We start from the raw sequence: 57,516 nt of genomic DNA, 5'->3' as shown, positions 1-57,516 counted from the left end.
CAGTACTCCTGGAGGCTGTTGGTCACGGCGACGATCCGGCAGTCCTGTCGGCGGTTGGCGTCGGCACCGGTCCGGCAGACCTGCTGGACCTCGGCGGCCGTGGTCGCCCGCGCGGCCGTACCGCCCTCCCCGCTGCCGTCCGAGAGGCCGAGGAGGTTCGGGTCGACGCCGAAGAGCACGGCGATCAGGACGGCGAGCAGCCCGGCCGCGCCGCCGCCGACGGCGATCTTCCCGCCGGGGACGCCGCGCCGGTCGTCCACCTGCGAGGTGTCGAGGTCCCCCTGGTCGTCGAACTGCATGCCTGCCCGTCCCTCGTGGTGCGTGCGGTGCCCGCGGCACCGGGCGGCCGGGCCCGGCCGCCCGGCCACGCTAGCCGCTCGCCCTGCCGTCACCGCGGAAGGACGCGCAGGTCAGGGCCGGTCAGGGCTGCTCTCCCTCCCCACCGGGGCGCCCTCGTCGGACCGGTTCCGACCCCCGCCCCGCAGGAGCCTCGGAGGCCTCGGGCCCACCGTCCGCCGCGGCGCGGCCGGATCAACCGCACGGCGCCGCACCCCGGGAGCCGCCGGGGCAGACGCCGGGTCGGCCGCCGAGAACCACCGGCTCCACCGGCCGCCACCGGCTCCGCCTGCCGCCCATCAGCCCCGCCGCCGCGCGGCAGGCCGTCACCGCCGGTCGAGGAGCTGTCGCCCGCGAACCGGGGGCCGCCCGGGCCTACTGGCCGGCCGGCCTCCGGGCGGCACTCCCGTCGGCAATCCGGGCGGCGAGGAACTCGGCGATCCGCGCGTCCGTCTCCGGCCCGAGGGCGGGTGGCCGAGTCGTCGGCAGGTCCGTCCGTGCGCCCCGCGCAGTCCCGGCCGGCGCGTGGAGGACGGCGGCGAGCCGTTCCGCGGCGTCCGGGCAGCTGGTCCACGCCGACGGGTCGCAGCGGAGCACGGCTGCCAGGAGGTCTCCGGGGTGGAGGTCGCCCTCGGCCAGGAGGTCGCGGCAGAGCAGGTCGACGGCCCGCGGGAGCAGGTACGGCAGGCCGACGTGCTGCCCGACGAGCAGCCGCAGGTCCTCGACGCCGAGGGAGCCGAGGGGGCGGCGGCGCAGCGTGTGGGCGGTCCTCACCAGCCGGGTCGCGTCGGCCGGAGGGTCGGGCCACCGCACGCCTTCGAGCGCCTCCAGCGAGTCCGCGGCCGACGGGGCGGCGGCGTTCGACCGGGACGGCGCGTCGGGTGAGGAGCGCCCGGCGGCGGTGCGGGTCCGGCCGGTGGGCGTGCGGCTGGTGCGGGTCCGGCGGGCGCGGCTCATCGGCGACCCACTCCTTCCGTTGCGTTCCTGTCTGGACGATCACCGACGGCCCGTGGGTTCCGGCGGACTGCGGGGTCCGTCGTCCGCGAACCGGGGGCCGTCCGGGGAGTACGGTGACGGGCATGATCACTCACCTCGTCCCCACCTGGGAGGTGGCGGACAGCCGCGGTGTGGAGACCGCCTGGGTCGAGCTCGGCGACGGCGAGCTGCGCGCCCGCGGCCGCGTGGTCGGCACCGTTCCGGCGCCGTACTGGCTGAGCTACGAGCTGGCGACCGGCCCCGCCTGGATCACCCGGCGACTCCGGGTGCGCGCCGAATCGGCGGACGGCGAGCGGCAGTTGGACCTGCGGCAGGAGGGCGGCCGGTGGACGGTGAACGGCGTGCACCGGCCGGAGCTGAACGGGGCGCTCGACTGCGACCTCGGGCTGTCCCCGCTCACCAACACCATGCCGGTGCTCCGCCACCGGTTGCACCGGCAGCCCGGTGAGCGGGACTTCCTGATGGCCTGGGTCCGGGTGCCCGACCTGACGGTGCACCCGTCCCGCCAGACGTACACCCACCTGGGCCCGGCCGGTGAGCGCTCCGGCGAGGGTGCCGGGACGGGCGCCACCGTCCGGTACCGGAGCGGGGACTTCAGCAGTGACCTGCTGCTGGACCGGCACGGCCTGGTGGTCGACTACCCCGGCCTGGCCCGCCGGCTGCCCTGAGCCGTCGCCCCGGTCGCCGTCACCCTCACGGCCGGGGCCGGGGCCTCCGCGACCGCCGCAGGCCGGGCCCGCCCGCCGAGCGGGCGGGCCCGGCCGGCCCGGCTAACGGGCGACCGGCGCGGGGGCGTACCCCGCGGGCCGGGTGGTGAAGGTGCCCCGGCCCTGGGTGCGGCTGCGCAGAGCCGTCGCGTAGCCGAAGAGTTCGGCCAGCGGCACGACCGCCGTCACGACCGCCGTGCCACCGCGCGGCGCCGAGCCCTGGACCCTGCCGCGGCGGGCCGCGAGGTCGCCGAGGACGCCGCCGACGGCCTCCTGCGGCACGGTCACCGTCACCTCGGCGACCGGTTCCAGCAGCACCATGCGGCAGGCGCGGAGCGCTTCCCGCAGGGCGAGCCGGCCGGCGGTGCGGAACGCCAGGTCCGAGGAGTCCTTCGGATGGGTGGCCCCGTCGGTCAGGGTGACCCGCAGGCCGGTGACCGGGTGGCCGCCCAGCGGACCGTCGGCGAGCGCGTCCCGGCAGCCGGCCTCGACCGCCTGGACGTACTCCCTCGGAACCCGCCCGCCCGTCACGGTGGACGCGAACACGAAGCCCTCCACCGCACCGCCCTCCACCGCACCGCCGCCGGCTGTCCCGCCGTCCGCCGACGGGCCGTCCGCCAAGCCGTCCGACGGGCCGTCCGGGGACGCCTCCAGCGGCGCCACGTCGATGACGACGTGCGCGAACTGGCCCGCGCCACCGTCCTGTTTGACGTGCCGGTGGACGAGGCCGGTGACCCCGTGCACCACGGTCTCCCGGTGGGAGACCTGGGGACGCCCGACGGTCACCTCCAGCCCCTGCGAACGGCGGATCGTCTCCACCGCCACCTCCAGGTGCAGCTCGCCCATGCCCGACAGCACCCGCTGCCCGGTCTCCGGATCGGTGCGGACGACCAGGGACGGGTCCTCCTCGGCGAGCCGGGCGAGGGCGGTGGCGAGCCGGTCGGAGTCGACGGAGCGCTTCGCCTCGACGGCCACCGTGACGACCGGTTCGGCCGTGACGGTCGGCTCCAGGACCAGCGGCGCCGCGGGCGCGCAGAGGGTGGCCCCGGCGCGCGCCGCCTTGACGCCGACCACCGCGACGATGTCCCCCGCGACGGCCGAGTCGGCCTCGGTGTGCTGGTCGGCCTGGACCCGCAGGATCCGGGCGACCCGTTCGGTGCGGCCGCTGCCCGCGTCCAGCACGGTGTCCCCCTTCCGTAGTGTGCCCGCGTAGAGGCGGAGGTAGGTGAGCCGGCCGGTGGAGGTGACGTTCACCTTGAACACCAGGGCTGCGAGCGGCCCGGCCGGGTCGGCGGCCCGCTCCTGCTCCCCGGCGTCCGGGGAACCGGCGGCGGAGCTTCCGACGGAGGCGCCGCGCACCGGCGGTACGTCCAGCGGCGACGGCAGGTAGGCGGTGACGGCGGACAGCAGCGGCTCGATCCCCCGGTTGCGGTACGCCGAGCCGCACAGCACCACCACGGCCTCACCACTGCGGGTGAGGTCGCGCAGCGCGCCCGCCAGGGTGGCGGCGGAGAGCGCCGCGCCCTCGCAGTACTCCTCCAGGGCGTCCGGGTGGAGTCCGGCCACCGCCTCGTCCAGCTGCCGGCGGCGGCGCCCGGCCTCGGCCTGCAGCTCCTCCGGCACCGGGCCCTCCCGGTAGCCGTCCCCCTCGGGGCCGCCGTCCCAGGTCAGGGCACGCATCGTCAGCAGGTCGACCACGCCGGTGAACCCGTCCTCGTGCCCGATCGGCAGTTGGACGGCGAGCGGCGCGGGGTGCAGCCGCTCCCGGATGGAGGCGACCGCCGCGTCGAGGTCGGCCCCGGCGCGGTCGAGCTTGTTGACGAAGGCGATGCGCGGCACACCGTGCCGGTCGGCCTGGCGCCACACGGACTCGCTCTGCGGCTCCACGCCCGCCACGGCGTCGAACACCGCGACCGCCCCGTCGAGGACCCGCAGCGAGCGCTCGACCTCGTCGGCGAAGTCGACATGGCCGGGGGTGTCGATCAGGTTGATCCGGTGGCCCTCCCAGGAGCAACTGACGGCCGCCGCGGAGATGGTGATGCCGCGTTCGCGCTCCTGGGGGCGGCAGTCGGTGAAGGTGGTGCCTTCGTGGACCTCGCCGCGCTTGTGGATGGCGCCGGTCAGGTAGAGGATCCGCTCGGTGACGGTGGTCTTGCCCGCGTCCACGTGGGCGAGGATGCCCAGGTTGCGGACGGCGGCGATGCCCGTGACCGGGGTGGTGCCGGTGGTGGTGCCGGTGTTGGTGGTGGTGCCGGTGGTGTGGCGGACGTCGGTGCGCATGGCCCGGTGCCTTTCGGGGTGTTCCTGGAAAGGGGCGGCGCGATTGCGGCGACGGCACGGACGGGCGCCCCGGCCGGACTGCGGTCGGGGCGGGTCGGCCCCGGGAAGCGGGGCCCGGACGTCCGGTGGACGGTCCGGTGTCAGGCGTGCGTCGCGGGTCTCCGGTGCCGGCCGCGCAGCGGGCACCGGGCGCACGAGGACACCAGGATCACCTCGTACCGGGACGCGGGGACGACGACAGCGGTGCGGTAGCGCACGGCAGGCCTCCCTCGACTCGTCACGGTGCGCGCCGCCACCGGGACCGGGGCGCGTTGTTGCGTGCCCGAGTGTAGGGACCCGGCCGTGGCGGGGTCACCGGGTTTTCCGGCGCGGTCCTTCGGGGTGGCCCGTCGGGGTGGCCCGTCGGGGTGATCCGTCGCGACGTCCGGGCGGGTCCGGATGCGGTCGGATCCGACCCGCCGTCAGTCGTCCGTCGCCCCGCCGTCGCCCCGCCGTCAGGCCGTCGCCGGGCCACCGTCGCGCCGCCGCTGCCCCCGTCCCCGTCCCTGCCCTCTGCCCCCGTCCCCCGTCCCCCGTCCTGTGACCGCTCACCCCGCGGCGGCGGCCGCCAACCGGCTTGCAGCCTTGACGAGTTCGGCCTGGTCGGCGGCGGCCGCGAAGCTCAGCCGCAGGTACGCGGCGGGCGGCTCGGCCGGGAAGTAGCGCCGGCCGGCGTTGACCGCCACGCCGACCGCGCGCGCCGCGTCGGCGACGGCGCCGTCCGCGAGCGGTTCCGGCAGCCGCAGCCAGAGGTGGAGGCCGCCGGCCGGGAGCCGGACGGGCGCCCAGTCGGGGAGGTCCTGGGCGAGCGCGCCGGCGAGGACGGCGCAGCGTTCGCCCAGCGCAGCGCCGAGGGTGCGCAGGTGGCGGTCCCAGGCGGGGGTGGAGAGCAGTTCGACGGCGGCCTCCTGGAGCGGGCGCGCGACGAAGAAGTCGTCGACCAGCCGCATGCCGCGCAGCCGGCCCATGACCGGGCCGCGGGCGATCAGCGCACCGATCCGCAGGCTCGGCGAGGCGGGCTTGGTCAGCGAGGTGAGGTGGACGACCGTGCCGTCGCGGTCGTCGGCGACCAGCGGCGGCGGTACGGGGCGTCCGTGGCCGAGGTGGCGGGCGAAGTCGTCCTCGATCAGGAAGGCCCCGGCGGCGCGGGCGACGTCGACGACCTGCCGGCGGCGGTCCGGGGAGAGGACGGTGCCGGTGGGGTTGTGGAAGGTCGGCTGGCAGTAGAGCAGCCGGGCGCCGGTCATGGCGAAGGCGTCGGCCAGCAGGTCGGGGCGGATGCCGTCCTCGTCGGTCGGGACGGGGACGGGGCGCAGTCCGGCGGCGCGGGCGGCGGCGAGTGCGCCGGGGTAGGTGGGCGACTCGACGAGGACGGGACTGTCGGGCGCGGCGATCGCCCGGAAGAGCATGGAGAGCGCGCCCTGGCCGCCCCCGGTGACCAGCACGTCCTCGGGGCCGACCCCGGGGCCGGCCTGGCGGGCGAGGACCGCGCGCAGCGGCGCGAGTCCGACGGCGGGTGCGCGGCGCCAGGCGTCGGGGCGGCGGGCGGCCCGGGCCAGGGCGGCGCCGAGGGCCCGGGTGGGCTGGAGGTTCTCGTGCAGGTAGCCGCCGGCGAGGCTGATCGTTCCGGCCGGCGCCGTGGTCGCCGTGTCGCCGGTTCCGCCCGGTTCGGCTCCCGGGTCGCCGCCCGGCGCCTGCGGGCGCCCGGCCAGGGCTACGGCCTGCCAGGAGGTGTCGGGTGCCTGGCTGCCGGGGCCGGGCCGGCGCACGGCCACGAAGGTGCCGCTGCCGGGGCGGGTCACCACGAGTCCCTCGGCGGCCAGTTGGGCGATCGCCCGGGACACGGTGACCGGACCGACGCCGTGACGGGCGATCAGGTCCCGGCTGCTGGGCAGCCGGTCGCCCGGCGCGAGGGCGGCGACCTCCCCGCGAAGGACCCTCACGAGCGCCTCGGTACTGCTACTGTCAGACATGAAGAACCACGATAGCGCTTTCACCTCCAGGACGGAACCGCTCCCCACCGGGCAGGACTTCGACCTCGCCGCCCTGCGGGCCGACACCCCCGGCTGCGAGTCCGTGATCCACTTCAACAACGCCGGCTGCGGGCTGACGGCCCGCCCGGTCCTCCGGGCGATGGTCGACCACCTCCACCTGGAGGCCACCGTCGGCGGGTACGAGGCCGCCGCCGCCCGCGCCGCCGAGATCGCCGACTTCCACGCCTCGGTCGCCGAACTGATCAACGCCCGCCCCGGGACGATCGCCTTCGCCGGCAGCGCGACGCACGCCTACACCAAGGCGCTCTCCGCGATCGACTTCCGGCCCGGCGACACCGTCCTCACCACCCGCAACGACTTCGTCTCCAACCAGATCGCCTTCCTCGCCCTGCGCCGCCGCTTCGGCGTCGAGATCGTCCACGCCCCCGACCACCCGGACGGCAGCGGCGTCGACGTCGAGGCGATGGCCGCTCTGATGCGCGCCGAACGGCCCCGGCTGGTCGCCGCCACGCACGTCCCGACCAACTCCGGCCTCGTGCAGCCCGTCGCCGAGATCGGCCGGCACTGCCGGGAGCTCGACCTGCTCTACCTGGTCGACGCCTGCCAGTCCGTCGGCCAGTACGAGATCGACGTCGAGGAGATCGGCTGCGACCTGCTCACCGCGACCTGCCGCAAGTTCCTGCGCGGACCACGCGGTTCCGGCTTCCTGTACGCCTCCGAGCGGGTGCTGCGAGCCGGGTACGAGCCGCTGTTCATCGACATGCACGGCGCCCGCTGGACGGCGCCCGGCGAGTACCGGCCGGTCGACACGGCGGCCCGGTTCGAGGAGTGGGAGTTCCCCTACGCGACGGTGCTCGGCAGCGCGGCCGCCGTCCGCTACGCGCTGCGGGTCGGACCGGCGGCCGTCGCCCGGCGGACCCCGGCACTCGCCGCCCGGCTCCGCGAAGGACTCGCGGACCTGCCCGGCGTCCGCCTGCTGGACGGCGGGCCGGCGCCCGCCGCGCTGGTGACCTTCGCGGTGGCGGGCTGGGAGGCGGCGGCGTTCAAGGCGGCGCTGGACGCGCGCGCCGTCAACTCGGCACTGAGCTTCCGCGAGTTCGCGCAGTTCGACTTCGCCGACAAGGACGTCGACTGGTGCCTGCGCCTGTCGCCGCACTACTACAACACCGAGGAGGAGGTCGACGAGGTGGCCGAGACCGTCGGCCGGCTGGTCCGCCGCGGCCCCGCGGCGGGCGCGGCGTCCGGTGCGGGAACGGGAGCCGGCCGGTGACGGGCGGCAGCGCTCCCACCCCGGCGCCCGCACCCGGGACCGCACCCGCCCCCGGGACCACCGGGACCGCCGGAGCTGCCGGGACCCCCGGGGCCGCCGGGACCGCCGGAGCCACCGACGAGCCGGCCGGAAGCCTCTGGCGCAACCGGGACTTCCGCCGGTTCTGGGTCGGCGAGACGGTCTCGCTGCTGGGCACCCAGGTCACCAACCTGGCCCTGCCGCTGACCGCCATCCACGCCTTCGGCGCCACCGACGAACAGGTCGGACTGCTCCGCTTCCTCCAGCTCGTCCCCTACCTCGGGCTCGCGCTGCTGATCGGGGTCTGGACCGACCGGGTGCGGCGGCGGCCGGTCATGCTCGGCGCCAACGTGGTGCGGCTGGTCCTGCTCGCGCTCGTCCCGCTGCTCGCCTGGTGGCACGTGCTGAACCTGCCGGTGCTGCTCGTGATCGCCTGCGCGGTGGGCACCGCCTCGGTGGCGTTCGACGTGAGCTGGATGTCGTACGTGCCGGTGCTGGTGCGCAGCCCCACCCGGTACGTGGAGGCGAGCGCCCGGATGGGCGTCAGCAGTTCGGCCGCCGAGGTGGCCGGTCCCGGGCTGGCCGGCGTCCTGGTCTCGGCGCTCACCGCGCCGGTGGCCCTGGTGGTCGACGCCTGCTCGTACGCGGTGTCGCTGGTCTCCCTGCTGCTGATCCGCACCCGGGAGCCGAAACCCGCGCCCGCCGCCGAACGGCACCTGCTCACCGAACTCCGGGACGGCCTGCGCTGGGTGCTGCGGGACGGCGTGCTGCGGGCCCTGGCGCTGATCGGCTTCTGCTGCAACTTCTCCATGGTCACGGTCTGGACGATGTTCCTGCTCCACGGCACCAACGACCTGCACCTCGGCTCGACCGCCCTCGGCGGGGTGCTCGCCACCGCCTCACTGGGCGGGCTGGCCGGCGCCCTGCTCTCCCGACGGGTCATCGCACGGTTCCCGCTCGGCCGGGTCTACCTGGTCGCCCAGTCGGCACTGCTGCTCGGCCCGCTCCTGGTCGCCCTGGCCGCCGGGCCGCGGCCGCTGGTGATCGCGCTCTGCGCGCTCTCCTTCTTCACCAGCTACCTGGGTCTGGGGGTGGCGGGGGTGGTCATCGTCAGCCTGCGCCAGGCGTTGACGCCGCAGTCGATGATGGGCCGGATGACGGCGGCGTTCCGCACCCTGCTGTTCGGCGGCGGCGCGCTCGGCGGGCTCTCCGCCGGGCTGCTGGCCGGGCGGATCGGCGCCGACGACGCGCTGCGGGTGGCGGCGGCCGGTTCGGCGGTGGCCGTCATCGGACTGGTGCTCTCCCCGGTGGTCCGGTTGCGCGCGCTGCCGACGGCCCCGCCCGACCGGCCGGTGCCGGGCGCCGGGGCGGGAGCGAAGGCGGGAACGGACGCGGTGGGAGCGGAGGCTGCGGAAACGGAGGCCGGGGCACGGTGAGCCGGCGCCGTCGCGGTGGACGGACATCGGGCGAGCGTTCACCGGACGGCGGGCCGGGGCGGCACCCGCCGGCCCGGCGCCCACCGCGGCGACGCCCACCGGACCACCGTCCGGATCCCGCGGACCTTCCGTCAGGACGGCGGCGGGCTCGGCGCCTCGGTGGCGCAGACGGTGCCACGGGCGTCGATGATCGCGCAGGCCCTGGCGTCGGTGGGGCCGGTGGACCGCACCATCTGGGTGTGCGCGGTGCGGCCGGTCTGCTGGCGGTACTCCTCCTGGTCGGGCGGAGTGCCCTCGCGGCCGAACACCTGGACGCGGTCGCCCGGCGAGCTGCCCGAGATCCTGGCCCAGGCCGCCTGGCACCCGGCGCTGTAACGGAGCTCCACGTGGACGCCGAAGTCCCGGCCCTGCGCGGTGGTGACGGCGTCGTACTGGCAGACGGTGGTGTTGGGCTCGGTGTGCACGCAGCCTTCGGCACGACAGGTGGCGGTCGCGGTGGCACTCGGGGCCGTCCCGCCCTGGGCGGGCGCAGCCGGTCCGGGGGCGGCCAGTCCGGGGGCGGCCGGTCCGGGCGGGGCGGACGCGGCGGCCGGCGGGACCGCGTGGGCGCCCTCCGCCCGACCGGCCGTCGACGGCCCGAGCAGGTGGTGGACGAGCAGGCCGCCCGCGACCACGCCCGCCAGTGCGGCCGCCGCGCCGGCCGACCAGGCCACCCAGTGCCGGGGGCGCTCCGTCGAAGGGGCGACCCGCGTGGGCGTGTCCGAGGGAGCGGCCGCCCGGGTGGGGACACCCGGCGCAGGAACGCCCGCCCCTGACACGGCATCCTCGGCATCCTCGGCATCCTCCACCGCCTCTGCCTCCGCGCGATCGGCCGGCGCAGCGGGCACCCGCGCGGGGTCGGCCGACGGTTCGACGGCCACCCCGGCGCCGGCGGGCGCTCCGTCGGAACCGCCCGGAACGGGCGACGGCCCCGACACCGACGCCGCCGACCCTCGACCCACCGACCCTCGACCCACCGCCGCCCGGCCCACCGATCCCGGGTCCACCGGTCCCCGGCCCGCCGCCGCGCGCTCCTCCGGCGCGACGGCCGGCAGCCCGGCGCGGAGCTCCTCGTCCACCCGGGCCCGCAGCGCGAGGGCCCGGTCGAGGTCCTCCCCGGGGAGCCGGTAGCACGCCCAGAGCGCGCGGATCGCCGCCTCCGGCGCCGGGTTCCGCCCGTCCGGGCTCTCGTAGCGCGACACCGTCGTCTGGGCGACGCCGAGCCGCCGGGCCACCGTCTTCTGCGGCAGTTCGCCGGCCCGGGTGCGCCAGCCGCGCAGGGTCCGTGCCAGCTCCGCACGTGCCGACGGGGCCGCCCCGTCGCCCTCCGCGCCCGGCCCGGTGACTCCCTTGTCCGGCATCCGTCCACTCCCCTCTGCCGCAGCCCTGTGCATATCCGCAGCTCAGCGGCGGTGCATACCCGGCCGCATACGAATGAGTAACCAGCTGATCGCGCAGCGTAGAAGTCCTCGACCCGGCCGTGCAACGCTGATGACCAGCCGGTGGAGACGCCCGGCGAATCCCAACCCCTCCCGTACCCGGGCTGCCGCGTGCCGTCCGGGGATCGGGAATGCACTCGAAGGAGTCACAGATGCACACCACCCGTCACCTCACGCTCGCCACGCTCAAGCAGCGTGCGGGCCGCACCGTCGCCGTCGCCGCCCTGGCGGCGGCCGCGCTCACCGGGACCGGCGCGGCGGACGCGCTCGCCTTCCCGGCCGCGCCGGCCGCCGCCGTCACCGCCGATGTCGCGGACCTCGCCACCGGGGCCGACGCCACCACCGACGGGGCGCGGGAGGGGGCGGCCGCTCCGGCGGCGGCCACCCTGCGCGACCGGATCGTGGCGGCGGCGCGCGGCCAGATCGGGGTCACCGAGAGCAGCTCGGCGTGCCAGAAGTACCTCACCGGCAAGGGCCAGACCTGCCGCAACACCTCCTGGTGCGCGGCGTTCGCCGAGTGGACCTGGCGGCACGCCGGGGTGAAGAACGGCCCGACCACCCTGCTCGGGCGCGGGGTCGGCAAGTGGGGGCAGGAGCACCACCTCTTCCACACCGGCTCGCCCAAGCCCGGCGACCTCGTCGTCTACGGCCCGCCGGCCTACGCCCGCGGCGGCCACGTCGGCGTGGTGGTCTCGGTGAACCGCGACGGCACCCTCGACACCGTCGAGGGCAACGTCAGCAACAAGGTGACCCACCGCCACATCAACCCGCGCACGGCCACCGGCGGCACGAAGAACTGGAAGATCTCCGGCTACGTGACCCCGCCGGGCGCCTGACCCCGCCCTTTCCCCCACCGACGGCCCCGGCCCGGTGCCGCCCCTCCCCACGGAGGGCGCGGCCCCGGGCCGGGGCCGTTCCACCCCGCCCTCACACCGGAAGCCCGATCGGCTCCCGCCCGGCACCGTCGTGGCGCAGCACGGCCGTCCCGGCGGCATCGTGACGGCGCAGCACCCGGGCGATCAGCTCCATGCCGGCGGCCAGGTCGTCGCGGATCCGGATCCTCAGGTCCGTGGTTGCCACCACGAAGCCCCCGGCGGGGTCCGCGGTCATGGTGCCCTCGCCGCTCCCGGCCCGGCCCAGGCCGGCCGCCTTCAGCTCCGCGGAGAGTTCGGACGCGACCGTGCGGCCGTACTGCCCGGGGCGGTCCGTCACGGGCAGTACGAGCCGGAGGTCCCAGAAGCGGGCGCCGCTCAGCGGGCTGCGGCCGAACCACCGCCGGACCAGTTCGCCCTGGGGCAGCCCGGCCAGCACCTCGACCGCCCAGCAGGACTCGGTCCGGTCGACCGGTTCGCGCAGGGCCCGCAGCACGACGGGGCTGTCGTAGCCGGCGGCCGCCAGTGCGGCGGCGAGTGCGGTGGAGTGGGCATGTCCGTCCGGGGCGGTGCACCGGTCGAGCGCCGTCCGGACGGCGGGGGCCGCCAGGGCCGGGTGGCGGGCCGCCTCCGCCGAGCCCCCGGGCCAGGCCCCTGGCCCCGTACCGGCCCACGACGCCCCGCCCCACCCCTTCCCCTCCCGCCAGGAGCCCTGCGGCCCCGAGCCCCGAGCCCCGAGCCTCCGCCGGGCCTACTCCCGACAGGCGGCCCGCTCCCCCGGCGACGGGGCCGCCGCCGGGGCCGCCCCCGCCCGCCCCGCGCCCTCCCGCCCGGCATCCTCACTCCCCACGCCCTCCCGGTCCGCCGCCCGGCGCGGGCGTCCGAGGACGACGCCGGCCAGGACCAGCACCAGCCCCGCCAGCTGGAGCGGACCCAGCACCTCGCCCGCGACCGCGGTACCGAGCAGCACGCCGGTCAGCGGGTTGAGCAGGCCCAGCAGGCCGACGGTGCCGGCCGGCAGGTGCCGAAAGCCGGCGAACCAGACCGCGAAGGCGAGCGCGGTCGCCACCACCGCGACGTAGCCGAAGGCGAGCAGCTCCCGACCGTTGGGCGCGGCGGGCGCCCCCTCGACCGCCGCCGCCACCGGGAGCAGCACCAGGCCGCCGGCCACCAGCTGCCAGGCGGTGGTGGCGAGCACGTCGGCGCCGTCCCGCCACCGCCCGGCGAGCACGTAGCCGAACGAGGAGACCAGCATCGCCGCCGCCGAGGCCGCCAGGCCGGGCAGGCTCACCGCTCCGGCCCGGGTCAGCAGCATCAGACAGACCCCGCCCAGGCCGACCACCGCCCCGGCCAGGTGGGCGCGGACCGGGCGCTCGGCGGTCAGCGCCCAGGCGAGCAGCAGCATCGCGAGCGGGGAGGCCGCCATCACCGTGGAGGCGACGCTGGTGGCGAGCAGTTGGGAGGCGACGTAGAGCAGGACGAAGAAGCTGGCCGTGTTGAGCAGCCCCAGCACCGCCGAGCGCCACCACCACGCGCCCCGCGGGCGCCGGGGGCGGATCGCCAGCAGGAGCAGCCCGGCGGGCAGCGCACGCAGGGCCGCGCCCCAGAGCGGGCGGTCCGCCGGGAGGAACTCCCGGGTGACGAAGTAGTTGGCCCCCCAGGCCACCGGCGCGACAGCGGTCAGCGGCACCCACCGAAAACTGGCTTCCATGGAAGACAATATATCTTCCCTGGAAGCTATCGGACTAGGATGCAGCCATGGAGCACACGCACGACGGCCACCGGGCGGACCGGAACCAGGACCACGTCTCCCTGATCCAGGCCGAGTGGCGCCGGGAACGCCCCGACCTGGACGTCTCGCCCCAGGCGGTGATCGGCCGGCTGCACCGGCTGGCCGGTCGGCTCACGGAGGAGCTCTGCCTGGTCTACGGCCGGTACGGGCTCGGCGAAGGCGACTTCGACGTCCTGGCGGCGCTGCGCCGGGCCGGTGCGCCGTTCGAGCGGGCCCCCGGCGAACTGGCCGCCCACACCATGGTCACCACCGGTGCCATGACCAAGCGGGTCGACCGGCTGGAGCGGGCCGGGCTGGTCACCCGCCGCCGCAGCGAGGCCGACGGACGGGGCCGGGTCGTCGCCCTCACCGAGGCCGGCCGCCGCCTGTTCGACGACGCGTTCACCGCCCACATGCGCAACGAGCACCGGCTGATCGGCCTCCTCTCCCCCGAGGAGGCGGCCGCCCTGGAGGTCCTGCTGACGGCCTGGCAGCACCGCCTCGACCACCCCGGCACGGGCCCGCGGCAGCCGGACGGCACCGCACCGGACGGACGCGGGGCGGCGGGCAGCGCACCGGACGGACGCGGAGCGGCGGGCACCGCACCGGACGGGCGCGGAGCGGCGGGCACCGCACCAGCCGGGGGCGGGCCGGAGAAATCCGAATGATCCCGGCGCAGTCGGCACGATAGCGTCGCGCCGTGACGAAACGGACCTGGGACCTCATTCTGCTCGGTGGCGCGTCCGGGGTCGGCAAGAGCACGGCCGCCGCCCGGATCGCCGCCCGGACCGGCGCCTTCGTGGTCGAGTTCGACGACGTGGTCAGCGCCGTCCAGGAGCTCACCACCGCCGCCCAGCACCCCGGGCTGCACCACTTCGACGGCATCGCCGATCCGGACGGACTGCCGCCCGAGCGCGTGCTGGAACTCCAGATCGCCACCGCCGAGGCACTCGAACCCGCCCTGCTCGGCGTGGCGCGCAACCGGCTGACCGTGCCGGTGCCGGCCGTCATCGAGGGCGACTACCTCACCCCGGCCGGCGCCGCCCGCGCCGTCGCGGAAGGCCGGGCGGCCGGACGCCGCGTCCGCGCGGTCTTCCTGCACGAACCGGACGCGGACCGGATCACCGCCAACTACGCGGCCCGGGAACCGGAGAGCGGCGTACAGGCACTCCGCGCCGAGGTCAGCGCCCGCTACTCGCGCTGGCTCGGGTCACAGGCCCGCCTGCACGCGCTCCCGGTGGTCGACTGCCGGCCGTGGTCCACGCTGGCCGCCCGCATCGACCGGGCACTCGACCCGAGTCCGGGTCCGGGTCCGGGTCCGAGTCCGGGTCCGGGTCCGGGTCCGGGTCCGGGTCCGGGTCCGAGTTCCGATCCGGGTCCGGAGCCGGGCCCGGATCAGAGCCAGAGCCGGAGTCAGAGCCAGAGCCGGAGTCAGAGCCAGAGTCGGAGTCAGACCAGCGTGTAGCCGCCGCTGCGGAAGGTGGAACCGACGTTGCTGCAGTACGCGTAGGACCAGACGCCGCCGGACCGGGTCGGCCCGTAGACCACCTTGTTGTTGGCGCAGACGGCCCACGCGTAGTAGCTCCGGGTGCCGTCGCACGCGACGCCGTAGCTGACGTAGTTGCTGTAGGTCGCACAGGAGGCGACGCGGGCGGGCGCGGCGGAGGCCGGGACGGCCGCGAGGACCGGGACGGCCAGTGCCGCGGTCGCGGCGACCGCCGCCGCTGCGGAACGGATGCGCATGATTCCCCTCCAGTAAGGGTCGGTTCGGTTGACGACGGCCGGGAGGCCGGCGGAGCGGCGCTCCGGAGGCAGGCCGGACGGCATGGCTGACGGCCGGTCGGCCCGGGCCGGAAGGCCGGCCGAGGGCCGCGGGCCGCGGGCCCGCCACAGCCCCCCGGACTGTCGCGGGCCACTGCGGGCCGCTGCCCCCCACTGTCCGCTCCGGGGCCTCACCGGAACCGGAAGCAGGACGGGAAACATCGAATGCCCGGCCCGCCCGTGGTCCCGGGTCCGCCCCGACCCGTAGGGCCGGGTCCATCAGCTCGCGCCCACCGCCCCCACCCGCACGGGCTGTTGTGTCATGTTCCCGTGAGGTACGGGGCTCTTGTTCGCACGGCCGAGCGGACCGGTTCACCGGTCCGTGGCGTCCAGGTCTTTCGTGGACGATTGGCTGCCGTCGGCCCGGTGATCACGCACCCGGGCCGTCCGCCGCGTACCGGCGGACCGTCACCGGCCGCGTCCTGCGCTCGCACCGGCGGCGCCGAAGTCCCCCGACGACACGAGGAGTCGACCACCGATGCCACCCCCCGCCACCACCCCGGCCACCCGGACGGCGCCCGCCGCCCCACGCCGCCGCCGGCGGCCCGTCGCCGCGCTCGCGCTCGGCGCGCTGATCGTCGCCGGCCTGCCCGCCCTCGCGCCCGCCACCGCCTGGGCCGCACCCGGCGTACCCGCCTCACCCACCGCACCCGGTCGGGGCTCGGCGGCCGATCCCCGCCTGGTCCTCGACCGGCCCGGCGAGTCGGTCGTCACCCGCCGCGAGGTGACCCCGATCGCCCCGGGGCTGTCCATGACCGCCTTCGACCGGCTCGGCAGGACCGGCTGGATCCGGGGCAAGGTCCTGGTCGCCGACCTCGCCACCGAGGGCCTCAGCGTGGACTACCTGTCCTCCGGCAAGGTGACCACCCGCCAGACCGTCACCGGGATGGCCCGGGGCGCGGGTGCGGTCGCCGCCGTCAACGGCGACTACTTCGACATGAACGCCTCCGAGGCGCCGCTCGGCGTCGGCGTCTCCCGCGGGGGCGGGCTGGTCCACGCGCCCGTCGAGGGCTGGAACCAGGCCGTGACCGTCGGCACCGACGGCCTGGCCCGGATGGCCGAGGTGTTCCTGGAGGGCCGCGCCGCCCTGCCCGGCGGGCGCGACCTCTCGCTCACCGGCGTCAACACCTACGGCCTGCCCGCCGACGGCGTCGGGCTGTTCACCCCCGCCTGGGGCGACGCCTCCCGCGCCAAGGTGGCGGACGGCTCGGGCGAGGTCGTGGAGGTGGAACTGCGCGACGGCCTGGTCACCGCCGTCCGGGAGCAGCCGGGCGGGGCCGTCCCCGAGGGCGCCACCGTGCTGGTCGGCCGGGAGGCCGGCGCCCGCGCGCTGCGCGAGCTGAAGCCGGGTGACGCGGTGTCCGTCGGCTACCGCCCGCGCGCCTCCTTCGGCGAGGTCGCGGTGGCGGTCGGCGGCTACCAGGTGCTGGTCCGCGACGGGGTCGCCCGCGAACCGGGCGAGAACGACGGCAACGAGCTCAACGCCCGTACGGCGGTGGGGTTCTCCGCCGACGGCAAGCGGATGTACCTGGTCACCGTCGACGGCCGGCAGGCCGACAGCCCCGGCATCGGCCTGCCCGACCTGGCCGTCCTGATGCGGGACCTGGGCGCGCACAACGCCCTCAACATGGACGGCGGCGGCTCCTCCGCGATGGCCGCCCGGCTGCCCGGGACCGCGCAGGCGGGCACCGTCAGCAGCCCGTCCGACAACGGCGGGGAACGGGCGGTCGCCAACGGCCTCGGCCTCTTCTCCGCGCCCGGCTCCGGTCTGGCCCGGGGGTTCCGGGTGCGCCCGGCCGAGCCGGTGGACACCGCGACCCGGGTCTTCCCCGGCCTGCACCGCACCGTCCGCGCGCTGCCGCACGACGAGGCCTTCGGTCCGGTGACCGGGAGCGTGCCCGCCGTCCGCTGGTCGGCCGCCGGAAGCCCCTCGCACGCCGCGAGCTCCTCGGCCACCACGAGCTCCTCGGCCACCGCGAACACCGACAGCGCCGCGAACGGCGGGCCGTCGGCGGGCGGCGGCGCCGTCGAGGTGTCCGGCAAGGGCACCGAAGCCGTCGTCACCGGCCGCACCTCCGGCCCGGCCTCGGTCACCGCGGCCGCCGACGGCGCCGAGCCCGCCACCCTGCCGCTGACCGTCCTCGGTGCCCCGGTCCGGATCACCGCCGGCACCGACCCGGTCGGCCTGGAGACGGCCGGCGCCACCGCGCGGATCGCGGTGACCGGCTTCGACGCCCAGGGCCACGCGGCCCCCGTCGAGGCCGCCGACATCGCCGTCACCGGCGGCGACGGCGTGGTCGAGACCTCCGCCGCCGACGACGGCTCGATCGCCCTCAAGGCGCTCGCCGACGGAAGGTCGGCCACGCTCCGGCTGACCGTGGGCGGCCTGGAGACCGTCGTCGCCGTCACCGTCGGGACGACCGAGAAGCCGTTCGCCGACTTCTCGGACGCGGCCGCCTGGAAGTCCGGCAACGACCGCGCGCCCGGCGGCACCGTCGGCCCGGCGGCCGGCCACGACGGGGGCCACGGCCTGCGGATGACGTACGACTTCACCCGGTCCACCGGCACCCGCGGCCAGTACGCGATCGCCCCGGAGGGCATCACCCTGCCCGGCCAGCCGCGCTCCCTCAGCATGTGGATCGAGGGCGACGGCAACGGCGCCTGGCCGCGCATCCAGTACCGCACCGCCGCCGGCGTCACCGCCAACCTGGACGCGCCGACGGTCACCTGGACCGGCTGGCGCCGGGTGGAGTTCCCGGTCCCCGCCGGCGTCCAGTACCCGCTGACCTTCCAGCGGTTCCGGCTGATGGAGACCGGCGCCTCCCGCTCCTACACCGGCGCGATCACCCTCGCCGACCTGCGGGTCGAGGTGGCGCCCGACGTCGAACTGCCGGTCCGGCCGCGGGTCACCGACCCGGTGGTGCTCACCCACGGCACCGTGGACGGCAGGCCGCTGCGGGTCGCCGTGATGTCCGACGCGCAGTTCATCGCCCGCAGCCCGGAGAGCGACATCGTCCAGGCCGCCCGCCGGACGCTGCGCGAAATCGCCGCGGCCAGGCCCGAACTCCTCATCATCGCCGGCGACTTCGTCGACGAGGCGAGCCCGGCCGACTTCGCCCTGGCACGCACGCTGCTGGACGAGTTCGACCGGCTGACCGGCCACGGCGTCCCCTGGCACTACGTGCCCGGGAACCACGAGGTGATGGGCCCCGGCACCATCGACAACTTCACCGCCGCCTTCGGCGCGACCAGCGAGGTGTTCGACGTCAAGGGCACCCGGTTCCTCACCCTGAACAGCTCGCTCGGCTCCCTGCGCGCCGGCGGCTACGACCAGATCACCAGGCTCCGCACGACGCTGGACGAGGCCGCCGAGGACCCGTCCGTCACCGGCCTGCTGCTCTTCGAGCACCACCCGACCCGCGACCCGCTGCCCGACCAGGGCAGTCAGCTCGGGGACCGGAAGGAGGCCGCCCTGGTCGAACAGTGGCTGGGCGAATTCCGGGCCGGCGGCAAGTCCGCCGCGATGGTCACCGGCCACGTCGGCGTCTTCCACGCGAGCAGCGTCGACGGCGTCCCGTACCTGGTCAACGGCAACTCGGGCAAGGGCCCGGCCGCCGAACCCGACCGCGGCGGATTCACCGGCTGGACCATGCTCGGCATCAACCCGGCCGCCGGGAGGGTCACCGACCGGTACGCCGTGCCGGACGACGCCTCCGCCTGGCTGCGCGCCGAGGTCAGGGCCCGCGCCGACGCGGTCGACCTGCGGGCGCCCGAGTCGCTCGCCCTGCTCGGCACCGCGCCGGTCACCGCGACGTTCACCCAGGACGGCGAGCGGACCGTCCCGGTCGCCTGGCCGGTCACCGCCCGGTGGGGCGGGCAGGGCGTGCACGTCGGCCCTGCCGCGGGCGCCCCGCGCGGCTCCGTCGCCGCGTACGACCCGGCCGCCGGGACACTCACCGGGCTGCGGCCCGGCACCGCCACGCTGACCGTCACCGTCGGCGGGGTGACGGCCGAACGGAAGGTCACCGTCGGGTCCGTCCCGGCCTGCACCACCACGCTGCGCGGCGTCCAGAAGCAGCTGGCCGTCACCTCCGGCGTCACCTGCCTGGACGGCGCCACGGTGACCGGCCCGGTGCTGGTCGGGCCCGGCGCGGCCCTGATCGCCCACGGCGCGACCGTCAAGGGCCCGGTCTCGGCGCGCGGCGCGGCCGCCCTCGTGCTGGCCGACACCCAGGTTTCCGGACCGGTCGCGGTGAGCGGCTCGACCGGTCCGGTCGCCCTGCTCTGGTCCGCGGTGGCCGGTCCGGCCCACCTGGCGCTCAACACGGGTGGCACCGCCGTCGCCGGCACCACCGTGCGCGGCCCGCTGGACTGCTCGGGCAACACGCCCGCCCCGGGCAACGGCGGCCAGGCCAACACCGTGAGCGGACCCAGGAGCGGCCAGTGCGAACGACTGTGACGCGTCGTCGGATCTGACCGACTGCCCCGTGCGGGCCACCGCCTCCGACGGCGGCGGCCCGCACGGCCGTTCGCCGCGCCGCCGCCCGGAACTCGGTCCGGTTGCGCGACGACGCGGACTTCGCGCCGGTCGCCCGGCACCCTGTAGCCCGGTCGCCCCGGTCCCGGTCACCCGGTCACCCCGCCCCCGGCCCGGCGGCCCGTCGGCCCGTCGGCCGGGCTACAGCCCCCAGAAGGGCCCGCCCAGTCCCACCGAGCGCAGGTAGTCGGCGGCGTCGGCCGGCTCGCGCCGCGTGTAGGGCGAGTCGAGCCGGCCGTCGTACCAGTGCGCGGCCAGCCGCCAGAGGGTGGGCAGGTCGAGGACGGCCCCGCGCGAGTTGCCGGTGTCCGCGAGCCAGGCGTCGACGCAGCCGACCGAGCAGAACAGGCGCTGGTGGGCGCAGGTGTGGACGACGTCCTCCCACATCCTGGCCGCGGGCACCAGGAAGTGGGCGACCTGCTCCCCTTCCGGCGGCGCCTCCCGGGTGACCGCCCAGGCATGGGGTCGGCCGCAGGCCGGGCAGGTGGTGGCCACCAGGGCGGGGTCGGCGCCGGGCACGAGGTGGGCCAGGGCGAACGAGTCCCAGGCGCAGCCGCCGAACCAGAGGGTGGAGCCGGCCATCACCGAGAAGCCGAGCGGCACGGCCGAGAACGGGTGGGCCATGAGAACCGCGTCGTCCGGGCCCAGCGCGAGGTGCCGGTCCGCGGCGAGCCGCCGCAGGCCGTCCCGGACCTCCGCCGCGGTGGAGCCGAGCGCGGCGGCCAGGCCGTCGTGGCCGGGGGCCCGCCCGGTGTCGGCGAAGGCCCGGTAGACCGCGAGCCGCAACCGTTCCGTGTCCGCGTCCGTGTCCGTGCCGGCACCCTGCCACGGCGGAGTCGACGGTCCCGTCACGGGCCCTGCGCTCCGTCGTAGGACTCGCGATGGGCGATCACCTCGGGCATGTTCTCCTCCGCCCAGTCCTTGATCGCCTTCAGCAGCGGCAGCAGCCCGGCGCCCAGCGGGGTGAGCGAGTAGTCGACCCGGGCCGGGACGGACGGGGTCACCGTCCGGGTGAGCAGGCCGTCCCGCTCCAGGGCGCGCAGCGTCTGGGTGAGCATCTTCTCGCTGACCCCGGCGAGGCGCCGGCGCAGCTCGCTGTACCGCTGCGGGCCGTCGGCGAGGGCGTTGACGATCAGGCTGACCCACTTGTCGCCGATCCGGTCCAGCAGCTGCCGGGCCGGGCACTCGGCGACGTACGCGTCGAAGCCGCGCCGCTCGGCCGAGCGGCGCTGGGCTGCGGTCATGGTCGCCATGGGTGCTCTCCTCCCCGTTCGGTACGCACTTCCGGGTACGTACTTCCTCCTGGAGAGCAACTCTCCCTAGCGTGGGCGGTGTTCGCAAGTCCGAAGGTGGGGCCGGTTCCGGGCGGATCCGGCCCCGGGTGAGAGGAGTGCGCGATGCGCGCCGTGGTGGTCCGTCGGTTCGGTGGCCCGGAGGTCCTGGAGCTGGTCGAGGTGCCCGCCCCCGAGCCCGGCCCCGGCCAGGTCCGGATCCGGGTGGAGGCCGCCACCGTGAACCCGGTGGACGCGGTGACCCGGGCGGGGGTGCTCGCGCAGGCGGGGCTGATGGCGCCGCGCGACACCGTCGGCCTGGGCTGGGACGTCGCCGGCACGGTCGACCTGACCGGCTCCGGGGTGACCGGGTTCGCCTCGGGCGACCGGGTGATCGGCCTGCGGGACCGGCTGGACGTCCCGCTCGGCGCCTACGCCGAGTACCTGGTGCTGGACGCCGCCGCACTGGCCCCGGCCCCGGCGGGCGTGCCGGCCGCCGAGGCGGCGACCCTGCCGCTCAACGGGCTGACCGCCGTCCAGGCACTGGACCTGCTCGACCTGCCGCCCGGCGCGACGCTGCTGGTCACCGGAGCCGCCGGCGCGGTGGGCGGCTTCGCGGTGGAACTGGCGGTGCTGCGCGGGCTGCGGGTGGTGGCGGTGGCCGGCACGGACGACGCGAGGGCGGTCCGCGAGCTGGGCGCCGAGTGGTTCGTGCCGCGCGGCACCGCCGACCTGGCCGCGGAGGTCCGCGCCCTGGTGCCCGGCGGGGTGGACGGCGCGCTGGACGCGGCGCTGCTCGGGGTGACGGCGCTCGGCGCGGTCCGCAACCGGGGCGCGTTCGTCGCGGTGTCGGCCGGCGCCGCGCCGCTCGGGCTGCGCGGCATCCGGGTGGCGCACGTCTGGGTGGCCGCGGACGGGGTGGCGCTCGCCGGGCTCTCGGTCCTGGCCGAGCGGAAGTCCCTCACCCTGCGGGTGGCCGGAACCCGCCCGCTGGAGGAGGCCGAGGCCGCCCACCGCAGGCTGGCCGAGGGCGGCCTGCGCGGCCGGCTCGTCCTGCTGCCCTGAGGCCTGTCGCCCCGGAAGTCCCGCACGGCAAGCTCCGGGGACCGCCCCGCGAGGTCCGGAAGTCCCGCAAGGTGCCCGGGACCAGGCCTCCGTCAGGGGACGGCCCCGGACGGAGGCCGGCGCCACCGACCGGCGTGCCGGCTGCGACCGCGCTACCCGGCCCCGAGCGGTCGGGGCGACTCCCGGCGGATCACCCGAACGGCTTCGGGCACCGAGTCGACGGTGAAGTCGGGGGTGACGCCTTCGGGGCGCTGCTCCGACACCCGGCTCCCGCGGAGCCAGACGGTACGGAGGCCGGCGGCCCGACCTCCCGCGATGTCGGCGAGCAGGCTGTCCCCGACCATCCAGCCCCCGTGCCCGATCGGGATTCCGCAGCGCCGGGCGGCCAGCCGGAAGATCTCGGGGTCGGGCTTGCGGACCCCGGCCTCCTCCGAGATGCACCAGGAATCGACCAGATCGGCGAGGCCGGTGCGCCGGATCTTGGCCAGCTGGCCGTCCTGCCTGCCGTTGGTGACGACCCCGACCGTCCACCCCGCGTCACGGAGTTCGCGCAACGCCGCGAGGACGGACGGCCGGCACACCACCAGTTCCGGCATCCGCGTGCGGTACCCGTCCCAGAGACGCTCCGCCGACTCGCCGAGGCCGAACCTCTCGCGCGCCTTCTCGAAGAAACCGCCCATCGGACCGGTGTGGCGGGCGTCCTCCTGCATCAGCCAGCCGTGCGCGCCCTCGTCGAGCGCCCGGTCGCCGACGAACTCCGCGGCCCAGACCGCGAACGCGGCGTCGCGGTCGAGAAGCGTGCCGTCGAGATCGAAGAACGCCGACTGCTGCACCCGAACACCCCTGTGACCTCGTGCGCGACCGGCCGTGGCCGGCGAGCGGCCGCTCGCCGACGGCCGCGGACCGACAGCCTTCAGCTTCCCTCGCCGACGGACCCGGAGGCGGACCCGGAGGCGGAGGCGGGCCCGGAGGCGGGCCCGGAGGCGGACCCGGAGGCGGAGGCGGGCCCGGAGGCGGGCCCGGAGGCCCCGCCGTCACTCCCGGAATCCTTCCCGCCCACGCGGGTGCGCAGCCAGGCGAGGGCGGCCACCAGGCCGACCACTCCGCCCGTGCAGAGCTTCACCGCCCCCTTGGCGACCAGCCAGCCGGTCCCCGGCGCCGTCCAGCCCAGCCAGTGGAGCACCGCCAGCAGCACCAGCACACCGCAGGCCGCGGCCAGCACGACGACCGCCACGACCGCTCCGGCGGAGAGCTCGCGTTCCTCGGCAACCGTTTCGTTCGTCCCCCCGGAATCCATGCGCCGAGTCTAACCGCAGGTCAGTTCGGTTCCGGTCCCCCGCCGGCACCCCTCGGCGCGTGCTCGCTCCCCCTGCCGCGCCCCGGTTCAGCGCCGCGCGTGGTGGGTGTCCCCGGTGTGCTCGCCGGTCTCGTGGTCGGGGAAGCTGACGGCCAGGGTCACCCGGTACTCGAAGACGTCGTCGCGGTGGCCGGGCACCCGCGCCCAGGCGAGCGAATGAACCTCCGCGTCCGGCGCCTGACGGCACCAGGCGGCCGCCTCCTCCAGGGCGCGGGCCGCCGACCGGCCGGTGCAGACCACCGCGGTGTACGCGGCCACCGCGACGTCCCCGCCGCACCGGCCGTCCCTGGAAACGGCGCGGACCGCGGCGGCGGCGCGGGTCAGGTCACGGGCGAGGTCGTCGACCACGCGGGGCGGCGCGGGCAGGACGGCCGGGGCCTCGGCCACGGTCTCCGGCAGGTTCGTACTCACTGTCAGGGCCTCCATCCCTCTGGCATCCGTCTGGCTGCGCGACCCGCCCCGTCACGGGATCCGCCTGATCATGGGGTCAGGATGACGGGCCGCCATTCCTGGCATGACCACTTTCACCAGAACGTCACCCGTCCGGGGAAGTCGGCGCTCCGCACTCGACACCGGCCCGGCCGCACTGGTAAAGGAGGTGGCGCCGCATCCGGCCAGGTCAGCCCGGCGGGCGGCGGGCGCCGCCGGGAGCCCGGCCGCACGTGCGCGTACCACCCCCGTGCCCCGGACCGCCCGTTCACCTCCCGGACGCGCCCGGCCCCGACCGCGCCCAAGCCCCGCCCCCACCCCGCCCCCACCCCGCGCCAGCCCGGCCCCGGGCCGTCACGAAGCTGTCCAACTCCCGTAGCGGGAACGGGAAATATCACCCCCGGCGGGCCCGTAGGATCCTGGACCACCGCAGTCCGCCGCAGTCGGCGGACGCCATCGGAGGGGGTCCCCATGGAGCGCAGGTCACCGATCGTTTCCGGCCGCCGGTACGCCTGGCTGCCCGCGCTGGCGCTGGCGGCCGTCGCGGTGGCGGGCTGCTCCTCGGGCGGGGGGAAGTCGGCGGCGTCCGCGCCGTCGAGCACGGCGGGCACGACGGCACCCGCGAGTGCCGCCGGCACACCCGGCGGCCCGACCGGCAGCCCCACCGCGACGGGCCCCGCCGCCACCGCCTCGCCGACCGCCGGCGCCCCGAGCAGCGCCGCCTCACCGGGGAGTCCGAAGCCCGGCAACTCCACGCCCGCGCCCGGCGGTTCGTCCGGCACCTCCGCCCCCGGCGGAAAGCGGCCGGCCGACGCCTGCACCCTGCTGACCTCCCCCGAGGTGGTCGCCGCCGTCGGCACCGGGGGACCGTTCAAGGGCACCCAGCCCGACCCGAAGGACGGCAAGCCGGTCTGGGGCTGCACCTGGGGATCCCGCCAGTCCTACGCCCACATCCGCGAGGTGGACGCGGGTGCGATCACCTCGGCCAGGGCCAACCCGGATCTCAAGACCACCCCGCTGCCCGGCGCCGGCGAGGAGGCGGTGCTGGTCCAGCGGAAGGACGGCACCCATCCCGGGGTGTACTTCACCTCGGCCGGCCACACCTACTCGGTCGAGGTGGTCAAGGACCGCGGCCCGGGCGACGACGTCAACGCCCCGGCGGAGGCGGCGGCCGCGAGCGCGCTGGCCCTGCTGCTCGCCCCGGCCGTCGCGGGGTGAGCCGTCCCGGCCCCCGGGACCGGCGCGGTGCGGGCCGAGACCGGTGCGGGCGGAGGCCGGCGCGGGCGGAGGCCGGCGCGGGCGGCGTGGTCCGGGTAGAGGCCGGTGCGGGCGGCGCGGTGCGGGCATCGGGTGCAAGCGGCCCGAGATCGGGCGCGCACGGCCGGACGCGCGGCCGGACACCCGGTCGGGCGACCGCCGCCCGGCGCAGCGGGTTCCCCCAGGGGCGTGAACGGCCCGGGGCCGGGAGCGGCGGGCGGATGCGGGCAGCGCACGGGCGTTCACAGAATGACGCCACGGCGCCGTACCCCGTACTCCCCGACTGCCAAGGCGGATCGTATGAGCCGACTCCTCCCACCCCCGTCCCCCGGCGGACCGCCCCCGGACGGAGCGCCCCCGGCCGGTCCGCCCCGTCCCGGACCCCGTCCCGGACCTCGTTCGCGGGCCCGGGCCCGCCGCTCCGGAGCGGCCCTGCTCTCCGGGCTCGCGCTGCTCGCCCCGGCCCTCGCGGCCGGCACGCTCACCGGCGCCGCGCCGGCCCGGGCCGACAACCCGACCGTCTCGGCCAACAACCTGCGCACCGGCTGGGACGCCGCCGAGCCGAACCTGAGCCCGGCCCAGGTCTCCGCCGCCGCCTTCGGCCGGCGCTGGTCGACCGCGGTGGACGGCGCGGTGTACGCCCAGCCGCTGGTGGCCGGCTCCACCGTGGTGGTCGCCACCGCGACCAACCACGTCTACGGCGTCAACGCGGCCGACGGGCGGATCGTCTGGGACCGCGCGCTCGGCGCCCCGGTGCCCTCGTCCACCGCCTGCCTGTCCCCGGGCACCGGTATCGTCTCGACGCCGGTCTACGACCGGGCGAGCGGGACCGTCTACCTGGTGACCAAGTCCAACGAGGGCGGCGCGCACTTCTCGGTGCACGCGCTGGACGTCGCGTCGGGCGCGGAGCGCAGCGGCTGGCCGGTCGCCGTCCAGGGCTCGCCGGTCAACAGCCCCGGCGTCCCGTTCAACCCGGCGACCTCCGCGCAGCGCGCGGGTCTGCTGCTGCTCGACGGCGCCGTCTACTTCGGCTTCGCCTCGGACTGCGGCGTCGGGACGTACGTCGGCACGGTGGCGGGCGTCAACACCAGCACCCGCAAACTCACCCTCTGGTCCACCGAGTCCGGCTCCGCCTCGCAGAACGCGGGCGTCTGGATGAGCGGCGGCGGCCTCGTCTCGGACGGCGCCGGGCGGATGTTCATCGCCACCGGCAACGGCGCCGGCGAGGGCTCCTCCCCGCTCAAGGGCCCGGGTGACAAACCGGGCGGCCACTTCGCCGAGTCCGTGGTCCGGCTGGGGGTCAACGCGGACGGCAGCCTCGCCCCGCGGGACTTCTTCAGCCCCACCAACAACCGGGAGATGGACCACGGCGACGTGGACCTCGGCTCCGGCGGCCCGGCCGCCCTGCCGTCCGGGTTCGGCACCTCCGCCCACCCGCGCCTGATGGTGCAGGTCGGCAAGGACGGCCGGATCTTCCTGCTGGACCGCGACCGGCTGGGCGGCATGGGCCAGGGCTCCGGCGGCACCGACAACGTGGTGGGCACCACCGGCCCGTTCAAGGGCGTCTGGGGCCACCCCGGCGTCTGGGGCGGCGACGGCGGCTACGTCTACCTGGTCGAGAACTACGGCTCACTGCGGGCCCTCAAGTACTCGGTGAACAGCGCCGGGAACCCCCAGCTGACCAGCGCCGGGACGAGCCCCGAGGGGTTCGGCTACGCGTCCGGCTCCCCGGTCGTCACCTCGAACGGCACGGCCGCCGGCTCCGCGCTGGTCTGGACGATCTACTCGGGCACCGGCCCGGGCGGCCAGAACGGCGAACTGCGCGTCTACGACGCGGTTCCGGTCAACGGCGCGCTCAAGCTGCGGCGCAGCTTCGCACTCGGCACGGTGACCAGGTTCTCCGTCCCGGCGACGGACGGCGGGCGGGTGTTCGTGGGCACCAAGGACGGCCACCTGGTCGCCTTCGGCCGCTCCGCCTGACGCACCGGCCCCGGTCGTGCCCGGTGGGCCGGATCCGCCCCGGCCCACCCGGTACGGCCCACTCGACACGGCATGGTCGAACCGGCACACTCGACACCGGTTTCCCGCCCGGGCCCGGCCCGGTACGGAGCCCGCCGCGTCACCCGTTCGAGCGCGATTGTCCGCGGATCGCGCGGTTTCGACCGGCGGGCGGGCCCGGCGGCTCGTAGCGTCCTGCTCCAGGGGCCATCGGGCCCCGGCCTCTCACCCACTTCACCGAGGAGGGCAACTCCCATGAAGTCCACGCTCACTCCGCAGCCCGTCGCCACCACCACCGCCGCACCGGCGCAGCCGGCCGCGGCCAAGCCCGCCTGGTCCGCCCCGGCGGTGGAGTGCCACCGCACCGGCGCCGAGGTCACCGCGTACGCCGCGCGGACCACTCGGTGACCCAGGCTCCCCTCCTCGCGCCGGCCCCGGGGCCGGCCGACCTGACGCCGGGCCGCGACTCCCTCGCGGCCCGGCTGCACGGCCTGCGGGAACGCTACTGGGACACCCACCCGTTCCACCTGCGCCTGCACTCCGGCGGCTGCACTCCGGACGAGCTGCGGCGCTGGGTCGCCAACCGCTGGTACTACCAGCTCTGCCTCACCCGGAAGAACGCGGCGATCATCGCCAACTGCCCGCTGGCGGACGTCCGCCGGGAGTGGACGCGGCGGCTCGGCTACCAGGACGGCCCGAACGCCGACGAGGGCGGGCTGGCCGACTGGCTGGTGCTCGCCGAGGCGGTCGGCCTGGACCGCGCCGAGGTCCTCGACGAGCGGCACGTCGCACGCGGCGTGCGCTTCGCCGTCGACGCCTACCTGCACTTCTGCCTCACCCGCCCGTGGACCGAGGGCGTGGCCGCCGCGCTGACCGAGATGTTCTCGCCCGACCACATGGCCGAGCGGGTCATCGCCTGGCAGAAGCACTACGACTGGATCGACCCGGCCGGCTACGCCTACTTCGAGCACCGCATCCCCGACGCCCGCCGGGACAGCGCCCGCACGCTCGAACTGGTGCTGGAGCACTGCGTCACGGCCGAGCAGCAGCAGGCTGCGGTGGACGCGCTCGCCTTCAAGTGCGAGGTGCTGCGCGCGATGCTGGACGCCGTCGACTACGGGCCCGCCGACACTCCCCCGGGCCGACCCGGGACCGGCCGTTGAGCACCACCGCACCCGACGCCGCGGCCCCCGGGCTGCGGCGCGGGGTGCGGCTGGTCCACGACCCGGTCCGCCGGCAGGACGCCCTGCTCTACCCGGAGGGCGTGCTGCTGCTCAACGAGACCGCCGCCGCCGTGCTCCGGCACTGCGACGGGCGGCGCGACGCCGGTCGGATCACCGCCCGGCTCGCCGCCGAGTACGACGGGGTGGAGCCCGGCCAGGTGCTCGCGCTGCTGCTCGACCTGGCGGATCGGCGGCTGCTCGTCCTCGACGGCACCGGCCGGCCGGCCGACCCGTGCCTCGCGGCGGGCCTGCCCGGAGCCGGGACGCCGGCGGCGTCCGGGGAGTCCGGGGTCTCCGGGGAGCCCGAGACCCTCGGGGCGTCCGGGGTCTCCGGGGCGTCCGCGGCCTCCGCGGTACGGGCGCCCGCGCCGCTCGGCCTGGTCGCCGAACTCACCCACCGCTGCCCGCTGCAGTGCACCTACTGCGCGAACCCGGTCGAACTCACCAGGCAGCGGGACGAGTTGGACACCGAACAGTGGCTGCGCATCCTCGACCAGGCGCGCGGCCTCGGTGTCCTGCAGGTCCATCTCACGGGCGGCGAACCACTGCTGCGCCGCGACCTCACCGCCATCGTCGCGCACGCCCGCCGGCTCGGCCTCTACACCAACCTGATCACCAGCGGCCTGCCCCTGGACGGCCAGCGCGCCACCGAACTCGCCGAGGCCGGCCTGGACCACGTCCAGCTCTCCGTCCAGGACGCCGATCCGGACCGGGCGGACGCCGTCGCCGGACTGACCCGGCTCAACGGCCGGACCGGGCACGAACGGAAGCTGGCCGCCGCCGCGCTGTTCACCGGCGCCGGACTGCCGCTGACCGTCAACGCCGTGCTGCACCGCGGCAACCTGGCCCGGCTCGGCGCGATCGCCGACCTCGCCGTCGACGCGGGCGCCGACCGGGTCGAGCTGGCGCACACCCAGTTCTACGGCTGGGCCTGGGTCAACCGGGCGCACCTGGCGCCCGGCGACGAGCAGGTCCGCCAGGCCGAACGGGACGTCGCCGCGGCCCGCGCCCGGCACGGCGGCCGGATCGAGATCACCCACGTCACCGCCGACCACCACAGCGGCACCGCCAAGCCGTGCATGAACGGCTGGGGGAGCGAACAACTCGTCGTCGCACCCGACGGCTCCGTGCTGCCCTGCCTGGCCGCCGCCCAATTGCCCGGCCTCCAGCTGCCCGACGCCCTCGCCGACGGCCTGGCGGCGATCTGGCACGACTCCCCCGCCTTCAACCGCTACCGGGGCACGGCCTGGATGCCCGAACCCTGCTGGAGCTGCGCGCTGCGCGAGGTCGACCACGGCGGCTGCCGCTGCCAGGCCTACCAGTTCACCGGCGACGCGGACGTCACCGATCCGGCCTGCCGGTTCTCCCCGCACCACCACCTGGTCCAGCGGCCCGCCCCGGTCGAGAGTCCGACCCCGGTGCCGCGCCGGTTCACCGCGGCCGTACCGGACGCCGCCGCGAAAACCGCCGCGAAAGCCGCCGCACGGAACGCCGCCGCCGCCACCGCTGCTCCCGCTGCCGCTGCCGCTGCCGCCGACCCTGCCCCGTCCTGAGGAGCACCCGCTGAAGATCCGGATCCTCGGCACCGCCGCCGGCGGCGGCCTGCCCCAGTGGAACTGCGGCTGCGACGGCTGCACCACCGCCCGCCGCACCGGACGCGCCCGCAGCCAGGACTGCCTGGCGGTCAGCGCCGACGGCGTCGCCTGGTACCTGGTCAACGCGTCCCCCGACCTCCGCTCCCAGCTGCTCGCCGCGCCCGAGCTGGCCCCCGCCCCCGGCACCCGGGCCACCCCGCTGCGCGGCGTGCTGCTCACCAGCGGCGAACTCGACCACACGCTGGGCCTGGTGACCCTGCGGGAGGCCGCCGAGCTGTCCGTGCACGCCACCGAACCGGTCCGCGAGGCCCTGCACGAGGCGTTCCCGGTCGGCCCGCTGCTCGCCCCCTACACCAAGGCCCACTGGCACACCGTCACACCGGGCACCGCCGTCGAACTGGCCGGCGGCCTGGTCGCCGAACCACTGGCCCTGGGCGGCAAACGCCCCCGGTACGCCGCCACCGGTCTGCCCGGCGGCCGACCGGTGGGGAACCGGCCGGCGGGCCGCGTGGGCCCCACGGGCGGACCGGAAGGTCCGGACGGGCACGATCGGGCGGACCGAACGGACCGGGCGGACCGAACGGACCCGGTGGACCGGACGGACTGGGTGATCGGCTACCGCTTCAGCGACACCGCCGGACGGGCCCGCGCCGTGTACGCCCCCGGGGTCGCCGCCTGGACGCCCGCCCTCGACCGGGCGGTGGCCGACGCCGACCTGGTGATCCTGGACGGCACCTTCGCCACCGACGACGAGCTCGCCGAACGAACCGGCGGCGCGCGCACCTCGCGCGGCATGGGCCACCTCGCGGTCGAGGACTCGCTCCCCCACCTGGCCCGCCACCCCGGTCCGCGCTACCTCTACACCCACCTCAACAACACCAACCCGCTGGCCCACCGGGGCTCGGCCGAAGCCACCGCCCTGGCCCCCGCGCTGGCGGCCGCCGGTGCGGGCGTCGCCGAGGACGGAACGCTCGTCGAACTCTGAAGCCCGCCCCGGGAAGTGGCGCCGGACCGGTCGGCCTGACCGTGTCCCGTCGAGTTCGTCCACGGCCCGTTCATCGAACGGTGGCGCCCGGGACCGCTCCCGGCCACCCGGGGCCCGTCGGACCGTCGTGATACTAATCGTTCGGGTAACGAGCTCTGTCATGCACCGGCAGGCACGATGGTGACACCCCGTCCGTTCCCCAGGGGTCCGGACGGTGACGGGAGGGGCACAGCATGGTGACCAGGAACGGCGAGGGGAAGTCCGACGGGACGCGGCAGACCGCGGCCCGGCAGACCGTGGTCCGGGAGGTCGTGGTCCGGGAGGCCACCGGCCGCCGGAGCGCCCGCCGGCTGCGGCTGGGCGAGCGCGCGGCCGGGACCGCCGCCGTCGTCACCGCGCTCGCGGCCCTGACCGGCTCTCAGGTCGCCGGCCTCGGAATCGCCCCGGTGGCCTCCGCCGACGCGCTCCCGGCCGCCGACGGCGCCGCCGCCCCGGTCGTCCCGGGCACCGAGGCCGGCGGCCCCGGCTCCGCCGCCTCCTCCCCGTTCGGCCCCGGCGTGCCCGCCGGCCCGGGCCTGACCGGTGCCGCGCCGGTCGACGGCGGCGGCACCCTCCCCCTGCTCCAGCCGCCCGCCGCGCCCGTCGGCTCGCCCTTCGCCGACCCGCTGCGCAACGGACCGGCCCTGCCGGAGACGGTCTTCGCCGCCTACCGCAAGGCCGAGGCCGCCCTCGCGCTGCGCTCGCCCGGCTGCCACCTGCCGTGGCAGCTGCTCGCCGCGATCGGCGAGGTCGAGTCCGGCCAGGCCGGCCGGGGCGCGGTGGACGCCGCCGGGACGACGTACCGGCCGATCCTCGGTCCGGCGCTGAACGGCGCCGGTTTCGCGGCGATATCCGACACCGACGGCGGCCGCTACGACGGTGACGGAGTCTGGGACCGCGCCGTCGGCCCGATGCAGTTCATCCCCTCCACCTGGGCCTCCTGGGGCGTCGACGCCAACGCCGACGGCAAGGCCGACCCGAACAACATCTTCGACGCCGCCGAGGCCGCCGGACGCTACCTCTGCGCGGGCGGCCGCGACCTGTCCGACGCGGCCCAGCTCGACCGGGCCGTCCTCGGGTACAACCACTCGGCCGAGTACCTGCGCACGGTCCGGAACTGGATGGCCCACTTCGGCACCGGGACCCCGGTCACCACCCCGGGCCGCCCGGCCCCGAACAGCCCGTTCGCGCCGCTCGCCCCGCTCACGCTGCCGGCCCCGGTCCTCCCCGTCATCCCGGGCACCCCGACCGGCACGCAGCCGACGGGGGCGCCGCAGCCGACCACCACGCCCGGCTCGCCGACCGTGCCGTCCGCCTCCACGGCTCCGTCGGGTTCGCCGTCCGCCTCCCCGTCGGGCACGCCCTCGGGGACGCCGTCAGCGACTCCTTCCGGGACCCCTTCCGGAACGCCGTCCACCACCCCGTCGACCGGTGTGACGCCGTCGGGCTCGGCGTCGCCCTCCGCGTCGCCCTCGGCCGAGCCGACCACGACCCCGTCGGGCACGCCGTCCGCCACCGCGACCACGAGCCCGTCCGGCAGCCCGAGCGCGACGGCGACCACCACGCCGACCGGCACGCCCAGCGCGACGCCGACGGCAACGGCGACCCCGACCGCCACGCCCACCGGCTGCCCCACGCCGACGGACACCCCGTCGGGCACGCCCTCCGGCACCGCGAGCCCGACCGCCACGCCGTCGGGCACCCCCTCGGCCGGCGCGACCGCGACCGCCACCACCCCGGGCTGCCCGACGCCCACCCCGACCCCGACCGCCACCGGCTCGGAGGCCCCGGGCGCCGCCGCCACCCCGAACGCGTCGCTCTCGCCCTCCGCCGCCCCGTCGGCGCACTGACCGGCCCGCACCGGCGGTAGCCCTGCACGGACGCCCCGGCCCGTCCCCCGGATCAATGGGGGAACGGGCCGGGGCGTTCGCGCGCGACCGTCCGTCAGCCGCCGGCCCGGTCGGCCTCGCCGTCCTCCCCGGCCCCGGCCCCGGCCCCGTCCTCTTCCGCCTCGTCCTCGTCTTCGTCCTCGTCGTAGAAGATGCCCGCCTCGCGGTCGCGCTGGACCTGCACCTGGAGCGGCGGCTCCGGGTCCCAGTCCGAGGTGCGGGGCAGCTCCGGTCCGTCCGGCCCCAGACGGACCACCGGCTCGACCCGGACCAGCCGGAACCGGCGGTTCGCGGCCCGTACTTCGTGGCCGCGCTCGGCGTCCAGCCGGTCGGCGGCCTCCGCGTACAGGGCGAGCTCCTCCTTGCCGAGGTGCGGGTCCAGCCGGGGCGCGAACTCGCGCAGGTAGGCGGCCAGACTGTCGCGGGCGCCCTGCGGGGTCTCACAGGCGCCGGTCATCGGCCCCCAACGGCCGTTCTCGTACTCGGCCACGGCGCAGTGCACCGGCAGGACCAGCACATTGGGGTAGAGGTGCGAGGCGAGCCGTGCGTCGGCCCGGACGTCCTCCGGGATGAACCGGCCGGTCGGGACCAGGGACATCATGTCGAGCCGCAGGATGCCGTCGACCAGCGTGACACCGGCCGCCGGGTCGACCAGGAACCCCTTCACCCGGGAGGGCAGCTTGTACGCCTTCCCGACGGCGGCCGGGTCCGGATCGGTCGGACGCGGCGGCTCGATGCCGTCCGGGCCCGAGCGGAGCACCTGCTCGGCACGGAAGATGCGGTACTGCCGCCCGGCGGCGGAGATCTCGTCGAGGGCCTCCCACTCCAGCCGCTTGTAGGCCTCGGTGTAGGCGGCGCGCTCCTCGTCGGTGATGTCCCAGTCGGCGGCGAGCACGGTGCCCGGAGCGGCCAGCGCCCAGGAGCGGAAGGTGTGGCCGAGGTCGTCGCGCGCGCCCTGCGGGGTGGTCGCGTGGAAGCCGAGCACCTTCCACGCGCCCGTGCCGGTGCGCTCCAGGCTGCCGAAGGCGGGCGGCATCATCATCAGGTTCGGGTACCGCTCGCGGGACGCCCAGGCTTCCAGACCGGCCACCGCGGCCACCGGATCGTCGGTGTGGGTGACCCGGATGGTGAGATGCTCGGGCAACTGCACAGCGTCATCGTCCATGCCGCCAGTGTTAGCGGACCCGCGGAGCGCCTCGCAGGCGTATCACCGAAGTCCACTCGACCGGGCAGCGCGCCGGATCGACACCGTCCCGCACCCCGGGAACCCGGAGGGTGCGGCGGTCGCGGAGCCCGTCCGGGGGGGAGATCGGACGGACCCCGCGCCACCGTCGGGGCCGGGCTCAGAGGTGCTTGACGAGCTCCGGCATCAGGTCCTGGAAGGTCCGCCCGGCGGCCGGCTGGCCGATCGCCACCAGCTGCCAACCACCGTTGTCCCGCTGCATCTTGGCCATGATCTGCGCGGTGTACGGACCGCCGCCGGTCAGCGTGTACCGGGCCAGCTCGGTGCCGGTCTGGGTGTCGACCAGACGACAGAAGGCGTTCTCGACCTCCTGGAAGGTCTGCCCGGTGAACGAGTTGACGGTGAAGAGGATCTGGTCCACCTCGGCCGGCACCGCGGCGAGGTCGACGGTGATGGTCTCGTCGTCCGTCGCGTCCCCGGCACCACCCGTCAGGTTGTCCCCGCTGTGCCGCACCGAGCCGTCGTCGCTGGTGAGGTGCTGGAAGAACACCACGTCGACCGGCTTGCCCGCCGCGAACAGCACCGCCGAGGCGTCCAGGTCGATCTCCTGCCCGGCGAACAGCTTGGCGAGGAAGCCCTTGCGCTGCGCGGCCCGCCAGCCGAGACCCATCCGCACCACGCCCAGTCGCCCGCCGCCGGGCTTCTCCAGGCTCAGCTTCTGCCCCTTCGCCAGCGAAACGCTCATCGCGCCCTCCTCGTTCCTCGCCTGCGCCCCACGAATCTACAGCAGTGTAGATCTTTCCGGCGCCCCGGGTTCACCCCGGGACACCTCCATACCCCGCGGGCGCACCCGGGAAGCGAGCGGCGCCCGCGCCGCGCCGGGACGCAGTACGGGATGCCGTCCGCTCCGGCGGACTCGCTGGGTCCGGATCCCGTCGGCCCGGCGGGTGCCGCGGCCACCTGCGGCCGAGCCGCCACCGGGCCCCGCAGCCGTCCGCCGAGCGACACCACCGGGCCCGTGGGCTGCGCCGCCCCGCAAGCCCTTCAGCCCTTTCAGCCGCTCAGCCCGCCCGCTCCAGGCGGACCAGGGCGTCGATCGCCTCCGGCGCCCGGCCGCCGGCCGCACCGTCGCCGGCCGCACCCCGGTGGCCGGCGTCGGCCGCCACCGGACGGCGGACGCGCTCGGCGCGGACGGTGCGCAGGCCGGATCCCGCGAGGTCGGCGAGCACGTCGGCCGGGGAGAAGAGCACCTTCGGGTCCTGCGGACCGCCGACCCCCTCGGTCAGGTTGGTGGAGTCGTGGCCGACCACCAGCAGGGTGCCGCCCGCGGCCAGCGCGGCGGCGGCACGGCGCAGCGCCGTCCGGCGCTCCTCGGCGGGGAGCTGGAGGTAGGCGACCACGACGAGGTCGTAGCCGCCGTCCGGCGCCTCGAAGGTGCGGGCGTCTCCGTGCCGCCAGGTCAGGCGGTCGGCCACCTCGTCGGGCAGGGCGGCGGTGAGCCGTTCCGCGCGGCCGAGGGCGACGGTCGAGAAGTCCAGGCCGGTGACCTCCCAGCCGCGCCCGGCGAGCCAGATGCCGTTGCGGCCCTCCCCGGCGGCGAGGTCCAGGGCGCGGCCGGGGGCCAGCCCGGCGAGTTCTCGGACCACCCAGCGGTTGGGTTCGGTACCCCAGACCAGCTCGCTCGCGGCGTAGCGGTCGTCCCAGGCGCGGCTGTCCATGACCCGTTCTCCGTTCGACGCGGACTTCTCGGGAGGCCACCGTACCGGTCCGGCGGTCGGCGCACCGGTCACGCCGTCGGGTGCCGCAGGCGCGGTCGCCGAAGCGGTGGCGGCGGACCTCACCCGGGGCCGTCGCGCCGGTCGTGCGGTCGCCGACGGCCCGCCCGGGAGGCACCCTTGACGGCGAATATTGGTCCAGTCCAATCTGTGATGTCGTGACCCGGCGGGCCCGTCGGCCGGTCCGCGTCACGAGCACCACACGCATACCCGAAACGCGTTCCACACCCGCCCGCGCGCCCCCACAGCGCTCGGTTCGGCTCCCCCGGCCCACCCCGGGCCATCGCACCGCCGGAACCCCCACTCCTCCGGAGGACCACCGAATGTACGACCGGGTCATGCCCGCGCGCCCTGCCTCGCGCCGGGCCGCCGCACCACGCCGCCGGGCCACCGCGCTCGCCCTGGCGGCCACACTCACCGCCGGCAGCGCCGCTCTCGCCCTCTCGCTCGACACCGCCTCGGCCGCCCCAGTCAACCTGCTGGCCAACGCCGACTTCGAGACCGGCAGCCTGGCCGGCTGGACCTGCACCAACGGCTCCGTCGTCACCACCCCGGTGCACGGCGGGAGTTACGCGCTCAGCGGCGCCGCCTCGGCCGCCGACACCGCGCAGTGCCAGCAGACGGTCACCGTCCAGCCCAACACCAGCTACACGTTCTCCGGCTGGGTGCAGGGCAGCTACGTCTACCTCGGCGCGACCGGCACCGGCGTCAACTCGCAGAGCTGGACGCCCAACGCGACCGGCTGGACGCAGCTGAGCACCACGTTCACCACCGGTGCGAGCACCACCTCGGTGACGGTCTTCACCCACGGCTGGTACGGCACCGGCGCCTACCGGGCCGACGACCTCAGCCTGACCGGGCCGGCCGGGCCGACCAGCAGCACCAGCCCGACGGCCACCAGCAGCCCGACGGCGTCCAACAGTCCGACCGCGTCGAACAGCCCCACGGCCACCAACAGCCCCACCGCGTCCAACAGTCCGACCGCGTCGAACAGCCCCACGGCCACCAACAGCCCGACGGCGACGGCCACCTCGACGGGCACCGGTCCCGCCGGGGACGGCAAGGTCACCACGCCGAGCGGCGTCAGCGTCACCAAGGTCACCCACAACGCCGTGGTGCTGAGTTGGCAGCCGTCCACCGCCACCGCGGGCGACGCCCCGGTCGCCTACAAGGTGTACGCGGGCAACCAGCTGGTGGCGACCTCGATGGGCACCTCGGTGGCCGTCAGCTCACTGCTGCCGACCCGCGGCTACACCTTCACCGTGCAGGGCTACTCCGGCAGCCACGCCTCCGCGCAGTCCGCACCGGTGAGCACCACCACCGCCGCCGCGCCCACCGACAGCCCGTTCCGCGCGGCCTACTTCGACCAGTGGGGCGTCTACGAGAACGCGTACCACGCCAAGAACGTCGACACCAGCGGCGCGGCCGGCAAGCTGGACGTCGTCAACTACGCGTTCGCCAACATCCACCCGACCAACCTCACCTGCTTCCAGGCGGTGAAGGCCTCGGACTCGGCCAACGAGAACAACCCGAACGCCGGTGACGGCGCGGGCGACGCCTACGCCGACTACCAGGCCGACTACAACGGCGCCACCAGCGTGGACGGCAGCGCGGACACCTGGGAGCAGCCGCTCAAGGGCAACTTCAACCAGCTGCGCCAGCTGAAGGCCAAGTACCCGAACCTGCGGTTCACCATCTCCATCGGCGGCTGGACCTACTCCAAGTACTTCTCGGACGCTGCCGCCACCGACGCCTCGCGGAAGAAGTTCGTCTCGTCCTGCCTCGACATGTTCCTCAAGGGGAACCTGCCGGCCAACGTCGCCGGTGACCCGGCGGGCGGCGCGGCCTCGGCGGCCGGCCTGTTCGACGGCGTCGACCTCGACTGGGAGTACCCGGGCTCGGCCGGCGGGCACACCGGCAACCACTACTCCCCGGCCGACAAGCAGAACTTCACCCTGCTGCTGAAGGAGTTCCGCACCCAGCTGGACGCCCTCGGCAGCGCGCAGGGCAAGCGGTTCCTGCTGACGGCGGCGCTACCCAGCGGCCAGGACAAGATCGCGCAGCTGGAGACCGACAAGATCGGCGCGTACCTGGACTACGCGGACGTCATGACCTACGACATGCACGGCGCCTGGGACGCCAAGGGCCCGACCAACCACCAGGACCCGCTGCACGACAGCCCGGCCGACCCGACCACGCCGATCACGCCGGGCACCCGCAAGTACAACATCGACACCACGCTGGCCGCCTACACCACCGGTCTGCCGGAGTACGGCATCACGGGCGGGTTCCCGGCGAACAAGCTGGTGCTGGGGGTCCCGTTCTACTGGCGCGGCTGGACGGGTGTCCCGGCCGGCTCAAACTTCGGCCTGTACCAGAGCGCGACCGGCCCGACGCCGGCCAAGCCGCTCAGCGCGGAGGCCGGCCTGGCCGCCTGGAAGGAGCTCAACGCCACCGCCGCCAACACCCACTGGGACCCGGTGACCGAGTCCTCGTGGGTGTACGACGGCACCAACTTCTGGACCGGTGACACCCCGCAGGCCATCCAGGCCCGCGGCGCGTACGCCAAGAGCAAGGGCCTGGCGGGCCTGTTCGCCTTCTCGCTGGAGAACGACGATGCCTCGGGCTCGCTGCTCAACGCCCTGAACAGCAGCCTGCACTGACGCTTCACCGAACCTGCGGATCGGGCCGCCTGGCGGAGGGCGGGAGCCGGAGGCGGGGCGGAGGCGGGGCGGAGGCGGGGCGGAGGCGGGGGCGTGCGGATCACTGCTCGACGGGTGATCCGCACGGCCCCTCCGCCCGCTCTTTGCAAAGCCGTTCCGCACTTTGCAAAGTGCGGAACGGCTTTGCAAAGTCGTCGCCCCCCGGGCCCTGCCCCGCCGGAGCCACCAGAGCTCCGGCACAACGTCAGCGCTGGGGGCCAGGCGCCGCAACTTCGGGGCCAGGGTCAGCACTTCGATACCGGACCGGCGCTCCGCTCCGGGACCGGACCGGTGCTCCGCCCCGGTTCCGGATCAGCGCTCCGGCACCGGGTCGATGCCGCCGCCCCGGCGGGCGACGCCCGGCCGGCAGCTCCGCAGCCGGCCGATGGTCAGCCGGGCGCCGCGCACCGCCCCGTGTCGGTGCAGCGCCTGGACGGCGTAGGTCGAGCAGGTCGGCGTGTACGGGCAGCACGCCGGCCGCCCGGGGCTGATCTCGGCCCGGTAGTACCGCACGGCGCCGTACAGCACGCCGGCCGCGAAGCCTCCGGGCACCGGTGCGGCCGGGTCGACCCGGTTCGCCGCCCCGCCCGACCGTCTGCCGCGGCCGCCGGTGAGCGCGAACCGGATACCCGAGGCCATCATCACCGGGAGCATCGCGATCAGGCAGGGGCCGTCGCAGCCGCCTCCGCCGCCACCGCAGTCCAGGTTGCCGCAGTCGTCGTCCTTCTTCCTCTCCCCGTGCTTCCGGAGGTAGGCCTCCCACTCCTTGCGCTGGCGGCGCCGCTTCCGGCGTTCCTCCGCCGGCAGCCACCACCAGGCGCGGCCGGGGCGCTGGGTCGTCGGGTACGGGTCGCCCTGGTGGGGCGGTTGGTAGGCCACGGCTGACGGTTCCTCTCGGCACACCCCCGGGGCCGACCCCCGACGGCTCGATCAGACTATCGAAGGCCGGAGCCGCGGGGGACCGCCCGGTGAACGGTACGCGCGGGCGGTCAGCCCTCCCCGCCACCCAGGGTGGGGAAGAGGTCGGTGAACGTCTCGGTGGTGACGGAGACACTCCTGCCGAACGGATCGTCGAAGTCCCAGATCAGGAAGAGCAGGAAGGCGATCAGCGCGCTGAACATCCCGGCGAGCAGCAGCTCCCGCGCCGAGCGTCGGATCTGCAGGGCGAACACCATCCCGACCGTCACCAGGGCACCCACGATCAGGCCGAACCAGACCACGCCCGGCATGGTCGGCCCGGCGTTCTGGCCGCGGGCGTTGCGGGCGTCGTCAGCGATGCCGATCCGGTCCATGATCGGCTGGTAGGCCTGGGCCTCCAGGTCGGTGGCCGGCGGACGGGTCGCGACGTCGCTGCGCAGTTTCGCCAGCAACTCGGTGCCCCGGTCGGAGATCTCGCCGTTCTCACGCATGTACGACCACTCGACGTCGACCACGTAGGAGACGTAGGCGTCGACGTCGGCGCGGACCTTGTCGCGGAACTCGGCCGGGTAGACCTGCGCGCGCTCGCTCACCTCGTGCAGTGCCTGCGCCTCGCGGAACACGTCGTCCTGCGCCACACCGCGTGCCTCCCAGACGCCGGCGAGCGCCAGGCCGAGCACGATGGCGTAGACCACGCCGATCATCATCGTCATGTACTCGATGACATCGGGCGTCTCGTCGGTGTCCTCGTCCTCGCCGGCGCGGCGGTGCCTCAGCAGCACCACCGCCACCACCACGGCACAGGCCGCCAGCATGGCGATGGCCAGCGCTAACCACTCGGACATGGGAACTCCTCTCTGGGGTGGGTCATTTCATCGGGTCGGGTCGGTCGGGCTGTTTCAGATCGGGCCCGGCCCGCGCCCGGGCGGGCGGCACCGGCCGGGCCGGGTGTTCCGGAGGCGAAGGGGCGACCCGGCGTCAGGAGCGGCCGGATCCGCCGGAGCCACCGGCACCACTGGATCCGCCGGAGCTTCCTCCCCCGCGCGAGCCGCCTCGGCCGGAGCCGCCGCGCGGGCGCAGGGCGACCGCCGCGAGCACGGCGGGCACGGTGACCACCAGCATGGTCCGGGTCGGCGCGGTGCCGTGGTGGCGCTCCGGGGCCTGCACCGGCGGGGCCGGCGGGACCCGGACGGGCCGAACCGTCGGGGCCGGGCGCACCGGGCTGGGCGCCGGGGGCGCCGGTGTGGGCGGTGGCGGTGGCGGTGGCGGGGGCGTCGGCGCGGGTGGTGCCGGGGCCGGCGGGGGCGGGACCACCGGTTGCGCGGTGGGCCGCGGGGTCGCCGGTCTCGGGGTCGGCGTCGGGGTGGGCGTCGGCCGTGGGGACGCCGGCGGCGTGGTGGGCCGCGGTGTCGGGCTGGGCGGAGCGGGCGGCGGCGGTGTCGGCACCGGGGTAGGTGCGGGAGTCGGCGTCGGGGTCGGCGTCGCGGTGGGGGTGGGCGTCGGCTTGGGGGTAGGGGTGGGAGTCGGTGTGGGTGTGGGGGTCGGCTTGGGCGTGGGCGTCGGTGTGGGGCTGGGTTTCGGGCACGGATGGCTGTGCGTCGGCTTCGGCGGCCACGGCTTGGTGGGCCAGGGCTTCGGCGGCCACGGCTTCGGGGTCTGCGGGCCCGGGTGGTGCGACGTCCCGGAGAGGTCGACGGTGACGTCCACCTCCACGTCGACTCCGACCCCGACGTCGACGCCGCCCTGGCCGACGCTCACCGAGACGTCCGTTCCGGTGGAGACGCAGGTGCTGACGACCGGCCCGTGGGGGCGCCCGCCACCGTGCTGTCCGGTGGCGCGGGCGACGGCCGATCCGGTCAGCAGGGCGCAGAGCGCGGCCGTCCCGGCCAGTGCTCCGGCCATCCGGACCCGCCGGGCGCGGCCGGTGCGGGCGCCGTTCGCGGTGCCGTCGTTCGCGGTGCCGTCGTTCGTGCCGCCGTCGTTCACAGCGCTGTGGGGCGTGGCACCGTCGTTCGCAGCGCCGTCGTCCGCGGTGGTGGGGTCCGCGGTCACGACTGCCCGTCCGCCGGTATCCGTCGGGGCGGCTGGGACTGGGGCATGGGCTCCGTGCACCTCTCGTGTCGTGTCGTGCCGTGTCGAATCGTCAGGAGGGTCGGCCGGCGCCGGAAGCGGGCCGATACCGGACGGCCCGCCTCGGTGGGCGGGCCGTCCGGTATCCGGTGAAACGATCATGCGGTCGGCCGGTCACGGCCGGGGCGGGTCCGGTCACGGCGCGCGGCTCGGGTCGTGACCGGGCCGGGCCGTGACCGGGCCGGGTCGTGACCGGGCCGGGTCGTGACCGGGCCGGGTCGTGACCGGGCCCGGTCGCCGCCGCGCGGTCGGACCGGGCCCGGCCCGGCGGCGCGGCTCAGCGGCGGCCGTGCGCGATCTCGACGTTCTCCAGCACGCCGACCGCGTCCGGCACCAGGATCGCGGCCGAGTAGTAGGCGCTGACCAGGTACGAGATGATCGCCTTCTCGTCGATGCCCATGAACCGGACCGAGAGGCCCGGCTGGTACTCGTCCGGGAGGCCGGTCTGGTGCAGGCCGATGACGCCCTGGTTGTCCTCACCGGTCCGGATCACCAGGATGGAGCTGGTGTTCTCCTTGCTGATCGGGATCTTGTTGCACGGCAGGATCGGCACTCCGCGCCACGCCGGCACCTGCTGCCCGCCGAGGTCGACGTGGTGCGGGTAGATGCCGCGCGAGTTCAGCTCGCGGCCGATCGCCGCGATGGTCCGCGGGTGGGCGAGCAGGTAGTCGGGGTCACGGCGGCGGCTGAGCAGCTCGTCCAGGTCGTCCGGGGTGGGCGGGCCGGAGTGGGTCTGGATCCGCTGCGCGAAGTCGGCGTTGTTGAGCAGCCCGAACTCCGGGTTGTTGACCAGCTCGTGCTCCTGGCGCTCGCGCAGGGCCTCGATGGTGAGCCGGAGCTGGTGCTCGATCTGGTTCATCGGCTGGTTGTAGAGGTCGGCGACCCGGGTGTGGACCTTGAGGATCGTCTGGGCGACGCTGAGCTCGTACTCGCGCGGCTTGAGCTCGTAGTCCACGAAGGCGCCGGGGAGTTCGTACTCGCCGTGGTGGCCGGCCGACATCGCGATCTCGGCCTCGCCGCGCTCGTTCTGGCGCTGGAGCGGCAGGGCGAGGAAGGCCAGGAGGTGCTCCTGCAGGGCGGGCGAGCCGTCCCGGATCGCCTCGAAGTCGCGGCGGGGCAGCGAGAGGACGGTACCCGCGGTCACCGTCTTGGCCGTGAACTCCCAGACGGCGTCGGCGTCGAGCACCGCCTGCTCGCCGAAGCGGTCGCCGTCGGCGAGCACGCTGACCACCGTCTCGTCACCGTACTTGCCGGTGCCGATCTGGTTGATCTTGCCGTGCGCGATCAGGTAGATCCGGTCGGCGGGCGTGCCGCGCTCGGCCAGCACCTCGCCCGGGCCGAAGTCCCGCTGTTCGCACCGGTCGGCGAGCGCGGTGAGCACCTCGTCGTCCTCGAAGCCGCGCAGCAGGGCGAGTTCACCCAGCTCCTGCGGGATGACCCGGACCTCGGAACCGGTCTTGATGAACTCGACCCGGCCGTCGCCGACGGTGTAGGTGAGGCGGCGGTTCACCCGGTAGGCGCCACCGGCGGCCTGCACCCAGGGCAGCACCTTGAGCAGCCAGCGGGAGGTGATCTCCTGCATCTGCGGCGCGGACTTGGTGGTGGTGGCGAGATTGCGGGCAGCGGCCGTCGTGAGGCTCGACTGCACCACCTGCTGTGTCTCCGGGCTGGTCTCCACGGGCATCGGCAGGGTTCTCCTTCATCTGGTCAGGTCACGTCGTCTGGTCAGGTCGCGCCGACCCGCCGCCCGGTCGGAGCGGCGGCCGAGAAACGGTCTCGACGGATCATCAGATACGCGTATTGGCAGGGGTGTTGGCGATGTTCGCGATTCGGCGCGCCCGCTCGGGCGATCCACCGGGAACCCTAGATCACCAAGGCCCGGCCGATCTCGTGTGGCGGTGGAGTGCCCCCCGATAGGGTGAATCTCTCCGAGCGGAGGGTTTGAATCCGCCGGCCGCACGTCACCCGGACGGCACGTTTCTGCGCATGCGAATCGTCCAGACGTAGGAACGATTCACCCCACCCGAACGGAGCAGCGCGAACGCCCGCACCCCAGCAGGTGGGGTGCGGGCGCAGGGAACAGGTGTTCGCTCGTCGAACAGAGGTGACCGCGGGGACCGCTCAGACCAGCGCCGGCTCCCCCGCCGGCTGCGGCTCCCCCGCGAACCAGGGCCGCCGCTCGAACGAGGCGGGCCTCAACTGGTCGAACCAGGTGGCCCGTTCGTCGTACCGGGCGAAGAACGGCAGGCCCACCCGTTCGGGCTCGCGGGCCTGCAGGAACCGGCAGACGAAGACCCGCTCGCCCGCGATCTCAGCGACGCCGTCCAGGCAGACCTTCCCCGGACCGGCCGACATCACCGGCCCGCGCGCCGTCCGCTCCAGCCCCGACACCTGGCGGACCGCGTCGCGGTAGATCTCCACCGCCCTGGCCAGCGGCACCTCGAAGTAGGAGCTCGCCCCGGTGTCCCGCTCGACGAACAGGTAGTACGGCGCGATGCCGAGCCGCACCATGTCACGCCACATCGCGGCCCAGACGTCCGGGTCGTCGTTGACGTGCCTGATCAGCGGCGCCTGGGCACGGATCACCGCACCGGTGGACCGGATCCGCTCGACGGCCGCCCGGACCGCCTCGCCGGCCAGCTCCCGCGGGTGGCTGACGTGGGCCATCACCGCCACCTGCCGTCCGGTGGCGACCACGCGTTCGAACAGCCGGAGCAGCTCGTCGGCGTCCGGGTCGGTGGTGAACCGGTGCGGCCACCAGGCCAGCGACTTGGTGCCCAGCCGGATCGTGCGCAGGTGCTCGGTGCCGGGGCCGAGCAGCGGCTCGACGTATCCGGCCAGCCGCGCGGTGGACATGATCAGCGGGTCGCCGCCGGTGATCAGCACGTCGGAGACCTCGTGGTGGGCCCGCAGGTAGTCCAGCGCGGTCGCCGGACCGGGCAGGCTCTGCCGCAGGTCCGGCTCACCGACGAACTGGGCCCAGCGGAAGCAGTAGCCGCAGTAGGCGTGGCAGCTCTGGCCCTGGGCGGGGAACAGCAACACCGTCTCGCGGTACTTGTGCTGGAGGCCGGGCACCGGACGGCCGTCCAGCTCCGGGATGTTCTCCTCCAACTGCCCGCCCGGGTGCGGGTTGAGCGCGCGCCGGGCGGCCGCGACGGCCTCGGCGAGCCGCTCGCGCGGGGCGCCGGCGGTGATCAACGCGGAGATCCGGTCGAAGAGCTCCGCCGGGAGCATCTCCCGGTGCGGGAAGGTCAGGCGGTACATCGGGTCGTCGGGGACGCGCCGCCAGTCGATCAGCTCCTCCAGGACGTGGTTGTTCACCTTGAACGGCAGCACGGCCGCGACCACCGCGATCTCGTGCCGCAGCCGCTCGGCAGCCCCGGCGAGCTGCGGCAGCGCGGCGAGCCGGTGGCCGGGTATCGCCCGCAGCTTGGGTCGTCGGCCGGTGGCGGGCACCGGCCCGGCGGCGCCCGCGCCCGCGGCGGTGTCCTTGCCCGCGTCTGCGGCGGTGTCCGCGCCGTCGCCGTCGCCTGCGGCGGCGGTGGTGATGGTGATGGTGATGTCGGCGCCGGTGGTGGTGCCGGCGGCGTCGGCAGGCCCGCCGTTCACACGCTGGTCTCGTACGGTTCGCACCCGTGTCACCCTTCTCCCGGCCGCACCACGCGGCCCTCCGGGCAGCCTAACCTTCGTGCGGTGACCATCCGTCAGAGGGCTTGGGGCATGGCGCTCTTACCGCTCAGCCCGACCTTCGCGGCGGGCGGCGAGCGGGAGGCGGCGAGCGGCGGACGGCGCCCGGCGGTCACCGCGTCACCCGCTTCGCCGCTTCACCGCTTCAGCGGGGCGGCTGAGCGCCGGGCTCGGGCGGCGGGCCGTCGTCCTGCCGCCTCTTCCGATCCTCGCGGTCACGCTCGCGCCGGCGCGCGATGTACCAGAAGGCGCCCACCAGGACGGAGAGCCCGATCACCACGAAGGCGAGCACCGGCCACCGGCTGTCGAACAGCCGGATGTCGGCGAGCAGCAGCACGCCGACCGCTCCCAGCGGGATGAGCACCGAGAGCAGGGCCCGGGCGGCGGACGCCACCATCCCGGGGTCGGTGCGGGCCGGGCGGGGCCCGGACCATCCGGCCGGATCGCCGTCGAAGTGGAAGCCGACCGCGCGCGCGGCGAGTCGGTCGGTGGCCCGGTTGTAGGTGACACCCATGTACGGCAGCCAGACCAGCGGGGCGACCATGCCGATCAGGAAGACCAGCGCCAGCAGCGCCCACCCTCCGGCGGAGCGCCAACGGGACGGCGGCGGGTCCTCACCCTCGCTCGTCAGCCCGAGCAGGCGGGCCATCCGCCAGAGCAGCGAGCCGATCCCGAGGAGGCGGCGGATCCGGCGCACGGGTGCGCGGCCGGACGCCGGGGCGGACACCGGGGCCGGGCCCGACGCCAAGGCACGCTCCGCGGCGGCGAGGTCGGGGTGTGCGCCCTGGAGGACGAGGAGCTCGGCGACCCGGGCCGGTGCCACCGGATCCTTCCCGGCGAGGGCGGCCAGCTCCAGGAGCAGCTGCCCCTGGGCCAGTAGCGCGCTGCAGAAGGCGAACGGGACCAGCCACATGAACGGGCCGCCGACGAACGCCCCCTCGGTCTGGCTGACCCGCCGGGCGTGCGTGACGGCGCGCACGGCCAGCTCGCCCGTCGTCTCGTCGGGGTGGGACGCGCGGAGCGCGGCGGTCCGCCGGGCGGCGCGGGGGCCGCGGTGGCGGACGGCGAAGGTGGCGAGCAGCTCCGGCAGACGGTCGGGGTGCGCGCGCACCGAGCGCAGCAGCTCGACGACGGGGGCGGCGGTGTCGGCCGTGCCGGCGGTGTCAGCGGCGTCGGCCGCGTTGCGCGGCGCGGCTTCCTCACCCGGCCCCGTTTCCGCCGGGACCCGCTCTCGCTCTGGGACCACGTTCGTCTCACCGCCCCGCCGTGTGACCCGGCCGACCCCCGGCGGGGTGTCCGGTCCCTCGTTCCGGGCCTCATCCCAGCCTAATTCGTGTCCGCCGGTTCCCGCCGTTCGTACGCCCGCCGGGCGGCCTGGGCGGGCGGGGGCCAGTCGGCGGGCGGGCGCCGGACAGCCGACGGGCAGCCGACGGGAGGCCGACGCCGACGAGCGACCGGCGGGCGAAGCTCGGCGGGCCGAGCCGCCCCCCAGCGCCTGCCCGTGTGCGCCGGTGCCCGCGACCACCGCCCGCAACCGTGCCCGTCACCATGCCCGTGGCCTTGCCCGCGGCCCCGTTCGCGTCCCGTGACGCGGGGCCGTCAGGCGGTCTCGAAGCCGTGCCGGACCATGTCGAAGCGGCCGGCCGCGAGGTCCTCGTCGGTGATCCAGAACGACACGTGGACGCACTCCCCCCAGGCCGCGTCCAGCACGCCGCTCTCGATCTGGAGCAGTGGCCGGTGGCCCTCGGGGCGGCCGGTGTCGGTGTCGCACCAGCCGAGCACCCGCACCTCGGGCCGGGGCAGCTGTTCCGCGAGGTCGAGGGCGAGATCGAGCGCGATCAGGAAGTCGTCGGGGAAGAGGTCCTCCAGCTCGCGGTCCTGGTAGGACGGCGCGGAGATCGCCCACGACGCGCGGACCGGGACGGCCGGGACGGCGGGCGTGCCGTCCTCGCTCGGCGGTGCCGGCCTGGGTGGCGCGCCGGCGGGCACGTGCAGGACGCGGCAGCCGCGGCCGCTGAAGTCCGTGAGCCACTCGTCGTGGAAGAAGAGCAGCAGTCCGTCGGAGGGCAGCGGCCAGGGGCCGCCGGGGCCGGTGGCCCGGAAGGCCGCGGCCAGTGCGGCGCAGTCCAACTCGGCGAGCAGCTGCATCGGGCGGCCGGAGAACTCCGGCCACGCCGTGCCCGCCGGCAGCGCGGGCAGCCCTCCGAGACGGCCCGCGCGCACCTCGTCCTCACCCGCCCCGCCCTCACCCGCCCCGTCCGCGCCTCCGCCGCCGTCCACGGGTGCGAGGACCAGCGAGGAGCGGAACAGACCGTGCACGCGCGGCGCGACCAGGTCGCCCGCCCGTTCGCGGATCACCGCCGCGACGGCCTCGGGTATCGGTGGGGCGTCGCCGTCCAGGGCGGTCGCGGACGTGTCAGTGGTCACCGGTTCGGCCATGTGCGAAGCCTGCCATCCGGGTCCGACAATCCACGGGCGCCGCAGTCCGCGCACGCCCGCCCGCGTACTCGCTCACCCGTGCGTTTCGTGGCGGCCCTGGGAACGATGGCGGCCCGTCAGGTGCCGGTACGGGGGTGATCGGCACCTGACGGGGGCCCGGGCGGTTCCGGGCGGTTCCGGGCGGTTCCGGGTGTTCACTCGCCCCGGAGGGGTTGCGGCTGCGGGATCAGGAGCAGGTGACCTCGTTGCCGGGGACGTCGAAGATGCCGGAGTCGGAGGCCGTGCCCGAGGCGTACTCGTAGTAGAGGTACGTGTAGAAGTCGATGCGCGCGCCGCTGCCGCAGGCCGAGTCGGCGGCGATGTCGTAGGTCAGCGTGACGGTGGTGGTGGCGCCCGCCGCGACCGGGACGGAGTGGTGGACCAGGCCGCTGGTGGCACCGGTGTCACAGCTGGTGACGTTGCCGCCGCAGGACGCGAAGGCGTACTTCAGGCCGGTGTTCAGGGTGGTGCCGTAGGTCGGCTGGATGGACTCGTAGACGAACTGCGCGGCGGTGTCGTGCGGGTTGGTCAGGGTGAGCGTCAGGGTGACGGAGGAGCCCGGCGTCGCCGTCGACTTGTCCGAGGAGACGGTGAGCAGCGGGGTGTCGGCGTGGGCGGGAGCGGCCGAGAGGATCAGGCCGAGCAGGAGGGCGAGGATCGCGGGCAGGCCGAGGCGGCTCAGGAGTGATGTGCGCATGACCATGGAGCGTAGGCAAGCCGTGCCTGCTCCGGTGGCTGCCTCCGCGCCGGCCCGTACCGGCATATGACAGCGGAGCGGACGCGGGGACCACTACCTTCCGGTTCCGCCCCCGTGGGGCGGTGCGGCGCCCTAACCTTCGTGCCCCGCCCTCCGCTCCCCGGGCTCCGCCACGCCCCCGTCCCTCCCCGCTCTCCACGCCGGTCACGCCAGTCCCCCCGGTCATGCCGGTCACGCCGGTCCCGTCCGCCTCGCCGATCGCATCGGCCGTACCGCGCGCACATGCCGCCCGGTCCGCCCCTCCCCCCGCCAGGCCACCGCGCCGGCCGGCCGGCCGTCAGAGCGGTGTCGGAAGGATGTCGCAGAGCGCGTCGAGCGCGGCCGGGTAGGCGTGGTCGGGCGGGGTGGAGTAGCCGACGACCAGCCCGTCCGGGGCGGGCACCGCCTCGGGCGTGGCCAGCGGGTGCCGGTAGTCCGCGAGGCCGTCCAGCGCGAGCCCCCGGTAGGCCGCCGCCTTGAGCACCGACCGCTCCGTCCCGGGTGCGAGCCGGAGCACCGCGTGCAGGCCGGCCGCGATGCCGGAGACCTCGATGTGCGGGGCGCGCGCGGCCAGTGCGGCGACCAGTTGGTCCCGGCGGTCGCAGTAGCGGCGGCGCATCCGCCGGACGTGGCGGTCGTAGCCGCCCGAGTCGATGAACTCCGCGAGCGTCAGCTGGTCGAGCGCGCTCACCCAGGCCTCCCGCTCCCCCTTGGCGGCGAGCACCCGGTCGACCAGGTGGTCGGGCAGCACCATCCAGCCGATCCGCAGTGCGGGGCTGAGGCTCTTGCTGGCGGTGCCGAGGTAGACCACCCGCTCGGGGTCCAGGCCCTGGACCGCGCCGACGGGCTGGCGGTCGTAGCGGAACTCGCCGTCGTAGTCGTCCTCCAGGATCAGTCCGCCGCGCCCGCGCGCCCAGTCCACCACCGCCGCGCGCCGGCCGGCGTGCAGGGGTCCCCCGGTCGGGAACTGGTGGGCCGGGGTGAGCAGGACCGTCCGGACGTCCGGGTGGTGCGTCAACTCGTCGACCCGCGCGCCGTGTTCGTCGAGCGAGAGCGGCACGGTGGTCGCCCCGGCGGCGGCGAGCAGCCCGCGGTGGAAGGCCAGTCCGTACGCCTCGACCGCGAGCGGTCCGCTGTCGCGGGCGGGCAGCACGGCCCGCGCGCCGTCGAAGAGCAGCCGCAGTCCGTGGGCGAAGCCCGAGCAGACCACGATCCGCTCCGGGTCGGTCCGCACGCCGCGCACGCGGGCCAGGTAGTCGGCGAGGACGGCGCGCAGCTCGTGGCGGCCCTGTGGATCGCCCGGTCCGAACGCCTCGTTGGGCGCGGCGGTGAGCGCGCGCCGCCCGGCGGCGAGCCAGGCGGTGCGGGGGAAGGAGGCCGCGTCGGGCCGGCCCTGCCGCAGGTCGTGGACGGGTCGCGGTGGCCGGGACGGCCGCCGGGTCCTGGCCGGGGGGACGGGTTCGGCCCGCTCGGCGACGGCGGTGCCGGAACCCTGCCGGGCGGTGAGCCAGCCCTCGGCGACCAGTTCGGCGTAGGCGTCGGCGGCGGTGTTCCGGGCGACGCCGAGGTCGGCGGCGAGTGTGCGGTAGGGCGGCAGGCGGGTGCCGGGTGCGAGGCGGCCGCTGCGGATCGCCTCGCGCAGGGCGGCCATCAGGGCGGCGCGGCGGCTCCCGGTGGCGGGGAGGTCGAGGTGCAGGTCGGTGCCGGACGGGCCCGTGCCGGAGTGGGCGGCGCCACCGGTGTCGCCCTCGCCGCCGGAAGCCGCCACACCGCTCACGCCACCCGCACTGCCCACAGCACCCACGCCGCCTGCACTGCCCGTACCGCCCGTGCTGCCCGCACTGCCCCCGGCACCCACGCCACTCGCGAGGTCCGGCCGGTCGGCGGTGCTGCGGGGCTGCTGTCCGGCGGGACGGCGGCGGGGTGTCCGAGGCGGCTCGACCGGGGTGTCCGTCATGATCAGGCAGCCTATCGCCGGAACGCGGTCGACCACGGGGCCGGGTCCGGCGCCCGCCGACGCCCGCTAACGCTCCCGCCCCGCCGCCCGCCCCGGCGACCGCTCCACCGGGCTGGTTCCTCCGGTCGTCGAAGGCTCCGCGGCGCGGCCGCCACGAGCGTGATCGAGAATTCCCGGACGCCCGGCGGAGAGGGGAGGATGGCCGGGGCCACGGGTGTGGTCACCTGCGGGGAAAGGGGCGGGAGCGGTAGTGGGTGCTGGGGTGGGACCGGTCGGGTCGACGGTGGGGGCGATGGTCGGGCGGGGCCGGGAACAGGCGGTGCTGGCGGCGTTCGTGACGGAGCCGGGGCCCCGGGCTCTGCTCCTGCGGGGTGAGACGGGCGTGGGCAAGAGCGCGCTGCTCGACCACGCCGCCGGGGTCGCGGCGGACGCCGGGCACCTGGTGCTCCGGGCGGGCGGGGCCGAGGCGGAGAGCGAGCTGCCCTTCGCGGGACTGCACCAGTTCCTGCACCCCCTGCTCCCGCGGGCCGCCGGCCTGGACGCAGCCCACCGCGCGGTGTTCGACGTCGTCTTCGGGTACGGCGACGGGACGCCGCCGTCGGTCATGTCGCTGGGAATCGCCGTTCTCGGCCTGGTGTCCCTGGCCGGCTCCGAGCAACCGGTGCTGCTGGTCCTGGACGACGGCCAGTGGGTCGACGCCGCCAGCGCCGACGTGCTCGGCTTCGTGGCGCGCCGCCTCGCCGGCAGTCCGGTACGCCTGCTGGTCGGCGTGCGCTCCGACGTCACCTCCCGGTTCGACGCGGCGGCGCTGGCGGAGCTCCCGGTGGCCGCGTTGGCGGACGAGGACGCGGAGCGGCTGCTGGACCGGCGCCATCCGCGCCTCGATCCCCGGGTGCGGCGGCTGGTCCTGGACCAGGCCGGCGGCAATCCGCTCGCGCTGCTGGAACTCCCGCCGTACGTGGGAGCCGCGCACCGGGGCGGCGGCGGCGCGGATGGAAGCGGTTCCGCGGCCGGCGGGCCGGCGTCGGACCCGCGCCCGGCCGGACTGCCGCGCCGCCTCCAGCACGTGTTCGGCACGCGGATCGAGCGGCTCGGCGACGGGGTGCGGGAGGAGCTGCTGCGGGCGGCACTCGACGGTGTGGGCACGCGGACCGGCGGCGGACCCGGCGCCCGGTACCGGATGCGGGGCGTCGACGAGGCGGCCGCCTGCGGCCTGCTCGACGTCGATCCGGTCGGCGGCGACTTCGTGTTCCGGCACCCCCTGGTGCGCTCGGCCGTCGTCCAGCTGGCCACGCCCGACCGTCGGCGGGCGGCGCACGCGGAGCTGGCGCGGGTCCACGCCGAGGACGTCGAGCGGCGGGCCACCCACCTGGCGGCGGCGGCCCTGGGCCCCGACGAGCGGGTGGCCGCCGCGTTGGAGGCGGCCGCCGAGTCGGCCACCCGGCGCGGCGGTGCGCTGGCGGCGGTCGCGTGGCTGACCAGGGCCGCCGAGCTCAGCGAGGACCACGACGAGCGGTCGCGGCGCCTCGGCGACGCCGCGTTCGTCGCCGGGCACTCCGCCCTCCTGGAGCAGGCGCGCAGGCTCACCGACGGCGTGGCCTCGCCCGGCGGGGCGGCCGCGGCCACGGTGACGTCCGCGTACACGGCCCTGTACGAGGACGGGGACGTGCGGTCGGCGCGGCTGCAGGTCGTCGCGGCGATCGAACGGATCCGGGCCGCGGACCAGGGGCGCTCCGCGGAGGCCCCGCACTGCACCGAGCCCCGGCGGCCCCCGGGAACCACACCGCCCCCGGGGAGCGGACCGCCGGCCGGGAGCGGGCGGCCGGCGGTCGACGGGCAGGCACCAAGCACCGGACAGCCGGCGGCCGACGGGCAGCCACCCGCGAACGGACAGCCGCCCGAGGTGCTCACCCGGCTGGTGAACCTCCTGCTCGCCGTCAACCAGTACGCCGCCGACCCGGACGCCTGGGAGGCCGCGCACCGGCTCCTGACATCCATGGGCCCGCTGGTGACACCTGCCTCGCTGATCTACCGCGACGCCTGGAGCGACGTGGTCCGCCACGGCAACGGTGTGCCCGACCGGGTCGAACGCGCCTTCGCCGACCTCCCGCGCCTGGAGCCGTGGGACGTCACGCGGCTGGCCGTCGCCGCGTACCACGTCGACACGCTGCACCACTACGGCCCGCTCCTGCGCCGCACCGTGGACCGGGAGGTGGAGACCGGCGCCGTCGCCAACGGCATGACCATGCTGCACCTCGTCATGCTCGACCAACTGGCCACCGGCGCTTGGGACGAGGCCGAGCGGACCGGGCACCGCGCGCTGGAGCTGACCACCGCCCACGGCCACGCGCTGTTCGCCCACCACGGCCGCGCCTACCTGGCGCTCCTGGCGGCCCTGCGCGGACAGTCCCGGCGCGCCAGGGAGCTGCAGTCGACCGTGGAGTCCTGGGCACGGCCGCGGGGCGTGGGGTTCCTCCTCCAGATCGCCGACGCCGTGGGAGCGGCGGCGGCACTGAGCGACGGGGACTACGAGACCGCCTACCGGTACGCCACCGGCATCACCGCTCCCGGCACCTTCGCGCCCTGCGCCCACCAGGCCTCGCGCACCCTGCTCGACCTGGTCGAGGCCGCCCTGCACACCGGCCGCGCCGACCAGGCCCGCCGGCACGCGCTCGCCGCGCGTGACGCCGGCCTGTCGGCGGTCTCGCCCAGACTGGCGCTCCTCACCCACGGGGTGCTGTCGATGACGGCGGCCCACGACCCGGAGGCCGAGGAGGAGTTCGCCCTCGCCGAGGCCCACCCGGCCGGCGCGCACCTCCCGTTCGAGCTCGCGCGGATCCGTCTCGCCCACGGTGCCCGGCTGCGCCGCACCAGCGGCCCGCGGGCGGCGCGGCAGCCGCTGACGCGCGCGGCCGAGGCCTTCGAACGGCTCGGCGCCCCGAGCTGGGCCGAACGCGCCCGGGCCGAACTCCGCGCCTCGGGCGTCCCCGCACCCGGCCCCGGACCGAGCCCGGCCGCCGCCCGCCTGGCCACGCTGACCTGGCAGGAGCGCCGGATCGCCGAGCTGGCGGCGGGCGGGCTGACCAACAAGGAGATCGGTGCCCTGGTCCGGCTGTCCCCGCGCACCGTCGGCTCCCACCTGTACCGGCTGTTCCCGAAGCTCGGCATCACCTCCCGCGCGGCCCTGCGCGACGCCCTGGGCCCGGCCGGGGGCGCCACGCCGGCGCCCGTCGACTGAGCACCGGCCCCGGCTTCGACCGGCCGCGGCCCGGCCTCCGGATCGGCCTCCGGAGCGGGCGGGCGAGAATTCGGCCCCGACGGTTCACGCCGCGAGAGCGCGCGGGCTCTTACCCACGGAAGGTCCGCAGCGGAGCGGACCTGTGAGAGGAGGGCCGCGGATGGATCCGCTCACGGCCGCAGTCCTGGCAGCCGCGTCGGGCCTGGCGGTGCGCGTCACCGTCGTGGTGTGCCAGTACCTGCGACTGCGGCGTCAGGAGCACGCCCGCCAACAGATCATCGAGACGCTGGCGCGAACCCTGCCCCAGGGCGGTCGGTTCCACGAGGTCCGCACCGACGGCAGCACGACGATGCTGGCGATCCCACGGCAGGCGAGGCGACGGGGGGACGGGACGGGTGAGTGACAAGGAACCACTCGACGAGGCACCGTCCCGCCCGTTGCTCACTCCGCACGACCCCGGCGGCCTGCTCGCCTCGGACGGGCGGTCGACGCGGGAGGACTTCGCCGCGTTCTACCGCCGTTTCACCCCGGTCCTGGTCGGCTTCCTGATGTGGCAGGGCGCTCCCGGGCGGCTGGCCGCCGACCTGGCCCAGGAGACGATGATCAAGGCCTTCCAGGGGTGGCGGCAGATCCGGTCACCTGAGTCCTGGGCCAGGAAAGTGGCCTCCCGGGAACTGGTACGGCATGTCAGCCGGGTCGAGGAGGATCCGGTCGACCTGGTCCCCGAGACGGTGAACCCGCTCCTGCGCCGCCCTGCGGAGCTGGCGGAGTGGGAGGTCCGGCACGAACTCGTGGAGTTGCTCGGAGACCTGCCCCCTCGCCAGCGACAGGTACTGGCCTGGAGCGTGTCCGGCTACAGCCCGTCGGAGATCGCCGAGGAGCTCGGCATCGAATCCGCCGCGGTGCGCGCCAATCTGATGAAGGCACGCCGTGCGGTCGCCCTTCGGATGAAGGCCCGAGAGGAGGACTCATGACCAATCCGTCGGCGTCCGTTCCGGATGACGAGGCGGTCAACCGGTGGCTCGGCGCGCAGCAGGTGGAGCTGGTGCACGGCCTCGCGGGCTTCCTCGACACGGGATCAGGGCTCCGGGAAGTCATGGTGCACGCCCGCCACGCCGCTCTCGTCGATTCCCTCGGAGACGCGCTCGACCTCGAAGCAGGCCTGGCCGCGGTCCTCCGGGCGGACCGGGGAGCACCGATCGAGTCGCCGGCGGTGGCCGGTCGGGGCGGGGATCAGGGCGGCGGGGATCAGGGCGGCAGGGACCTCGTCCGCGTCGTCGAGGCCCTGGACCCCTGGGCGCGGCTCACCCTGCGCCGTGACCCCGTCATCATCGCCAGCATCCGGGGCGGGCTCGTCCTGCGGGCCGTCGACCTGGCCGTCCACCTCGACCGGGACCTCGCCCACGCCCTCACCCTCGCCCACTCCCTGTCCCGAACGCTCGCCTACGATCTCGGCCACTCGATCGCGCTCCCCCGCGACGTCACCCTCGCTCGCGAACTCCACCTGGCCGTCGACTTCGCCCTCCGCCACGCCGACGACGTCCACCACCGAGCGCTCGTCCTGGCTCGTGTCCTCGCCCACGACTTCGCCCACGACCTCGCCCACGACCTGGCGCGCGACCTCGCCCACCACCGCGCCCGGGACCTCGCCCACGCCCTGGCCCGCGACCTCGCCCGCGACCTCGCGTGGGACCTCGCCCACGCCCTGGCCCGCGACCTCGACCTCGCGGCGGGCACGCTGCTCGGCCTACCGGACGCCGCGGACCTCGGGACCGGTCTGCTGGACGGCCTCCTCGACGACTTCACAGGGGCCGACCTGAGCGGCGTGGATCTGACCCGGGCGGACCTCACCGGCATGCGCTGGTCGGTCCACGGCACTCGGTGGCCTGCCGCGACCGATGTCGACCAGCTCAAGAACGGCTCGCAGGAGACCCCGGTCGGCTCCGGCGTCTACGTGATCCGCCCGGGGACCTCGGCTACCGACTTCACCCGGGTGTGAGGCGTGCGCGCGACAGGGGTGGGCAGTGGCCGCCCACCCCGTGCCGATGACCGGCACGCCGGTCGGCCGCAACGGGGCCCCGGACCGGACCGGGCCCCGGCGCGACGGGGACCCGGCGCGGTGTGCGGTGTCAGTCGATGCGGACCGAGTTGACGATGTACGAGCGCACGTCGTTGCGGGTGCGCTCGGCCAGCGTCGAGTCCGTGGAGTAGGCACTCACGGTCAGCCAGATGTTCCCGGCCTGCGGGACGCAGACGATGGTGGCGATCACGTCGCCGTTGCCTCCGATCACCTGGTAGTCGCCGTTGCCGGCCAGGTCGTAGACCTGGAAGCCCTGCCGCTGGAGGGCGGTCTGGGCCAGGCCGAGACAGCTGCCGAGGTTGTCGTTCTTGGTGAAGGTGCCCCAGTGCGCGTACATGCGGTCTCCCGTTCGTGCCGTGGCCGGGGTGGCCGCGGGCCGCGGTTCCGGCCCGTGTGTCGAGCGTCGGGGGCCGGATGTCCCGGAAGCACGGGGCCGGCGTCCCGTTCGTGCCCTGCCGCGAGGCCCGGGACCGGGGCGCGGGAGCCGAGCGGCGAGCGGCGGGCGGCGGGCGGCGGGCGGCCGCGAGCAGCGGGTGGGGGAGGCCGGGCGCCGGGCAGGGGAGGCCGGGCGCCGGGCGGGAGGGCCGCCCGCAGCGGCACGTCCGGTACGCCGGGCGGGCGGCGGGACTGCTGCATCGGTGTGGGCTTCCGCCTGCGATCGGGTGATCGGATGGTCGGATTATGTCGTCATGGGCGTGTCGGCTGGCTATTCCTTCCGCATGACCAACACCAGGAAGTACCTGCTCGCCGCCGGTCTCAGCGCCGCGCTGGCCGTCCTCTCCGCCGGCCCCGCCTTCGCCGGCGGCTGCGACGACTCCGGGTACAGCGCCCCCGCCCAGCCCGCGCCGTCCGACTCCGCCTTCTTCGGCGGGGGTGGCGGGACCACCTGTATCAACACCGGCGGCGCCTACGCCAGCGGTGTCGTGGCGGGCTCCCCGGGCGTGCTCTCCGGCAACCAGATCCAGATCCCGATCAGCATCCCGATCAACATCTGCGGCAACGGCGTCTCCGTGCTCTAGCCGCCTCCCACCCCACTCCCCCTTCCGCAGCACTGAGGGCCGCGGCCCCGGCTTCCGCCCGGGACCGCGGCCCTCCGCCGTCGGCCGCCGTCCGCGGCGTCCGCCGCGTCCGCTACGGCACCACCGTGACCGGCCAGCGCCCCGCCTTCACCAGCCGCACCGCGACCGAGCCGATCACCCGGTGCCCCGCCTGCTCGGAGGCGCCGACCACCACCGCGTCCGCGCGCAGCTCGTCCGCCATCCGAGCCAGGCCCGTGAAGGGGTCGCCCCGGACGGTCAGGAAGCGCCAGTCCAGGCGCCAGACGTCGCGCAGCCGGTGCTCGGCCTCGCGCAGCGCGTCGAGCAGTTCGTCGGCGATCTCCCGGGTGGTCTCCTCCACCGCCGCGCCCGCGAGCGCGGTGGCCGCACCGAGCACGGGCTGGATGTACGCGACCGCCAGGGTGGCGTTCTGCCGCCGGGCGAGGCCCGCCGCGTAGGCGGTGGCCCGCCACGCCGAGTCCGAGCCGTCCAGCCCGGCCAGGATCACCTTGGGCCCGTCCGTCCCCAGCTCGAACCCGGCGGGCGCGGCCGCCGCATCCGGCTCCCCGGCGCCCTCGAAGGCCTCCGCGTCCCACTGCGCATCGCTCTCGTTGCTCATGGCCCGAGGCTATGCCGGACACACCGGGTGAGGGCACGGGGCACGGCGGGTGAGGGCTGTGGTGCGGGCCACCCGGAGCCGGGTCGCCCACCACCCTCTCCACCACCCCCGGCAGAGGGACCGTCACCCACCGTCGACGATGTAAGCGGCCTCACAGCCCCATCCCTGTGGCCCGGACCACTTCCACCCCCAAAACGATCTTGAAAATGCGGACATATGCCTTCAAAACACCCCATTTCCTAGATCAATACGACCGGTAACAGCACCCTGACGTGCCTAAACCTACGAATCCTTGAAACCCCCACCACCACCC

General features: G+C 75.8%; 46 protein-coding genes and 1 pseudogene (1 of these 47 only partly in view). 21 read left to right on the top strand and 26 right to left on the bottom strand.

Annotated elements, in window-relative coordinates; all coding sequences use genetic code 11:
• Both ypfJ and AC067J_RS30740 read right to left on the bottom strand, forming a co-directional pair.
• On the bottom strand, positions 1-299 hold the beginning of the coding sequence (gene ypfJ / locus AC067J_RS30745) for a KPN_02809 family neutral zinc metallopeptidase (protein ID WP_478304708.1). It extends 595 nt beyond the left edge of the window; the window shows 299 of its 894 coding nt (coding positions 1-299); it begins with the start codon at positions 297-299; its stop codon lies beyond the left edge, outside the window.
• A gap of 412 nt (positions 300-711) precedes the next feature.
• Positions 712-1,293: a contact-dependent growth inhibition system immunity protein gene (locus AC067J_RS30740; protein ID WP_478304706.1), complete on the bottom strand. Its 582-nt coding sequence runs from the start codon at positions 1,291-1,293 to the stop codon at positions 712-714.
• Positions 1,294-1,415: 122 nt separating this feature from the next.
• On the opposite strand from AC067J_RS30740, the gene AC067J_RS30735 reads away from it, so the two are divergent.
• Positions 1,416-2,000, top strand: coding sequence for a putative glycolipid-binding domain-containing protein (locus AC067J_RS30735; protein WP_478304704.1), 585 nt, complete (start codon positions 1,416-1,418; stop codon positions 1,998-2,000).
• A 102-nt stretch (positions 2,001-2,102) separates the two neighbouring features.
• Here the strand turns inward: AC067J_RS30735 and AC067J_RS30730 are convergent, their stop codons facing one another.
• Together AC067J_RS30730 and AC067J_RS30725 are read right to left on the bottom strand one after the other, a co-directional pair.
• Positions 2,103-4,319, bottom strand: a complete 2,217-nt coding sequence (locus tag AC067J_RS30730; RefSeq protein WP_478304703.1) for an elongation factor G — start codon at positions 4,317-4,319, stop codon at positions 2,103-2,105.
• 587 nt (positions 4,320-4,906) lie between these two features.
• Positions 4,907-6,331, bottom strand: a complete 1,425-nt coding sequence (locus AC067J_RS30725; protein ID WP_478304701.1) for an aminotransferase-like domain-containing protein — start codon at positions 6,329-6,331, stop codon at positions 4,907-4,909.
• On the opposite strand from AC067J_RS30725, the gene AC067J_RS30720 reads away from it, so the two are divergent.
• A complete protein-coding gene (locus AC067J_RS30720; RefSeq protein ID WP_478304699.1) occupies positions 6,330-7,622 on the top strand; it encodes an aminotransferase class V-fold PLP-dependent enzyme in 1,293 nt (430 codons plus the stop codon). The two genes, AC067J_RS30725 and AC067J_RS30720, sit on opposite strands and share 2 nt — an antisense overlap.
• Positions 7,619-9,076: an MFS transporter gene (locus AC067J_RS30715; protein WP_478304697.1), complete on the top strand. Its 1,458-nt coding sequence runs from the start codon at positions 7,619-7,621 to the stop codon at positions 9,074-9,076. The genes AC067J_RS30720 and AC067J_RS30715 overlap by 4 nt, the downstream gene beginning before the upstream one ends.
• A gap of 131 nt (positions 9,077-9,207) precedes the next feature.
• Here AC067J_RS30715 and AC067J_RS30710 read toward each other — a convergent pair whose 3' ends face one another.
• Entirely contained in the window at positions 9,208-10,476 is a 1,269-nt protein-coding gene (locus tag AC067J_RS30710; protein WP_478304696.1) for a helix-turn-helix domain-containing protein, read from the bottom strand.
• A gap of 230 nt (positions 10,477-10,706) precedes the next feature.
• Between AC067J_RS30710 and AC067J_RS30705 the strand changes: the two genes are divergently transcribed.
• The gene (locus tag AC067J_RS30705) at positions 10,707-11,390 is read left to right on the top strand and encodes a CHAP domain-containing protein (protein ID WP_478304694.1); all 684 of its coding nucleotides are present in this window, start codon (positions 10,707-10,709) and stop codon (positions 11,388-11,390) included.
• 91 nt (positions 11,391-11,481) lie between these two features.
• Here AC067J_RS30705 and AC067J_RS30700 read toward each other — a convergent pair whose 3' ends face one another.
• Positions 11,482-11,922 (bottom strand): hypothetical protein, encoded by a 441-nt coding sequence (locus AC067J_RS30700; RefSeq protein ID WP_478304692.1) that lies wholly within the window; start codon positions 11,920-11,922, stop codon positions 11,482-11,484.
• A 255-nt stretch (positions 11,923-12,177) separates the two neighbouring features.
• Positions 12,178-13,137: a DMT family transporter gene (locus AC067J_RS30695; RefSeq protein WP_478304690.1), complete on the bottom strand. Its 960-nt coding sequence runs from the start codon at positions 13,135-13,137 to the stop codon at positions 12,178-12,180.
• 47 nt (positions 13,138-13,184) lie between these two features.
• On the opposite strand from AC067J_RS30695, the pseudogene AC067J_RS30690 reads away from it, so the two are divergent.
• Both AC067J_RS30690 and AC067J_RS30685 read left to right on the top strand, forming a co-directional pair.
• Positions 13,185-13,718 (top strand): annotated as a pseudogene (locus tag AC067J_RS30690) (MarR family winged helix-turn-helix transcriptional regulator); the annotation flags it as partial.
• Between the two features lie 179 nt (positions 13,719-13,897).
• Positions 13,898-14,662, top strand: coding sequence for an AAA family ATPase (locus AC067J_RS30685; protein ID WP_478304688.1), 765 nt, complete (start codon positions 13,898-13,900; stop codon positions 14,660-14,662).
• On the opposite strand, the gene AC067J_RS30680 is transcribed toward AC067J_RS30685, so the two are convergent.
• The gene (locus tag AC067J_RS30680; RefSeq protein ID WP_478304687.1) at positions 14,647-14,940 is read right to left on the bottom strand and encodes a hypothetical protein; all 294 of its coding nucleotides are present in this window, start codon (positions 14,938-14,940) and stop codon (positions 14,647-14,649) included. The two genes, AC067J_RS30685 and AC067J_RS30680, sit on opposite strands and share 16 nt — an antisense overlap.
• Before the next feature lie 556 nt (positions 14,941-15,496).
• Here AC067J_RS30680 and AC067J_RS30675 point away from each other — a divergent pair.
• The gene (locus tag AC067J_RS30675) at positions 15,497-19,477 is read left to right on the top strand and encodes a phosphodiester glycosidase family protein (protein WP_478304685.1); all 3,981 of its coding nucleotides are present in this window, start codon (positions 15,497-15,499) and stop codon (positions 19,475-19,477) included.
• A 219-nt stretch (positions 19,478-19,696) separates the two neighbouring features.
• Here AC067J_RS30675 and merB read toward each other — a convergent pair whose 3' ends face one another.
• Both merB and AC067J_RS30665 read right to left on the bottom strand, forming a co-directional pair.
• On the bottom strand, positions 19,697-20,407 hold the full coding sequence (gene merB, locus AC067J_RS30670; protein WP_478304683.1) for an organomercurial lyase: 711 nt from the start codon (positions 20,405-20,407) through the stop codon (positions 19,697-19,699).
• Positions 20,404-20,808 carry a winged helix-turn-helix transcriptional regulator gene (locus tag AC067J_RS30665; RefSeq protein ID WP_478304681.1) on the bottom strand — a complete coding sequence of 135 codons (405 nt, stop codon included), beginning with the start codon at positions 20,806-20,808 and terminating at the stop codon, positions 20,404-20,406. The genes merB and AC067J_RS30665 overlap by 4 nt, the downstream gene beginning before the upstream one ends.
• A 144-nt stretch (positions 20,809-20,952) precedes the next feature.
• Between AC067J_RS30665 and AC067J_RS30660 the strand changes: the two genes are divergently transcribed.
• Complete coding sequence (locus AC067J_RS30660) at positions 20,953-21,891, top strand: NADP-dependent oxidoreductase (protein ID WP_478304679.1); 939 nt, start codon at positions 20,953-20,955, stop codon at positions 21,889-21,891.
• A 152-nt stretch (positions 21,892-22,043) separates the two neighbouring features.
• Here AC067J_RS30660 and AC067J_RS30655 read toward each other — a convergent pair whose 3' ends face one another.
• The 3 genes from AC067J_RS30655 to AC067J_RS30645 all read right to left on the bottom strand — a co-directional run bounded on the left by AC067J_RS30655 (position 22,044) and on the right by AC067J_RS30645 (position 23,659).
• A complete protein-coding gene (locus AC067J_RS30655; protein ID WP_478304677.1) occupies positions 22,044-22,724 on the bottom strand; it encodes an HAD family hydrolase in 681 nt (226 codons plus the stop codon).
• An 80-nt stretch (positions 22,725-22,804) separates the two neighbouring features.
• On the bottom strand, positions 22,805-23,188 hold the full coding sequence (locus AC067J_RS30650; RefSeq protein WP_478304675.1) for a hypothetical protein: 384 nt from the start codon (positions 23,186-23,188) through the stop codon (positions 22,805-22,807).
• Between the two features lie 87 nt (positions 23,189-23,275).
• Entirely contained in the window at positions 23,276-23,659 is a 384-nt protein-coding gene (locus tag AC067J_RS30645) for a hypothetical protein (protein ID WP_478304673.1), read from the bottom strand.
• Between the two features lie 489 nt (positions 23,660-24,148).
• On the opposite strand from AC067J_RS30645, the gene AC067J_RS30640 reads away from it, so the two are divergent.
• The 7 genes from AC067J_RS30640 (at position 24,149) to AC067J_RS30610 (ending at position 32,624) form a co-directional block, all read left to right on the top strand.
• Positions 24,149-24,895, top strand: coding sequence for a hypothetical protein (locus AC067J_RS30640; RefSeq protein WP_478304671.1), 747 nt, complete (start codon positions 24,149-24,151; stop codon positions 24,893-24,895).
• Positions 24,896-25,234: 339 nt separating this feature from the next.
• Entirely contained in the window at positions 25,235-26,914 is a 1,680-nt protein-coding gene (locus tag AC067J_RS30635; protein ID WP_478304669.1) for an outer membrane protein assembly factor BamB family protein, read from the top strand.
• A 273-nt stretch (positions 26,915-27,187) separates the two neighbouring features.
• Positions 27,188-27,340: a pyrroloquinoline quinone precursor peptide PqqA gene (pqqA, locus tag AC067J_RS30630; protein WP_478304667.1), complete on the top strand. Its 153-nt coding sequence runs from the start codon at positions 27,188-27,190 to the stop codon at positions 27,338-27,340.
• Positions 27,337-28,095: a pyrroloquinoline-quinone synthase PqqC gene (gene pqqC / locus AC067J_RS30625; RefSeq protein WP_478304666.1), complete on the top strand. Its 759-nt coding sequence runs from the start codon at positions 27,337-27,339 to the stop codon at positions 28,093-28,095. The genes pqqA and pqqC overlap by 4 nt, the downstream gene beginning before the upstream one ends.
• Positions 28,092-29,708: a pyrroloquinoline quinone biosynthesis protein PqqE gene (pqqE, locus tag AC067J_RS30620; RefSeq protein WP_478304664.1), complete on the top strand. Its 1,617-nt coding sequence runs from the start codon at positions 28,092-28,094 to the stop codon at positions 29,706-29,708. Before pqqC ends, pqqE begins: the two co-directional genes overlap by 4 nt.
• The gene (locus tag AC067J_RS30615; protein WP_478304870.1) at positions 29,662-30,735 is read left to right on the top strand and encodes an MBL fold metallo-hydrolase; all 1,074 of its coding nucleotides are present in this window, start codon (positions 29,662-29,664) and stop codon (positions 30,733-30,735) included. Before pqqE ends, AC067J_RS30615 begins: the two co-directional genes overlap by 47 nt.
• A 233-nt stretch (positions 30,736-30,968) precedes the next feature.
• Positions 30,969-32,624, top strand: a complete 1,656-nt coding sequence (locus AC067J_RS30610; RefSeq protein ID WP_478304662.1) for a lytic murein transglycosylase — start codon at positions 30,969-30,971, stop codon at positions 32,622-32,624.
• A 94-nt stretch (positions 32,625-32,718) separates the two neighbouring features.
• On the opposite strand, the gene AC067J_RS30605 is transcribed toward AC067J_RS30610, so the two are convergent.
• From AC067J_RS30605 to AC067J_RS30595, 3 genes are all read right to left on the bottom strand, one after another.
• Positions 32,719-33,828, bottom strand: coding sequence for a DUF5954 family protein (locus AC067J_RS30605; RefSeq protein WP_478304660.1), 1,110 nt, complete (start codon positions 33,826-33,828; stop codon positions 32,719-32,721).
• A 178-nt stretch (positions 33,829-34,006) separates the two neighbouring features.
• The gene (locus tag AC067J_RS30600) at positions 34,007-34,591 is read right to left on the bottom strand and encodes a TerD family protein (RefSeq protein WP_478304658.1); all 585 of its coding nucleotides are present in this window, start codon (positions 34,589-34,591) and stop codon (positions 34,007-34,009) included.
• Between the two features lie 316 nt (positions 34,592-34,907).
• Positions 34,908-35,564 (bottom strand): class I SAM-dependent methyltransferase, encoded by a 657-nt coding sequence (locus AC067J_RS30595; protein WP_478304656.1) that lies wholly within the window; start codon positions 35,562-35,564, stop codon positions 34,908-34,910.
• Between the two features lie 395 nt (positions 35,565-35,959).
• Between AC067J_RS30595 and AC067J_RS30590 the strand changes: the two genes are divergently transcribed.
• Positions 35,960-38,284: a glycosyl hydrolase family 18 protein gene (locus AC067J_RS30590; protein ID WP_478304654.1), complete on the top strand. Its 2,325-nt coding sequence runs from the start codon at positions 35,960-35,962 to the stop codon at positions 38,282-38,284.
• Positions 38,285-38,635: 351 nt separating this feature from the next.
• Here AC067J_RS30590 and yidD read toward each other — a convergent pair whose 3' ends face one another.
• The 8 genes from yidD to pdxR form a co-directional block, all read right to left on the bottom strand.
• A complete protein-coding gene (gene yidD, locus AC067J_RS30585; protein ID WP_478304653.1) occupies positions 38,636-39,202 on the bottom strand; it encodes a membrane protein insertion efficiency factor YidD in 567 nt (188 codons plus the stop codon).
• A 110-nt stretch (positions 39,203-39,312) separates the two neighbouring features.
• On the bottom strand, positions 39,313-40,086 hold the full coding sequence (locus AC067J_RS30580) for a bestrophin-like domain (RefSeq protein ID WP_478304651.1): 774 nt from the start codon (positions 40,084-40,086) through the stop codon (positions 39,313-39,315).
• Positions 40,087-41,648: 1,562 nt separating this feature from the next.
• Complete coding sequence (locus AC067J_RS30575; protein WP_478304649.1) at positions 41,649-43,055, bottom strand: family 2B encapsulin nanocompartment shell protein; 1,407 nt, start codon at positions 43,053-43,055, stop codon at positions 41,649-41,651.
• 437 nt (positions 43,056-43,492) lie between these two features.
• Complete coding sequence (locus AC067J_RS30570; protein ID WP_478304647.1) at positions 43,493-45,004, bottom strand: KamA family radical SAM protein; 1,512 nt, start codon at positions 45,002-45,004, stop codon at positions 43,493-43,495.
• A 199-nt stretch (positions 45,005-45,203) separates the two neighbouring features.
• Complete coding sequence (locus AC067J_RS30565; protein WP_478304645.1) at positions 45,204-46,304, bottom strand: hypothetical protein; 1,101 nt, start codon at positions 46,302-46,304, stop codon at positions 45,204-45,206.
• Positions 46,305-46,657: 353 nt separating this feature from the next.
• A complete protein-coding gene (locus AC067J_RS30560; protein ID WP_478304643.1) occupies positions 46,658-47,485 on the bottom strand; it encodes a DUF1963 domain-containing protein in 828 nt (275 codons plus the stop codon).
• 238 nt (positions 47,486-47,723) lie between these two features.
• The gene (locus AC067J_RS30555; RefSeq protein ID WP_478304641.1) at positions 47,724-48,233 is read right to left on the bottom strand and encodes a hypothetical protein; all 510 of its coding nucleotides are present in this window, start codon (positions 48,231-48,233) and stop codon (positions 47,724-47,726) included.
• Positions 48,234-48,570: 337 nt separating this feature from the next.
• Complete coding sequence (gene pdxR / locus AC067J_RS30550; protein ID WP_478304868.1) at positions 48,571-49,968, bottom strand: MocR-like pyridoxine biosynthesis transcription factor PdxR; 1,398 nt, start codon at positions 49,966-49,968, stop codon at positions 48,571-48,573.
• A gap of 553 nt (positions 49,969-50,521) precedes the next feature.
• On the opposite strand from pdxR, the gene AC067J_RS30545 reads away from it, so the two are divergent.
• From AC067J_RS30545 to AC067J_RS30530, 4 genes are all read left to right on the top strand, one after another.
• Positions 50,522-53,467 carry a helix-turn-helix transcriptional regulator gene (locus AC067J_RS30545; RefSeq protein ID WP_478304640.1) on the top strand — a complete coding sequence of 982 codons (2,946 nt, stop codon included), beginning with the start codon at positions 50,522-50,524 and terminating at the stop codon, positions 53,465-53,467.
• A gap of 160 nt (positions 53,468-53,627) precedes the next feature.
• Positions 53,628-53,870 (top strand): hypothetical protein, encoded by a 243-nt coding sequence (locus tag AC067J_RS30540; RefSeq protein WP_478304638.1) that lies wholly within the window; start codon positions 53,628-53,630, stop codon positions 53,868-53,870.
• Positions 53,863-54,441 carry an RNA polymerase sigma factor gene (locus tag AC067J_RS30535; RefSeq protein WP_478304636.1) on the top strand — a complete coding sequence of 193 codons (579 nt, stop codon included), beginning with the start codon at positions 53,863-53,865 and terminating at the stop codon, positions 54,439-54,441. The genes AC067J_RS30540 and AC067J_RS30535 overlap by 8 nt, the downstream gene beginning before the upstream one ends.
• Complete coding sequence (locus AC067J_RS30530) at positions 54,438-55,466, top strand: pentapeptide repeat-containing protein (RefSeq protein WP_478304634.1); 1,029 nt, start codon at positions 54,438-54,440, stop codon at positions 55,464-55,466. Before AC067J_RS30535 ends, AC067J_RS30530 begins: the two co-directional genes overlap by 4 nt.
• Positions 55,467-55,596: 130 nt before the next feature.
• Here AC067J_RS30530 and AC067J_RS30525 read toward each other — a convergent pair whose 3' ends face one another.
• Positions 55,597-55,884 carry a hypothetical protein gene (locus AC067J_RS30525; protein ID WP_478304632.1) on the bottom strand — a complete coding sequence of 96 codons (288 nt, stop codon included), beginning with the start codon at positions 55,882-55,884 and terminating at the stop codon, positions 55,597-55,599.
• Positions 55,885-56,266: 382 nt separating this feature from the next.
• Here AC067J_RS30525 and AC067J_RS30520 point away from each other — a divergent pair, with 382 nt between their 5' ends.
• The gene (locus AC067J_RS30520) at positions 56,267-56,566 is read left to right on the top strand and encodes a chaplin family protein (protein ID WP_478304630.1); all 300 of its coding nucleotides are present in this window, start codon (positions 56,267-56,269) and stop codon (positions 56,564-56,566) included.
• A 112-nt stretch (positions 56,567-56,678) separates the two neighbouring features.
• Here the strand turns inward: AC067J_RS30520 and AC067J_RS30515 are convergent, their stop codons facing one another.
• Entirely contained in the window at positions 56,679-57,203 is a 525-nt protein-coding gene (locus AC067J_RS30515; RefSeq protein ID WP_478304628.1) for a universal stress protein, read from the bottom strand.
• Positions 57,204-57,516: the final 313 nt, after the last annotated feature.

The sequence above is a fragment of the Kitasatospora sp. NPDC042419 genome, assembly GCF_056437345.1.
This window is presented reverse-complemented; position numbering and strand designations above follow the sequence as displayed.

Bases quoted from the DNA above. Each gene is read 5' to 3' on its own strand.
- AC067J_RS30545 (WP_478304640.1), top strand. From the start codon at position 50,522: ATGGTCGGGCGGGGCCGGGAACAGGCGGTGCTGGCGGCGTTCGTGACG.
- AC067J_RS30675 (WP_478304685.1), top strand. From the start codon at position 15,497: ATGCCACCCCCCGCCACCACCCCGGCCACCCGGACGGCGCCCGCCGCC.
- AC067J_RS30555 (WP_478304641.1), bottom strand. From the start codon at position 48,233: ATGCGCACATCACTCCTGAGCCGCCTCGGCCTGCCCGCGATCCTCGCC.
- AC067J_RS30530 (WP_478304634.1), top strand. From the start codon at position 54,438: ATGACCAATCCGTCGGCGTCCGTTCCGGATGACGAGGCGGTCAACCGG.
- AC067J_RS30660 (WP_478304679.1), top strand. From the start codon at position 20,953: ATGCGCGCCGTGGTGGTCCGTCGGTTCGGTGGCCCGGAGGTCCTGGAG.
- AC067J_RS30575 (WP_478304649.1), bottom strand. From the start codon at position 43,055: ATGCCCGTGGAGACCAGCCCGGAGACACAGCAGGTGGTGCAGTCGAGC.
- AC067J_RS30595 (WP_478304656.1), bottom strand. From the start codon at position 35,564: ATGGACAGCCGCGCCTGGGACGACCGCTACGCCGCGAGCGAGCTGGTC.
- AC067J_RS30610 (WP_478304662.1), top strand. From the start codon at position 30,969: ATGGTGACCAGGAACGGCGAGGGGAAGTCCGACGGGACGCGGCAGACC.
- AC067J_RS30635 (WP_478304669.1), top strand. From the start codon at position 25,235: ATGAGCCGACTCCTCCCACCCCCGTCCCCCGGCGGACCGCCCCCGGAC.
- AC067J_RS30695 (WP_478304690.1), bottom strand. From the start codon at position 13,137: ATGGAAGCCAGTTTTCGGTGGGTGCCGCTGACCGCTGTCGCGCCGGTG.
- AC067J_RS30525 (WP_478304632.1), bottom strand. From the start codon at position 55,884: ATGTACGCGCACTGGGGCACCTTCACCAAGAACGACAACCTCGGCAGC.
- AC067J_RS30600 (WP_478304658.1), bottom strand. From the start codon at position 34,591: ATGAGCGTTTCGCTGGCGAAGGGGCAGAAGCTGAGCCTGGAGAAGCCC.
- AC067J_RS30650 (WP_478304675.1), bottom strand. From the start codon at position 23,188: ATGGATTCCGGGGGGACGAACGAAACGGTTGCCGAGGAACGCGAGCTC.
- pqqA (WP_478304667.1), top strand. From the start codon at position 27,188: ATGAAGTCCACGCTCACTCCGCAGCCCGTCGCCACCACCACCGCCGCA.
- AC067J_RS30730 (WP_478304703.1), bottom strand. From the start codon at position 4,319: ATGCGCACCGACGTCCGCCACACCACCGGCACCACCACCAACACCGGC.
- AC067J_RS30725 (WP_478304701.1), bottom strand. From the start codon at position 6,331: ATGTCTGACAGTAGCAGTACCGAGGCGCTCGTGAGGGTCCTTCGCGGG.
- AC067J_RS30520 (WP_478304630.1), top strand. From the start codon at position 56,267: ATGACCAACACCAGGAAGTACCTGCTCGCCGCCGGTCTCAGCGCCGCG.
- AC067J_RS30590 (WP_478304654.1), top strand. From the start codon at position 35,960: ATGCCCGCGCGCCCTGCCTCGCGCCGGGCCGCCGCACCACGCCGCCGG.
- AC067J_RS30705 (WP_478304694.1), top strand. From the start codon at position 10,707: ATGCACACCACCCGTCACCTCACGCTCGCCACGCTCAAGCAGCGTGCG.
- AC067J_RS30515 (WP_478304628.1), bottom strand. From the start codon at position 57,203: ATGAGCAACGAGAGCGATGCGCAGTGGGACGCGGAGGCCTTCGAGGGC.
- AC067J_RS30680 (WP_478304687.1), bottom strand. From the start codon at position 14,940: ATGCGCATCCGTTCCGCAGCGGCGGCGGTCGCCGCGACCGCGGCACTG.
- AC067J_RS30665 (WP_478304681.1), bottom strand. From the start codon at position 20,808: ATGGCGACCATGACCGCAGCCCAGCGCCGCTCGGCCGAGCGGCGCGGC.
- AC067J_RS30640 (WP_478304671.1), top strand. From the start codon at position 24,149: ATGGAGCGCAGGTCACCGATCGTTTCCGGCCGCCGGTACGCCTGGCTG.
- AC067J_RS30720 (WP_478304699.1), top strand. From the start codon at position 6,330: ATGAAGAACCACGATAGCGCTTTCACCTCCAGGACGGAACCGCTCCCC.
- AC067J_RS30605 (WP_478304660.1), bottom strand. From the start codon at position 33,828: ATGGACGATGACGCTGTGCAGTTGCCCGAGCATCTCACCATCCGGGTC.
- AC067J_RS30580 (WP_478304651.1), bottom strand. From the start codon at position 40,086: ATGTCCGAGTGGTTAGCGCTGGCCATCGCCATGCTGGCGGCCTGTGCC.
- AC067J_RS30540 (WP_478304638.1), top strand. From the start codon at position 53,628: ATGGATCCGCTCACGGCCGCAGTCCTGGCAGCCGCGTCGGGCCTGGCG.
- AC067J_RS30735 (WP_478304704.1), top strand. From the start codon at position 1,416: ATGATCACTCACCTCGTCCCCACCTGGGAGGTGGCGGACAGCCGCGGT.
- AC067J_RS30740 (WP_478304706.1), bottom strand. From the start codon at position 1,293: ATGAGCCGCGCCCGCCGGACCCGCACCAGCCGCACGCCCACCGGCCGG.
- AC067J_RS30710 (WP_478304696.1), bottom strand. From the start codon at position 10,476: ATGCCGGACAAGGGAGTCACCGGGCCGGGCGCGGAGGGCGACGGGGCG.